This window comes from Pseudomonas sp. microsymbiont 2, assembly GCF_054788395.1.
The window spans coordinates 5,256,464-5,314,134 of record NZ_CM139112.1 but is presented as its reverse complement, the minus strand read 5'-3'; the positions used below and the strand labels follow the sequence as shown (position 1 = coordinate 5,314,134).

Genomic DNA, 57,671 nt, shown 5'->3' with positions numbered 1-57,671 from the left:
AGTTGCCCACAAGCTGCCATTTCTCTCGGTTCTACCGTTAGTCGGCTAACGTCCTCACGGATGGCTTATAGCCATCCGCAGCCATTGCGTCTTTGCCTGTCGGGACTAGAGTAACAATCGGATCCAATCGCAGGTCGCAGTCGGACTTACAAGAGAAGCAGCATGGATGGCGCTTATTCACAAACCCCGGAAAGCAGCTCGGTGCTGCTGGTGGTCGATGATTATCCGGAGAACCTCATCAGCATGCGGGCCTTGCTGGCTCGCCAGGATTGGCAGGTACTGACGGCCAGTTCAGGGACGGAAGCCCTGAGCGCGTTGCTCGAACACGAGGTCGACCTGGTCTTGCTGGATGTGCAGATGCCCGAGATGGACGGCTTCGAAGTCGCCCGCCTGATGCGCGGCAGCCAGCGCACGCGGCTGACGCCGATCATCTTCCTCACCGCCAACGAGCAGTCCGACGCCGCCGTGCTCAAGGGCTATGCCAGCGGCGCGGTGGATTACCTGTTCAAACCCTTCGACCCGCAGATTCTCAAGCCCAAGGTCCAGGCATTGCTGGAGCAGCAGCGCAACCGACGCATGCTGCAGCGCCTGACCCGTGAGCTGGAGTCGGCGCGGGCGTTCAATGCCTCGATCCTGGAGAACGCCGCCGAGGGCATCCTGGTGGTGGACGAGTCGGGCACCATCGGCTTCGCCAACCCGGCCATCTCGCGCCTGCTCGATGCTCCGGTGGACCGACTGCGGGGCGCTCACGTGCTGGATCTGATCCAGCTGCCCTGCGCCAACCTATGGCATGAGTCGGATTTCTATCAGGCTTACCTGGGACGGCAGATCTTCCGCGTCCACGATGCCCAGTTGCGCACCCTCGGCGGCGAGCTGGTGCCGGTGGCGCTGTCCTGCGCGCCTTTGCCGGCCGAGCAGAAATCCATGGTGGTGACGGTGCTGGACATGTCGGTGGTGCATAGCCTGCACCAGCAGCTGGAGTATCAGGCGGTGACCGATCCATTGACCGGCCTGCTCAATCGCCGTGGTTTCTACCAGGCCGCCGAAAGCGTGCTGTTGCGCAGCGAGCATTCGGACAAGGCCCAGGCCCTGATGTACATGGACCTGGACGGTTTCAAACGGATCAACGACCTGCTCGGCCACGAGGCGGGCGACAAGGTACTGCGCTGGGTGGCCGACCAGCTCAGGGAGTGCCTGGGCAGCGAGGCGCTGCTGGCGCGCATGGGCGGTGACGAGTTCACCGCCCTGTTCGATGGATTGCCCTACCCCGAGCAGGCGGGACGTCATGCCGAGACGCTGCTGGGGCGGATGTCGAGCTTTCAGCAAGTGGATGGCCTGGAGGTCAACCTGGGGGTGAGCATCGGCATCGCCACGTATCCCGATTGCGGCGCCACCGTGGAAGGCCTGCTGCGTGCCGCGGACGTGGCGATGTATGCGGCCAAGCAAGCCGGCCGGCAGCAGTACCGGTTCTACGATCAGGAGCTCAATGGCCGGGCCCGCTCGCGGTTGATGCTGGAGGACAGCGTGCGCGCGGCGATCGAGCAGAACGACTTCACCTTGGTCTACCAGCCTCAGGTAGCGTTCGCCGATGGCCGATTGCGTGGCTTCGAGGCGTTGTTGCGTTGGCAGCACCCGAGTGTCGGCGATGTGCCGCCGGGGTTGTTCATCCCCTTGCTGGAGGAGGCGCACCTGATCAATCGCCTGGCCAGCTGGATCTACCGCAAGGGCGCCGCGCAGCGCAGGACCTGGGCTGAACGCTTCGCTCCCCAGGTGGTGCTGGGTATCAGCCTGAGCCGTGCCCAGTTCACCATGCCCGGGCTGGTCGACGAGCTGGCGCGGGTGATCGATGAACATCAGCTGCAGCCGACCCAGCTGGAAGTGGAGGTGGCCGAGACCTCGCTGATGTACAACATCGACGCGGCGGTGAAGCAACTGCACCGGCTGCGGGGGTTGGGCATCCGCGTGGCGCTGGACGACTTCGGCGCCGGCGACTGCTCGCTGCGCATGTTGCGCGACCTGCCCATCGACACGCTCAAGCTCGACCGCCATCTGGTGGCTCGCCTGCCGGATTGCGCGGCGGACATTGCCCTGACACGCAGTGTGCTCGATCTGTGCGCGGCCTACGATATCACCGTGATCGCCGAAGGCGTGGAGACCCAGGCCCAGGCCGAATGGCTCAAGCGCAGCGGTTGCGCCTATGTGCAGGGCTTCCTGGTCGCCCGGCCGATGACTGCCGTCGACGCCGGCCGCTTCCCGGTGGTTTTCCCTTGGGCGAGCTGATTGGCTAAACTCGCGTTTCCTTGTGCCGATCTGCCTGCCATGACCGCCTTACGCTACTTGCAAGCCTACCCACCGCACCTGCAGGAGCAGGTGCGTCAGATGATCGCCAACCAGCGTCTGGGCGACTATCTGCGCCAGCGCTATCCCGAGCGCCATGCGGTGCAGAGCGACAAGGCGCTCTACACCTATGCTCAGGACCTCAAGCAGCAGTTCCTGCGCAGTGCGCCGCCACTGGACAAGGTGCTGTTCGACAACCGCCTGGACCTTACCCACCGGGCCCTTGGCCTGAACACGGCGGTGTCGCGAGTGCAGGGCGGCAATCTCAAGGCGAAGAAGGAAATCCGCGTCGCCTCGCTGTTCAAGGATGCCGCGCCGCAGTTCCTGCGCATGATCGTGGTGCACGAGCTGGCGCACCTGAGAGAGCGCGATCACAGCAAAGCTTTCTACCAGCTCTGCCAGCACATGGAGCCGGACTACCATCAACTGGAATTCGACCTGCGCGTCTACCTGACCTATCGGGAGCTGCCGGGCAACACCTGAGGGACAAGCACCCCATGACCACGGAAGTGAGCAAGACCCGCAGCAGCTTCTACCGCCGCCTGTACGTGGCCTGGCTGATCGACAGCCAGACCGCCACCAGCGTGCCGGCGCTGATGGAGGCCACCGGCATGCCCCGACGCACGGCGCAGGACACCATCGCTGCGCTGGCCGACCTGGATATCGTCTGCGAGTTCGAGCAGCAGGCCGGGGCGCGCAACCACGCCGGGCATTACCGCATTCGCGACTGGGGGGCGATCGACAAGCAGTGGATCATCCAGCACCTGCGCCAGTTGCGCGAAGTGTTGGGCTACCCCTAGTTCCCTGTAGGAGCGGGCTTGCCCCGCGATGGGGCGCACAGCGCCCCCGGCAATTTCAGCTTTTACGCATGCCGATGTGCGCAATATCGTCCTCGAGGTATTGCTCGCCGACCGCTGCGAAACCATGCCGAGCGTAGAACCCCTGCAAATGCGCCTGGGCCGACAGGTAGATCGCGACGCCAGGCCAGCAATGCCCTGCGGCCTCCAGCCCTTTCAGCAGCAGCGGGTGGCCCAGTTTCATGTCGCGAGCCTCGGGGGACGTCACCACCCGGCCAATGACGACTTCACCGTCCTGCGATTGCGGATCGAGCAAGCGCAGGTAGGCCACCAGTCGATCACCGTCCCAGCCCATCAGGTGCAAGGTATCGCCGCACAGGTCCTGCCCGTCGACTTCCTGATACGGGCAGCGCTGCTCGACCACGAACACCTCGGTGCGCAGTTGCAAGATGGCGTAGAGTTGTTGCTTGTCGAGGTCGCTGTGGTGCTTGCAGATCCATTCGATGGACATGAGTTTCGGCTCCTGGAATTGGCGGTCGATCATCGCAAATCCCGCCATCGAGAACGAGGCCGACCTTGCAACGAAACGTTAGGCCAAAATAGAGGCACATTGACATTATTGTCCGCTGTCGCCGGCAGGCAGCTTGTGTAATCTGCGGAGTCTGTTGCTAGTAGAGATCGCCAGTCATCAGCGTGGGACCCCAACTGCGAAAGGATTTGAGCATGCGGCCACTGCTTTGCGTTCTTGGATTGCTGGGACTGCTGTGCGCGGGACCGGCCCTGGCCCACGGCAAGTTGCGGCTGGTGGCCGACAGCTGGCCGCCGTTCACCGATACCGGCATGCCGGGCGGCGGCCTGGCCACCAGTATCGTCACCACCGCGCTGACCCGCGCCGGCTACACCGTCGAATTCGAAGAGGTGCCTTGGGCCAGGGCCCTGATGGGGGTGGGCGAGGGGCGCTACGATGTATTGATCAACGCCTGGTACAACGATGAGCGCAAACGGATCGGGCTGTTCTCCTCGGCTTACCTGGTCAATCGCATTCGCCTGCTCAAGCGCCAAGGCGAGCCATTCTCCTACCAGCGCCAGTCCGACCTTTACCCCTACACCATCGCCGTGGTGCGCGATTACGCCTACTCGCCGGCGTTCGACAGCGACGAGCGGCTGAACAAGGTGCTGGTGCGCAATTTCTCCTCGGCGGTACGCATGCTGGCGGCCGGGCGGGTGAACCTGGCGGTGGAGGACGAGTACGTGGCGCGCTACAACCTGCAGCGTGAGCCACAGGAGGTGCGTGAGGGGGTGGCCTTCGTCGATCCGCCACTGAGCGAGAACAGCCTGCACATACTGGTCAGTCTCAAGCACCCGGAACACCGCAAGATCGTGGCCCGTTTCGAGAAGGCCATCGCCACGATGAAGGCCGATGGCAGCTACGACCGTCTGTTGCGTCAGCATGGGTTTTGACGCTGGCGCCTTCGCGGGTAAACCCGCTCCCAGGGTGACGCGTCAGTTTGAAAATTTGAGCAAGACAGTTGCTCCCACAGGGATCGGTGCCAGGCCCGTGGGAACGGGTTTATCCGCGAAGGCGTTGAAGCTCACGCCGGCTCGGCTTCCTTGATCAGATGCCCGGCCAAGGTGCGCAACGGCCCCAGCTGACGGCAGATCAGCGCCAGTTGCGTCTGCACCAGCCGCTGGTGCTCGTCCAGTTCTTCGGGCATTTGTTCCAGGGCATTGGCCAGTGCTTCCTCGGCATCGCTGTGGATCGCCACCGGCAAGCGGGCGGCCAGGCCGTTGGCGATTTCGTCCAGGCTCGTGGCCAGGGTCTTGCCGGCGCCGTCGATCAACTGCTCGTGGACCTCGCTCGGCAATGCCGTGTCGCGGTGCGCGCCCAACCCGGACAGGTAGCTGAGCAAGGTGTGCGACAGCACCAGGAAGCGGAAGCCGACATCGGCCTCCTTGCGGAAGTGTCCGGGCTCCATCAGCATGTTGGCCAAGGTGGCGGACAGTGCCGCGTCGGCGTTGTGCGCATTGCGCCGGGCCAGGCGGTAGGCCAGGTCGTCGCGCTTGCCATGGGCGTACTGCTGCATGATCTGGCGCAGGTACTCGCTGGCGCAGGCCAGGGTGTTGGCCAGTACCCTGTTCAGCCGCCGTCCCTGCCAGTCGGGCAGGAACAGGAACACCGCGAGGATGGCGATCAGACTGCCGACCAGGGTGTCGAACAGGCGCGGCAGGAACAGGCCGTAGCCATCGCCGATCTGGTTGAAGCAGAACAGCACCATCAGGGTGATCGCCGCCGTGGCCAGGGTGTAGCGAGTGGTGCGGTTGACGAAGAACACCACGCCGGCGATCACCGCGAAGGTCGACTGGATCAATGGATTGGGGAACAGGTCGAACAGCGCCCAGCCCACGGTCAGGCCGATGGCGGTGCCGATGATCCGCTGCACCAGCTTGCGCCGGGTGGCACCGTAGCTGGGTTGGCAGACGAACAAGGTGGTGAGGATGATCCAGTAGCCTTGCTTCGGGTGGATCAGGTGCACCATGCCATAGCCCACCACCAGCGCCAGCGGCAGGCGCAGGGCGTGGCGGAACAGCAGCGAGGTGGGCGTGAGCTGGGTGCGCAGGCGTTTCCACACATCCTTGATGTTGTGCGGCGAGCGATCGAGCAGGCTGCTGTCGCTGGTGTCCGCCAGGCTGTCGGGGTTGCTGGCGGCGCTCAGCAGCCGGTCCAGCGTGGCCAGGTTGGCCGCCAGCGCGCGCAACGAGCGCAGCAGGCCGCGCCAGGCGGGGTTGTTCTGGCCGCGCAGGTGCTCCAGCGAGGCGTTGAGGTCTTCCAGGGCCTCGGGGTAGCCGCTGGCCAGCACGAACGGCTGGCGCAGGCGAATCGAGCGCGCCAGCTCCTGGCAGGAGGATCCCTGTTTGCGCAGCAGGCGCTGGCAGCGGAACATCACGTCGCTGTGAAAGAAGGCGTCGGTCAGTGCGTTGTAGGGGTAGTGCGAGGCGCTGACCCGCTCGTGGATGTCCTGGGCCAGGAAGTACAGTTTCAGGTAGCGGCTGACCTTGGAGTTGGGCTGGCTGTTGCCGACCCGGTGCAGGATGATTTCCTTGGCGGCGTTGAGCGCGGCCACCACCTTGCCATTCTGCTTGGCCAGTTCCAGGCGTGTGGCCTCGACATCGAGGGTGCGCACCGGCTCGAACAGGCTGGCCTTGAGCTTGAGGTAGCTGCCCAGCTCGAAGAACAGCCTGGCCAGGCTCTGCTGCACCGGTTGGTTGGAGAACAGCGCCTGCCACAGCACCGACAGCAGGCCGTACCAGGCGGCGCCCGCCACCAGCAGCAAGGGTTCGTGCCAGAAGTCGCTGACCTCGCCGCCGCGCTGGTCCACGCCGATCATGGTGTAGACCGAGAGGATCAGCGTGGCCGAGGCGATCGCGCCATAGCGTTCGCCCAGCGCGCCGAGCATGGTCAGCGAGAACGCCGCCAGGGCCAGGGCGATGACGAAGATCCAGGGGTAGGGGAACAGCAGCTCCACCGACAGCGCGGCGATGGCGAAACACACCAGGGTGACGGCCAGGGCGCTCAAGCGACCCTGCCAGCCATCGTCGGTCTCGGCCAGGGCGCTGGCGATGATGCCGAGGAACAACGGGATGAGCAGGCTCATCTCGTTCTGGTACCAGCACCAGGCCATGCTGCCGGTGAGGGCGATGGTCACGCGGATGGCATAGCTGAACTTGTCTTGGCCCCACAGGCGACGCAATGAATGGCGGAACGAGCTCGATGACATGATGGCCTGCTGGGCAGTATTCGAAAAAGAATCTCTGGGGCCTCATCGCGGGGCAAGCCCGCTCCCACGAGCCGAATTGGCCTTCGTGGGAGCGGGCTTGCCCCGCGATGGTTTTTCACCCTTCGCAGCGATGGACCAGCAAGAAGCGTTCCGTGCTGCTGAATGGATTCTACTCTACACGAACTGTGCCGCCGCGTTGGCCGAAGCCCAGGCCCACTGGAAGTTGAAACCGCCCAGGTGCCCGCTCACGTCCAGCACCTCGCCGATGAAGTACAGCCCGGGGCTCTTCAGCGATTCCATGGTCTTGGACGACACCTCGCGGGTATCGACGCCACCCAGGGTCACCTCAGCGGTGCGATAGCCCTCGGTACCGGCCGGGATCACCTGCCAGGCCGCCAGTTTTTCGGCGATCTGGGTCAATTCCGCCGGGGTGTACTGCTTCAGCGGTTTCGAAACGAACCACTGCTCGGCCAGCAGGTTGGCCAGCTTGCGGGTGAACACCTCGCCCAGCACGGTCTTCAGTTCGCTGTTGGGGCGTTCGACTTGCTGGCCCTGCAGCCACTCCAGCGCGTCGCGATCAGGCAGCAGGTTGATCTCCACCGTGTCGCCGGCTTCCCAGAACGACGAGATCTGCAGGATCGCCGGGCCGCTCAGGCCGCGGTGGGTGAACAGCAGGTTCTCGCGGAAACTTGTGCCATTGCAGCTGGCGACGCAGTCCAGCGAGGTGCCCGACAACTCGGTGCACAGTGCCTTGAGCTGGGGCTCGGTGATGGTGAACGGCACCAGCCCGGCGCGGGTCGGCAGCAGCTCATGGCCGAACTGGCGGGCGACCTGGTAGCCAAAGCCGGTGGCGCCCAGGGTCGGGATCGAAAGGCCGCCGGTGGCGATCACCAGCGACTGGCAGGCGAACGGGCCGGCGCTGGTCTGCAGGGTGTAGCCGCCTTCGGTCTTGTCGATGCGCTCGATGCTGGTGTTCATGCGCAGCTCGGCGCCGGCCTCGTCGCATTCGGCCAGGAGCATGTCGAGGATGTCGCTGGACTTGTTGTCGCAGAACAGCTGGCCGAGCTTCTTCTCGTGGTACGGCACGCCGTGCTTGCACACCAGCTCGATGAAGTCCCACTGGGTGTAGCGGGCCAGCGCCGACTTGCAGAAGTGCGGGTTGTGCGAGAGGAAGTTGGCCGGCTCGGTGTACATGTTGGTGAAGTTGCAGCGCCCGCCGCCGGACATGAGGATCTTCTTGCCCGGTTTGTTGGCGTGGTCGAGCAGCAGTACCCGGCGCCCACGGCGGGCGCTGAGCTGGGCGCACATCAGGCCGGCGGCGCCGGCGCCGAGGATGATCACGTCGGTGGAGTGCACGTGGGTGAACCTTTGCAATTGGAGTTGAGTGTCAGGGCAGCGTGGGAGCGGGCTTGCCCCGCGATGGCGCCAGCAGGGGCAACATCATTGCCTGGCCTGACGCTATCGCGGGGCAAGCCCGCTCCCACGGGAACTGTCCAGGACCTAGATAATTCGGACTTTCAGGGCACGCCCCTTGATCTTGCCGCTGTTCAGCCGCTGCATGGCCTGCTTGGCCACTGCCCGCTCCACGGCCACGAACGCCACGAAATCGAAGATGGCGATCTTGCCCACCTGCTTGCCCGGCAGCCCGGCATCGCCGGTCAGCGCGCCGAGGATGTCACCCGGGCGCAGCTTGTCCTTGCGCCCGGCGCCGATGCACAGGGTGGTCATCGGCGGCAGCAGCGGCTCGCCGCCCTTGCTCTTGAGGTTGTCCAGCTGTTCCCAGCGCAGCGGCTTGTTCTGCAGGTCCTCGATGGCCTGGGCGCGGTGACCTTCGGCCGGGGCCACCAGGCTGATCGCCACGCCTTTCTCGCCGGCACGGCCGGTACGGCCGACACGGTGTACATGGATCTCGGCGTCACGGGCCAGCTCGACGTTGATCACCAGGTCCAGGCCGTCGATGTCCAGGCCGCGGGCGGCCACATCGGTGGCCACCAGCACAGAGCTGCTGCGGTTGGCGAACATGGTCAGCACCTGGTCGCGATCGCGCTGCTCCAGGTCACCGTGCAGGGCCTGGGCGACGATGCCCTTGGCGGTCAGGTGGGTGACCAGGTCCTCGCACTGCTGCTTGGTGAAGCAGAACGCCACGCAGGACTGCGGACGGTAGTGGCCGAGCACGCGGGTCACCGCTTCCAGGCGCTGCTGCGGGTCGATCTCGATGAAGCGCTGTTCGATCTGGCTGTCGCTGTGCAGCGCCTCGACCTTGACCTGCTGCGGCTGGCGCATGAAGTCCTTGGCCAGTTGCTCGATGCCGGCCGGGTAGGTGGCGGAGAACAGCAGGGTCTGGCGGCGCGACGGGGTCTTGCCGATGATGCTGGCGATGGCGTCGAAGAAGCCCATGTCGAGCATGCGGTCGGCTTCGTCCAGGACCAGGGTGTTGAGACCGTCGAGCACCAGGGTGCCTTTGTCCAGGTGTTGCTGGATGCGCCCCGGGGTGCCGACGATGATGTGCGCGCCGTGTTCCAGCGAGGCGATCTGCGGGCCGAGCGAGACGCCGCCGCACAGGGTGAGGATCTTGATGTTGTCCTCGGCGCGGGCCAGGCGGCGCAGCTCCTTGGCCACCTGGTCGGCCAGTTCGCGGGTCGGGCACAGCACCAGGGCCTGGCAGCCGAAGTAGCGCGGGTTGATCGGGTTGAGCAGGCCGATGCCGAAGGCGGCGGTCTTGCCGCTACCGGTCTTGGCCTGGGCGATCAGGTCCTGGCCCTTGAGAATGACCGGCAGGCTCTGGGCCTGGATTGGTGTCATCGAGGCGTAGCCCAGGGCGTCCAGGTTGGCCAGCATGGCGGCGGACAGCGGTAGGGTGGCAAAAGCGGTGGTTTCAACGGTCACGAGGCGGGCCTGCGGCTGGAGCGAAAAATGTCGCACAGTCTACCAGCCTCATGGCCATTCGCCCTACGACTCGACGTGCTCTTCCGGACGACGAGCGCGCCTTCCGTCTGTCGGCGCCAGTTGCAGGAAGATCGCCGCCGCCAGCATGGCCATCACGCCGATGGTGACGAAGGTCAGCTGGAAGGCGCCCAGGGTGCTCTGCACACCATCGCCGCTGCCGGCCGCGGTGAAGCCGCCGAGCAAGGCGCCGGCGCAGGCCACGCCCAGGCTCAGCGACAGTTGCGCGACCACCGACAGCAGGCTGTTGCCGCTGCTGGCGCTGGCGTCGTCGAGGTCGATCAGGGTCACCGTGTTCATCGCGGTGAACTGCATCGAGTTGACCGCCCCCAGCAGCGCCAGTTGCACCAGCAGCACGGCATAGGGCGTCTGCTCGTCGACCAGCCCCAGGCTGGCCAGCAGCAGGCCCAGCAGCAGGGTGTTGCCGGTCAGCACGATGCGGTAGCCCAGGCGTTCGATCAGTGGCCGGGCGACGGACTTGGCGAGCATCGCCGCCGCCGCCAGCGGGATCATGCTCATGCCTGCCTGGGCCGGCGAATAGCCCAGCGCCACCTGGAGCAGCAACGGCACCAGGAAGGGCAGGGCGCCGCTGCCCAGGCGGGCGAACAGGTTGCCGAGGATGCCGATGGCAAAGGTCCGTACGCGGAACAGCGAGGGCGAGAACAGCGGCTCCGGGTCACGCCCGGCGCGCAGCCAGTAGGCGGCCAGGCAGGCCATGCCGGCGAACAGCAACAGCATCACCCGCAGGTGCGGCAGGTGCAGTTCGCCCAGGCCCTCCATGGCGATGGTGATCAGCACCATCGCCGCGCCGAACAGCAGGAAGCCCGGGCCATCGAAGCTGGTGCGTTCGGCGCCGCGCAGGTCGGGGATGAACTTCCACACGGCGTAGCAGCCCAGTGCCCCCACCGGCAGGTTGATCAGGAAGATCCAGTGCCAGCTGAGGATCTCCACCAGCCAGCCGCCCAGGGTCGGACCCAGCAGCGGGCCGAGCAGGCCGGGGATGGTGATGAAGCTCATGATCCGCACCAGCTCCGAGCGCGGGTAGGCGCGCAGCACCACCAGGCGCCCGACCGGCAGCATCAGCGCGCCGCCCAGGCCCTGGATGACCCGGGCGAGGATCAGGAAACCGAGGCTGTTGGCCATGGCGCACAACAGCGAGCCGAAGCTGAACAGCAGGATGGCGCTGAAGAAGATGCGCTTGGTGCCGAAACGATCGGCGATCCAGCCCGAGGCCGGGATCAGCAGGGCCACGGTGAGCATGTAGGCGATGATCACCCCCTGCATGCGCAGTGGGTCCTCGGCCAGGGAGCGGGCCATGGCCGGCAGCGCGGTGTTGAGGATGGTGCCGTCGAGCGACTGCATGAAGAAGGCGATGGCCACCACCCAGGGGATCCAGCGGGCGGTGACGGGGTCCAGCGGGGCACGGTCGGGCATGAGAAACCTCAGGCGAGTGTGGGGCCCATTGTGGGAGTGGCTTGCGGGAGCCAGTGCGTGGGAGCGGGCTTGCCCCGCGATGCCGCTATCGCGGGGCAAGCCCGCTCCCACGCATGTTACAAGGTGAGGGTCAGGCCTTTGACCAACGCCCCCGGCAGATGACTCGACCCGGTGCTGCGCTGCCCGTAGGTGCTGGTCGAGAGGATCATCTCGCGCTCCTGGGTCAGGTCTTCGAGCTGGCTGCCCAGCAGGTTGTACAGGCTGTCGTCGAAGCGCATGGTGCTTACCGGCCCCTGAATTTGCCCATTTTCCACCCAGAACGTGGCGAAGCGGGTCAGCCCGGTCATGCGCGCCGCGGGCAGGTCCGAATAGTTCAGGTACCACAGGTTGCTGATGTACAGGCCGGTGCCCAGGCGCTCAAGAACCTCTTCGCCGGGCAGGTTACCCGGCGCCAGGCTTAGCGCGCACGGCGACTCATGGCTGTCGGCGCCATTGGATTCCTGGGCGAATTCGGCGGCGCTGCGGGCGCTTACCAGCCGCTCCAGCGCCCTACCTTCACCGATCAGCAGCAGGTCGCGACGGGGCGAGCCCTCGTCGGAGAACGCCGGGCTCAGCGAGCCGCTGACCTGCTCGCTGAAGCTCACCTGTGGGCTCAGTTGCGCGTCGCCGTTGTACAGGCGCTGCAGCGGGCTGTTGCCCGTGGCCAGGGCCTGGGCGGAGAAACCGCCCCAGCACAGCATCCCGGCGATCTCGTCCATCGCCGCCGGCGCCAGGTAGGCTCGGTAGCTGCCGGGCTTGAGGGTGATGGCCGGGCGTCCCAGGTACGCCAGCTGTTCGCGGGCCTGGCGCAGGCGCGCGGCGAAGGTCTCGCCGCTCCAGGCCTGCCCGGCATAGTTGGCCTTGACCGCCTGGCCATTGGCGTGGAACAGGCTCCAGTCGAAGTTGAAACTGTTGGCCTGGTGCCAGCCGAAGGCCCCGAAGGAACTGGCGAAGCCTCGGCAGATGGGGCCGGCGGCATAGATGCCGACCAGGTCCAGGTCACCGGCTTCGCGCTCGACCAGGGCCAGCACCTCGTCCAGCTCGGGCAAGGGCTGCTCCAGCAGGCTATGGCTGTGCCAGGCGCTGTCGTCGAGGTTCAGGTAGGGATCCACCGCCAGCAATGGCAAGGTCTGGCGCAACTGCGCCAGGGCGTCGTGCAGACGCCGCTGGTCGAGCTCGGGATCGTCGCCCAGGGTGATCTGCTGCTCGGCCTGGCGCCCTTCGCGCACCAGTCGCAGGTGCACGCTGGCCTGGCTGACCAGCCCGGCCTGGCGCACCTTGGCATGGTTGAAGCGCACGAACTGCGAATGCTCGGCGTTGTAGCCGAGGGTGAACTGCTCGCCCGGCTGCACGGCGGCGTTCAGGCTGTCGAGCAGGTTTTCGAAACGTTGCTGGTACAGGGTGCTCATCAGGCGTCTCCCCCGAATACGTCGATCTGGCGGAACACGCAGGCCGGCGAGGCATGGCCGACACGCACCACCTGGTTGGGCTCGCCCTTGCCGCAGTTGGGCGTGCCGAGCACCTGGAAGGTGCTGCTGTCGCCCACGGCCGAGAGGTTGCGCCAGAAGTCGGCGGATATGCCCCGGTAGTTCGGGTTCTTCACCACGCCCTTGAGTTCGCCGTTTTCGATCAACTGCCCCCACTCGCAACCGAACTGGAACTTGTTGCGCGCATCGTCGATGGACCAGGAGCGGTTGGTGCGCATCAGGATGCCGTGCTCGATGCCGCTGACCAGTTTTTCGAACGATTGGTCGCCCGGCTCGATGTTGAGGTTGGCCATGCGGTCGATCGGCGCCCGGTTCCAGCCGCAGGCGCGGCTGTTGGCGACGCCGTCCAGGCCCGAGCGCAGCTGCGACAGCGCGCCGCCGAGGGGGCGCACCAGCAGGCCGTCGCGGATCAGGAACTGCTTGCTGGCCGGGGTGCCGTCGTCATCGAAGCTGTAGCTGGCCAGTTCCTCGCGGAGGGTCGGGTCGAAGGTCACGTTGAGCAGCTTCGAGCCGTACTGCAGATGGCCGAAGTCGCTGGCTTTGACGAAGCTGGTGCCGGCGTAGTTGCGTTCGTCGCCGAGGATGCGGTCCAGCTCCAGCGGGTGGCCGATGGACTCGTGGATCTGCAGCATCATCTGGTCGGGCATCAGCAGCAGGTCGCGCCGGCCGCTTGGAGTATTCGGTGCCAGCAGCAGTTGCAGCGCCTCGTCGGCCACCCGGCGGGCCGCGCCGACCAGGCCACAGCGCTCGATCACCTCGAAACCGCCCTGCTGGCCGAAGTTCTCCCGGCCCAGGCTACGGCTCTGGCTGTCCTGTCCGTCGCTGGCGGTGACGCCCAGGCCCGGGTAGACGAAGCGTTGGGCATGGCGCAGCTCGGCGCCGGCGGAGTTCAGGTAGGTCTGCTCGACCACGCTGATGCCCAGGCTGGCCTGCCAGTCCACCAGGCGCTCGTCCTTGGGCACGCTGGCCGATTCGGCGGCCAGCAGGTCGAGGCAGTCGGCGAGGTTGGGCAGGGGCTGTTCGAAGTTGGGCGAGACATGGTCGTGGCGCCCGTCCGGGGCTGGCTGGCCGCTCAGGTCGAGCAGGCTGCTGGCCTTGATCCGCCGGGCCAGCGCTTCGGCCTGTTCCAGGGCGCGTTGCAGCCCGGCCTGGGACAGGTCGGCCGTGGCCGCGTAGGCCTCCACGCCATCGACCCGCACGGTGAGCATGGCGCCTTCGTCCTGGCTGAAGAAGGGCGGCTCGGCGACGTTGCGCCGAACCGACAGTGACTGGTGCGATTGCTTCACATGGCGAAGCGAGAACAGTTCGGCCGTGCTGCGCAGCGCGGCAAAACGCTGGCGCAGCAGGGTGCTGGAGTCGAACATCGGAAACCTCCGTGTGTGCGGTGGTTCCCCCTAGAACCACCCCTCTTGCATCGCGAGGCAGGTGTCGTCGCGGGCCTCGAGCAAAGCGAGGTCATTATGGCAGCCCGGCACTTCCCAGGTGAGGAAATAACGCGCGGCCTGGAGTTTGCCCTGGTAGAAGTCGCGGTCGCTGCCCTTGAGCAGGCCGACCTCGGCATGAATGGCCTGCTCCAGCCAGCGCCAGCCGATCACACAGTGGCCGAACACCTTGAGGTACAGCGCCGAGTTGGCCAGCGCGCCGGCGACCTTGCCGGCGGCCAGGCCGCCGAGCAGGGCGAGGGTCACGCTCTGCAGGCGGTTGACCAGCTGCTCCAGGGGCTGGCGCAATGGATCGAGGTTCGGGTGATGGCTGGCGCGCTCGCAGGTGCCGGCGATCAGGCGGATCAGTTGCTTGAGCCCGGCGCCGTTGTTCTGCGCCAGCTTGCGCCCGAGCAGGTCGAGGGACTGGATGCCCTCGGTGCCTTCGTGGATCGGGTTGAGGCGGTTGTCGCGGTAGTACTGCTCGACCGGGTACTCACGGGTGTAGCCGTGGCCGCCAAGGATCTGGATCGCCAGTTCGTTGGCTTTCAGGCAGAACGCCGAGGGCCAGGACTTGACGATGGGGGTGAGCAGGTCGAGCAGTTCCAGGGCTTGCCGGCGAGCCTCCGCATCCGCGGCGGTGTGGGTGTCATCGAACAGCCGGGCCGCGTACAGGCCCAGGTCGAAAGCCCCCTCCACGTAGGCCTTCTGTGCCAGCAACATGCGCTTCACATCGCTGTGCTCGATGATCGGTACGGCGGGGCTGTGCGGGTCCTTGTTGTCCGGCAATCGGCCCTGTGGACGTTGGCGGGCGTAGTCCAGGGAATAGAGGTAACCGGCGTAGCCCAGCATCACCGCGCCCATGCCGACGCCGATGCGCGCCTCGTTCATCATCTGGAACATGCAGGCCAGACCCTGGTGCGGCTGGCCCACCAGGTAGCCGACGCACTGGCCGTTGTCACCGAAGTTCAGCGCGGTGGAGGTGGTGCCGCGCCAGCCCATCTTGTGGAACAGTCCGGCCAGCAGTACATCGTTGCGCGGCCCCAGGCTGCCGTCGGCGTTGACCAGGTACTTGGGCACGATGAACAGCGAGATGCCCTTCACCCCGGGCGGCGCGTCCGGCAGCTTGGCCAGGACCATGTGCACGATGTTCTCCGAAAGCTCGTGGTCGCCGCCGGAGATGAAGATCTTGTTGCCCTTGAGCCGGTAGGTGCCATCGCCTGCGGGTTCGGCGCGGGTGCGGATGTCGGCCAGGGACGAGCCGGCATGGGGTTCGGTCAGGGCCATGGTGCCGAAGTAGCGGCCCTCGATCATCGGTTGCAGGAATAGACGTTGCTGTTCGTCGCTGCCGAAGCTCTCGATCAGGTTGGCCGCGCCCATGGTTAGGAACGGGTAGGCCGTGGTACCGGCGTTGGCCGCCTGGAAGTGGGCGAAGCAGGCTTGCGACACCAGGCTGGGTAGCTGCATGCCGCCGACGTCGAAGTCGCGGTTGGCGTTGAGGAAGCCCGCTTCGAGGAAGGCGTCGACCGCAGGCTTCACTTCCGGGATCAGCTCGGCGCGGCCGTCCACGTAGCGCGGCTCGTTTTCGTCGCCCTTGCGGTTGTGCGGGGCGAAGTACTTTTCGGCAATGGTGCGGGCAGTGGTCAGCGCCGCGTCGAAGGTCTCGCGGCTGTGCTCGGCGAAGCGCGGGCGCTGGGTCAGGGCCTCGGCGTCGAGGACTTCGTAGAGTTCGAAGGCGAGGTTGCGGCTGCTGAGGAGTTGCTCGGACATGGCGGCATTCCTGGTTCGGGATGCAGCGAGTCTAGGCAAGGTGATGGGGCAGGGGACAGGTTAATTGGTTTGGGTGATATGGGGGCAGAAGTTGCCATCGCCCAGGCCTCCTTGGGCTGCGCCGGGCGCTGTGGACGTGGGTGTTACCCGTCGCAAAGCCTTGTCACGCAATTGCGCTTATATCGATATCGATATAGTTTTATCTTTGCCGCTCATGGAGAGCTTACGCCTCCGGTATGGACAAGCCAGGCGAGTGCATTGGCGGGAGCGTGCAGGATGCATGATGGGCAAAAGCCAATCGAATGGTTGGGTAGCAGCAAGCAGGACCTGCGGGACTTTCCGATTGTGGCAAGGCAGCGGGCCGGGTATCAGCTGGAGCTGATCCAGGACGGTGAGGCCCCCTTCGATTGGAAACCAATGGAAAGCGTTGGGCCTGGGACGCGGGAAATCCGCATCAAGTGTCGGGACGGGGCGTTTCGGGTGTTCTATGTCGTGAGTCGACCAGAAGCGGTTTATGTCCTGCACGCGTTTCGCAAGACGACCGAGAAGACGGAAAAGCGCGATATCGATCTGGCGAGAGCGCGATACAAATTGTTGGGCGCCTGCTGAGCTGGAGTCGACAGTGTTTGAACGAGATGGATGCACAGAGGGATTTGCGATGACAAACGAACGCTCCACTTCGGTATGGGATGCGCTGTTCGACTCACCCGAAGAGGCCGAGAACCTGCGGCTTCGGGCGAAGCTGATGAGGGTGTTGACCAGGATTGTCCGGTCCTGGGATCTGCCGCAGAAAGACGCAGCACGGCGACTGCATCTGACTCAGCCACGCTTGAGTGACTTGCTCAATGGCAAGATAGACAAGTTCTCGCTGGATGCATTGGTGAATATCCTGGCGAATGCTGATCTGGAAGTTGAATTCACGGTGAAAAAGAAATCTGCGTGATGGTTGCTTCGCTTTAGTTGCGCGGGCTTTTCCTGATTAGGTGAGGGCTGCCAGGTGTTCGCCGAAAGTTCTTCAGCGCCTATGAGATCGAGCGCCGCCCGCGCGGCGCATCGCGACGCAAGGCCGCTCCTACATCTGTTTCGGGCCAGTCAATCCTGTGCCATTACCTGGTCCGCCTTGTTGGCTCGACACAATTTCAGCGTGGGCGTTGCTGCCGCCCCACATGACTCAAGGCATGCGCCAAGGCGGGCAGCGGTACTGTCACAGGACTCATTGGCCCGAAACAGATGTAGGAGCGGCCTTGCGTCGCGATGCGCCGCGCGGGCGGCGCTCGATCTCACAGGCGCTGCAAGGCTTTCGCCCAGCGCTTGGACGCCCTCATGCGATCGTAGCTTTGGACTTGAAAACGCTGACCCCAAGGGTTACCTCTACCGCGTTTCCTACGCAAATCCCGAGACTTCCCCTATTCCATGTAGTCCATTCCCCAAACATACTTCTGCCCCCTTACAAGCCATTGCGGTGCTCTGGGTTGGTCACTAGTCTCGGGCGGTCGTTGCGAATGCAGCGATCGGCTTTGACAGGCCGCTGAGAACCTTGCGCATGGCTTCCGCGTTATGGCGGTTGTGCGTGGGGCACCTTGTGTGCGCCGGGTTAGGTTCTCTCACCGGTCTGTCAACCCACGTACAGCTGCCACCCTTTTGTTTGACAGCAGATGGTGGTGGCCCATTTTGAGAGAGCCATACCATGCTAAAGATCGTCCCCGATCCACCCCACAACCCTCACTCCCTCGAAGACACCCTCATCCAGGCCACCGAGTACGCCCTGTGCGCCTTGACCGTGGCCCATCATGCCGTGCAGCTCAAACCCAGGTCACCGGCTGCCGTATCGATGATGGCGTCGATGCATGAAATGGAGTCGCTGCGTGTGTTGCTCGAAGCGGCGTTGATCCAGGTGCAGATGTCGGCGCAAGCGCCGACGTTGCATTAAGCCCAATCGCGGGGCAAGCCCGCTCCCACGCCAGAACTCAGTAGGCCTCGGCTGCGTGGGAGCGGGCTTGCCCCGCGATAGCGCCCGCACAGGCACCGACCATTTCAGGGAGAAAAAGCATGACCACAGACAATACCCCCACCACCGTCGGCAAGACCAAGTTCTACCAAGGCGAAGGCATGACCGACCCGCTGTTCTGCATCGAACCCGGCATCCCCTGCCAGCATGCCCGCGACCAGGCCTCGGAGCTGATGGGCTGCGTACGCGACCTGACCATCACCGGGATCATGGAGGAGAAGCCCCAGCTGCTCTGGGCGTCGTATTACCTGAGCGCCCTGGCCAAGGCGCTGATGGATGATGCCGAGCTCGGCATGAAGCATTGAGGGCTGTGCTACCCGTGCCGGCCTCTTCGCGGGCAAGCCCTACGGGGGCTTGAAGTTGATGAAAAACCTGTAGGAGCGGCCTTGTGTCGCGATGGGCTGCAAAGCAGCCCCGGCGATCTTTGCAACAACGCTGAAATCCCGGGGCTGCTGCGCAGCCCTTTCGCGACGCAAGGCCGCTCCTACAAGGACCGTGCCAGGTTGAGAAATCTCGGCAAGACAGTTGCTCCCACAAAAAAGGAGAGCCTGAGCTCTCCTTTTCCGTTCAACGACCGTCAGCGTCAGCCGATGGTCATCAGGCTGGCGTTACCACCTGCCGCCGCGGTGTTAACACTCACCGCCCGCTCGATCACCAGGCGCTCCAGGGCGATCTGGTGATCGCCGCTCGACAGCCCGTGCACGCCGACGATCGCGCCGGCACGCTTGGCCACCTGCTCGCAGACGCCGCGCAGCTGGTCGGAGTGACCGTGGTGGATGACTGCGTCGAACGCCACCTCGTCCTTGCTCCAGTCGGCCACCAGCTTGATCTTCGCTTGCAGCTCCTTCGGCAGACGGCCGCGCACGGTCTTGGCCGGCTCGCCGTCCTGGAACACCGCCGAGCTACCCACGGCCAGTACCGCCGCCAGCTGGGCCAGCAGGTCGGCCTCGTTGTCGGCCAGGCACAGCACGTGTTCGCGTGGCAGCACGCTGTAGGTGTTGCGCTCGCCGGTCGGGCCTGGCAGCACGCGGGTGATGCCGCTCTGCGACTGCTCGGCAAACTGCTCGCACAGCGCGGTCAGGTCGCTCATCTGGCTGCTGGCCGCCCAGGTCGTGAGGGTGGTCAGCGGCTTGAGCTGCTGGTCGCGCAGGGTGGTGTCGGCCTGGCTGCGTGCATCGTCGGCCTGGAAGTGGCGGGCGATGGCGTCGGCCGGGCGGGTCGACAGCAGGCGGTACAGGTACAGCGGGCCGCCGGCTTTCGGGCCGGTGCCCGACAGGCCTTCACCGCCGAACGGCTGCACGCCGACCACGGCACCGACGATGTTGCGGTTGACGTACATGTTGCCGGCGTTGACGTTGTCCACCACCTTGGCGATGGTCTCGTCGATGCGGGTGTGCACGCCCAGGGTCAGGCCGTAGCCGGAGGCGTTGATCTGCTCGATCAGCTGGTCCAGGTCCTTGCGGTTGTAGCGCACCACGTGCAGCACCGGGCCGAAGATTTCGCGCTTGAGCTCGTCGAAGCTTTCCAGTTCGATCAGGGTCGGCATCACGAAGGTGCCGCGCTTGATCTCTTCGCCCTCGGCGATGGCTACCTGGTAGACGGTGCGGCCTTTGTCGCGCATGCCCTGGATGTGCTTCTCGATGCCGGCCTTGGCTTCGGCGTCGATCACCGGGCCGATGTCCACGGACAGACGCTCCGGGTTGCCCAGGCGGCTTTCGGCCATGGCGCCCTTGAGCATTTCGATCACGCGGTCGGCGGAGTCTTCCTGCAGGCACAGCACGCGCAGGGCCGAGCAACGCTGGCCGGCACTGTCGAAGGCCGAGGAGACCACATCGATCACCACCTGCTCGGTCAGCGCCGAGGAGTCGACGATCATGGCGTTCTGGCCGCCGGTTTCGGCGATCAGCGGGATCGGGCGGCCCTGGTTGTCCAGACGGCCGGCGATGTTGCGTTGCAGCAGGCGAGCGACCTCGGTGGAGCCGGTGAACATCACGCCCTTGACGCGCTCGTCACCGACCAGGCCGGCACCGACGGTTTCGCCCTGGCCCGGCAGCAGTTGCAGCACGCCTTCGGGGATGCCGGCTTCCAGCAGCAGGCGCACGGCTTGGGCTGCGACCAGCGGGGTCTGTTCGGCCGGCTTGGCCAGTACCGGGTTGCCGGCGGCGAGGGCCGCGGCCACCTGGCCGGAGAAGATCGCCAGCGGGAAGTTCCACGGGCTGATGCAGACTACCGGACCCAGCGGGCGGCAGCTGTCGTTGCGCAGGTCGTTGCGTGCCTGCACCGCGTAGTAGCGCAGGAAGTCCACGGCCTCGCGCACTTCTGCGATGGCGTTGGCGAAGGTCTTGCCGGCTTCGCGTACCAGCAGGCCCATCAGCGGCTGGATGTCGGCTTCCATCAGGTCGGCGGCGCGCTCGAGGATCGCGGCGCGCTCGGCTGGCGGAGTGGCCTGCCAGATCGGTGCGGCGTTCAGCGCGCACTGGATGGCGTTGTCGACATCAGCGACGGTGGCCTCCTGCACATGACCCACGACATCGCGGTGGTCGGCAGGGTTGAGCACCGGCACGGCCGGCTGCTCGCTGGCGGCGCAGGCCAGCAGCGGGGTGGCTTTCCAGTCGTTGTGGGCGGTGGCCAGCAGGGCGCAGGACAGCGACGCCAGGCGGTGTTCGTTGGCCATGTCGATACCGGCCGAGTTGGCCCGCTCGCTGCCGTACAGTTCGCGCGGCATCGGGATGCGCGGGTGCGGCAGGCCGATGCTGCCTTCCTGGGTGCCCATGCGCTCGATGCTGGCGACCGGGTCGGCGACCAGTTCCTGGATGGAGATCGAGTGGTCGGCGATGCGGTTGACGAACGAGGTGTTGGCGCCGTTTTCCAGCAGGCGGCGGACCAGGTAGGCCAGCAGGGTCTCGTGGGTGCCGACCGGTGCGTACACGCGGCACGGACGGTTCAGCTTGCCCTCGGAAATCTTGCCCACGACTTGCTCGTACAGCGGTTCGCCCATGCCGTGCAGGCACTGGAACTCGTACTGGCCCGGGTAGTAGTTCTGCCCGGCGATGGTGTAGATGGCCGACAGGGTGTGGGCGTTGTGGGTGGCGAACTGCGGGTAGATGGCTTCTGGCACGGCCAGCAGCTTGCGCGCGCAGGCGACATAGGACACGTCGGTGTACACCTTGCGGGTGTAGACCGGATAGCCTTCCAGGCCCTCGACCTGGGCGCGCTTGATTTCGCTGTCCCAGTACGCGCCCTTCACCAGGCGGATCATCAGGCGGTGGCGGCTGCGCTTGGCCAGGTCGATGACGTAGTCGATCACGTACGGGCAGCGCTTCTGGTAGGCCTGGATGACGAAGCCGATACCGTTCCAGCCTGCCAGCGACGGCTCGAAGCACAGGCGCTCGAGCAGGTCCAGCGACAGCTCCAGGCGGTCGGCTTCCTCGGCGTCGATGTTCAGGCCGATGTCGTACTGCTTGGCCAGCAGGGTCAGCGACAGCAGGCGCGGGTACAGCTCGCTCATCACGCGCTCGTACTGGGCGCGGCTGTAGCGCGGGTGCAGGGCCGAGAGCTTGATCGAGATGCCCGGGCCTTCATAGATGCCACGGCCGTGCGAGGCCTTGCCGATCGAGTGGATCGCCTGCTCGTAGGAGGCCAGGTATTTCTGCGCGTCGTGCTCGGTCAGCGCGGCTTCGCCGAGCATGTCGTAGCTATAACGGAAACCCTTGGCTTCGAACTTGCTGGCGTTGGCCAGGGCTTCGGCGATGGTCTCGCCGGTGACGAACTGCTCGCCCATCAGGCGCATGGCCATGTCGACGCCCTTGCGGATCATCGGCTCGCCGCTCTTGCCGATGATGCGGGTGAGCGAGGAGGTCAGGCCGGATTCGTTATGGGTGCTGACCAGCTTGCCGGTCAGCAGCAGGCCCCAGGTGGCGGCGTTGACGAACAGCGACGGGCTGTTGCCCAGGTGCGGCTGCCAGTTGCCGGTGCTGATCTTGTCGCGGATCAGCGCGTCACGGGTGCCCTTGTCGGGGATGCGCAGCAGGGCCTCGGCCAGGCACATCAGCGCGACGCCTTCTTGCGAGGACAGCGAGAATTCCTGCAGCAGGCCCTGGACGATACCGGCGCGGCCACCGGCGCTCTTCTGGTTGCGCAGCTTGTCGGCCAGGCTTGCGGCCAGCTTGTTGGTGGCTTCGGCCTGGGCGGCCGGCAGGCGCGCCTGCTCCAGCAGCATCGGCACCACTTCCTGCTCGGGGCGGCGGTAGGCGGCGGTGATCGCCGAGCGCAGTACCGACTGCGGCAGGATGCTTTCGGCGAACTCCAGGAAGCACTGGTGGGCGTGGTCGGCGGCGACTTCGCCGGCGTCGTCGCCAGCGGCGGCATGGCCGGTGAGGTCGTTCAGGGTGGCGCCACCCTCGAGCTTCTCGAGATAGTTGAAGATCGCTTGCTTGATCAACCAGTGCGGCGTGCGGTCGATGGACTGCGCAGCTGCTTTGAGTCGCTCACGGGTCGGGTCGTCGAGTTTGACCCCAAGGGTGGTCGTCGCCATTTCTTATCCTCGTTATTGGCCACGAATGTGGCCTAAGCTGGAGGCAAGATTAGCTGTAGGACAATTTGGGTGCAACCGGGTGCAACCCGAAAATGCGATGGTAAAGGTGCAACTCGTCTGAAGGAGATATCCGTACAGCCGAAATGGACGTTCTTGGTGCGTTTTCTTATGTAAAAGGCTGTGTTTGCTCCGAAAAGGAGCAAAAAGTGAGCTTTATCCGAAAATCCACAGCAGGGTGCAACTTGCAAATGAAAAATGGTTGCACCTACTTCATGTTGTTGCATAGGATTCGCCGCCTGGGTGCAACCGTCGTCACGCACGGTGGTCGCAAGAGATAAAAACAAACGCCAGGGCACAACTCATGGGCAACCCACTAACGATCACCTTCGTGGTCTACATTGCGGCAATGGTGCTGATCGGCTTCGCCGCCTATCGCTCCACCAAGAACCTTTCCGACTATATTCTCGGCGGCCGTAGTCTCGGCAGCGTGGTTACCGCGCTTTCCGCCGGCGCATCGGACATGAGCGGCTGGCTGTTGATGGGCCTGCCGGGCGCCATCTACTTCGCGGGCCTTTCCGAGGCCTGGATCGCCATCGGCCTGACCGTCGGCGCCTACCTGAACTGGCTGTTCGTCGCCGGCCGTCTGCGGGTGCAGACCGAGCACAACGGTGACGCTCTGACCCTGCCGGACTACTTCTCCAGCCGCTTCGAAGACCAGACCGGCCTGCTGCGGATCATCTCGGCGATCGTCATCCTGGTGTTCTTCACCATCTACTGCGCTTCCGGCATCGTCGCCGGCGCCCGCCTGTTCGAAAGCACCTTCGGCATGCCGTACGAAACCGCCCTGTGGGCCGGTGCCGCCGCGACCATCGCCTACACCTTCATCGGTGGTTTCCTGGCGGTAAGCTGGACCGATACCGTGCAGGCTTCGCTGATGATCTTCGCGCTGATCCTCACCCCGGTGATCGTGCTGATCTCCACTGGCGGCTTCGACCAGACCTTCGCCGCCATCGACGCGGTGAACCCGGCGCACTTCGACATGTTCAAGGGCGCTACCTTCATCGGCATCATTTCGCTGATGGGCTGGGGCCTGGGCTACTTCGGCCAGCCGCACATCCTGGCGCGCTTCATGGCCGCCGACTCGGTCAAGTCGATCGCCAACGCCCGCCGCATCTCCATGACCTGGATGATCCTGTGCCTGGCCGGTACCTGCGCCGTGGGCTTCTTCGGCATCGCCTACTTCTCGGCGCACCCTGACCTGGCAGGCCCGGTCACCGAGAACCATGAGCGCGTGTTCATCGAACTGGCCAAGATCCTGTTCAACCCATGGATCGCCGGTATCCTGCTGTCGGCCATCCTGGCGGCGGTGATGAGCACCCTGAGCTGCCAGCTGCTGGTGTGCTCCAGCGCCCTGACCGAGGACTTCTACAAGGCCTTCCTGCGCAAGAATGCTTCGCAGAAGGAATTGGTCTGGGTCGGTCGCCTGATGGTCCTGGCCGTCGCGCTGATCGCCATTGCCATGGCATCCAATCCGGAAAACCGCGTGCTGGGCCTGGTGGCCTACGCCTGGGCCGGTTTCGGTGCCGCCTTCGGTCCGGTGGTGCTGATCTCGGTGCTGTGGAAGGGCATGACCCGCAACGGCGCCCTGGCCGGTATCGTGGTCGGCGCGCTGACCGTGATCCTGTGGAAGAACTACGTGGGCCTGGGCCTGTACGAGATCATCCCGGGCTTCCTGTTCGCCAGCATCGCCATCTTCGTGGTGAGCAAGCTGGGCAGCCCGACGAACAGCATGGTTTCGCGTTTTGAAACCGCTGATGCGGCGTATCACGCTGACAAATAACGCCTGTTGAACCGGCGTTGTCCCTATCGCGGGGCAAGCCCGCTCCCACGCGCCCTCGGGCATTTGTGGGAGCGGGCTTGCCCCGCGATGCTTTGTGTCGACTGCAAGGCAAGGTAAACTTGGCGCCCCCGCAGGAGTCCTCATGAACTATCGTCACGCCTTCCACGCCGGCAACCACGCCGACGTCCTCAAGCATATCGTGCTCACCCGCCTCATCGCCCTGATGTCGCGCAAGGAGCAGCCGTTCGCCTACATCGATACTCACGCCGGCCTGGGTCTCTACGACCTGCAAGGCGACCAGGCGAGCCGTACCGGCGAATACCTCGAGGGCGTGGCCCGCCTGTGGAACCGCGACGACCTGCCGGAGGCGACCGTCGACTACCTGCGCATCATCAAGCGCCTGAACCAGGATGGCGAGCTGCGCTACTACCCGGGCTCGCCGGAGTTGGCGCGCCGGCTGATGCGCCAGCAGGACCGTGCCCTGCTCAACGAGAAGCACCCTGAAGATGGGGCGCTGCTCAAGGAGAACATGAAGAAGGATCCGCGAGTCACCGTGCATCTGGGTGAGGGTTGGCATATCGCCCGGGCTCTGCTGCCGGTGCAGGAAAAGCGCGCGATCATGCTGATCGACCCGCCGTTCGAGCAGGCCGACGAGCTCAAGCGCTGCACCGTGGCCATGAAAGAGGCGATCGGTCGCATGCGCCAGACTGTCGCGGCGATCTGGTATCCGATCAAGGATCAGCGCTCGCTGACCCGCTTCTACCAGGACCTGACCAGCACCGGCGCGCCGAAGCTGCTGCGGGTCGAGCTCTACGTGCACCACCAGGACAGCCCGCAGGGTCTGAACGGCTCGGGCCTGGCCATCGCTAACCCACCATGGGGCCTGGAGGATGAGCTCAAGACTCTGCTGCCTTGGCTGGCCAAGGAGCTGGCTCAGACCGCCGGCAGCTTCCGCATGGACTGGCTGATCGCCGAATAGCCTAACGGCATTTGACCCTCGTGGGAGCGGGCTTGCCCCGCGATGGCGCCGGTGGATCCGCCGCTTTCGCGGGGCAAGCCCGCTCCCACGCGAGTGCATCGCGCCTGACCATCTTTGCGTTATAATCCCGCCCTTTAGCCGCCATCCGCCTGAATGGCCGTTGGCGCACTTCATACCGATTTGAGAGGCTAGACCCTTGGCACTGACGATTCTTGGCCTGTCCGGCGCCCTTAGCCATGACCCTTCCGCGGCCCTGTACATCGACGGCAAGCTGATTGCCGCCGCCGAAGAAGAGCGCTTCGTGCGTGACAAGCATGCGAAGAACCGCATGCCCTACGAGTCGGCGAAGTTCTGCCTGGAGCAGGCCGGCATCAAGCCGTCGGACGTCGACGTGGTGGCCATTCCGTTCGCCCCGATCAGCCTGTTCGGCAAGGCCCGCTGGCACTACGCCAAGCGCTACTGGTACGCCCCGGACCGCGCCCTCGACGCGCTGCTGATGGGCAATCGTCGCTACAAGCGCTACCGCAAGAAGATCGTCTGGTGCCTGGAGCAGCTGGGCTTCGATCCGAAAAAGATCAAGATCGAGCCGGTCGAGCACCACCTGGCCCACGCTTCCAGTGCCTACCACTGCTCGGGCTTCAAAGAGAAAACCGCGATCCTCGGCATCGACGGCAAGGGCGAGTACGCCACCACCTTCTTCGGCTACGGCGAAAACGGCAAGATCCACAAGATCAAGGAGTTCTTCGATCCGGACTCGCTGGGTGGCCTGTATGGCGCGATCACCGAGTTCCTCGGCTTCGAAATGCTCGACGGCGAGTTCAAGGTCATGGGCATGGCGCCGTATGGCGACGCCAGCAAGTACGACTTCTCGCGCCTGGCCAGCTTCGAAAACGGTGAACTGGTGATCAACACCGAGTACGCCAACGTCATCGGCCTGCGCCGCTATAAAGAGAAGGGCAAGGGCTTCTACTTCTCGCCCAAGCTGATCGAGTGGCTGGGCCCGAAACGCGAAGGCGACATCGCCGACGAGCCGTACATTCACTACGCTGCCAGCATGCAGGCGCTGTTCGAGAAGCTGGCCCTGCAGATGATCGACCACTACCTGGGCGATACGCTGAAAGAGACCGGCAAGCTGGCCTTCGCCGGCGGCTGCGCGCTGAACGTCAAGCTGAACCAGAAGATCATCGCCCGCGACGACGTCAAAGAGCTGTTCGTCCAGCCGGCGTCGGGCGATGCCGGTACCGCCGTTGGCGCCGCCGCCTACGTCTCCCACGCCCGTGGCGTGCCGGTCGAGAAGATGGAGCACGTCTACCTCGGCCCTTCGTTCTCCAACGAGGACGTGATCGCCGCCTGCGCGCGTCACCCGAACGCGCCGAAATGGCGCAAGATCGACGACATGCCGCAGCGCATCGCCAAGATCATGGTCGACGGCAACCCGGTGGCCTGGTTCCAGGGGCGCATGGAGTTCGGTCCGCGTGCCCTGGGCGGTCGCTCGATCATCGGTTGCCCGAGCGTGCCGGGCGTGGCCAACCGCATCAACGAGCAGATCAAGTTCCGCGAACGCTGGAGACCTTTCTGCCCGTCGATGCTCGACACCGTCGGGCCGCAGATGATCAAGGTCGATCACCCTGCGCCGTTCATGACCTTCACCTTCGAAGTCGCCGAAGAGTGGAAGACCCGCGTGCCGGAAGTGGTCCACGAGGACGGTACCTCGCGCGCCCAGGTGCTCAAGCGCGAGTACAACCCGCGCTACTACGACATGATGAAGGCGCTGGAGGACCTGACCGGCAACGGCGTGTCGCTGAACACCTCGCTGAACCGCCGTGGCGAACCGATGATCTGCTCGCCGACCGACGCCCTGAACATGTTCTTCGGCTCGGACCTGCAGTACCTGATCATGGAAGACATCCTGGTGGTCAAGGAAGGCGCCGCGCCGTATGACCAGCCGCTCTGAACCGCGCATCCTGCAGTTCTGCCATGGCTATGACGGGCCGTTCCTGGACTGTGCCCGTCAGTACGCCAGCCTGTTCCAGGGCAGCGGCTACAAGGTCACCACCGTGTTCCTCACCGGGGCAGCCGACGCGAAAGTAGCGGCCGGCTGTGCCTCGGACGAGGTGCTGTTTCTCGAGTTCAGCTCCAAGGCCGTGCGCGGCCTGAAGCTGGGCGCTATCCGAGCGCTGCGCAAGATTGCCGCGACGCGCAACTTCAGTTTCTGCATCGCCCACCGCTTCAAGCCGATCTATGTCGCGCTGCTGGGGACCGGCTTGCCGGTGATCGGCGTGCATCATGCCTTCGGCGATTACCAGCGCAAAGGACGGCGGCTGTTCGCCAATCTGTTCCGCAAGCGCCTGAGCCTGCTTGGCGTGTCGGACGCGGTGCGCGATGACATGCGCCGCTGCCTGGCGCAATGGCCCGCCGAGCGTATCCAGACCCTGTACAACCGTATCGACGTCGCGGCGCTGCAGGCCAGCCTGGTGCCGCGCGACGAGGCGCGGCGCGCCTTGGGCCTGGATCAGCAGGCCTGGGTGGTCGGCAATGTCGGCCGCCTGCACCCGGACAAGGACCAGGCCACCTTGCTGCGCGGCTTCGCCGAAGCCTTGCCGGGTCTGCCGGCCGGGGCTCGCCTGGCGATTCTGGGCAAGGGCCGTCTCGAAGCGAAACTCAAGGCGCTGGCCGGCGAGCTGGGCATCGCCGAGCAGGTCGACTTCCTCGGTCAGGTGCCGGATGCGCGCCGCTACTTCAAAGCTTTCGATGTGTTCGCGCTGAGCTCTGACCACGAGCCGTTCGGCATGGTCCTGCTCGAGGCCATGGTCGCTGGCGTGCCGGTGCTGGCGACGGCCTGCGGGGGTGCCCGTGAAGTGGTCGAGGGCGTTGGCGTGCTGTTCCCGCTGGGCGATGCCGCGCAGCTGGCCCAGGGCCTGAGGCACATGGCCGGCCTGGACGCGCAGCAGCGTGAAGCCTGTGCCGAGCACATGTTGCAGCGTCTGCGGCAGCGCTTCAGCGACCAGGCGGTGCGCGATGCGTTCTGGCAGTTGCCGCAGGTTCGTGCGCTGGTGGCGCAGGCGTGATGCTCAATCATCTTCAGACCTGGCGCGAACGTGGCTGGCAAGAAATCGACGCGGCGGCCTACAGCGATGCCTGGCAGCGCTTTGGCGGCAGCGTCGCCACGCACCCACGGGTGGTCGAGCAACTGGCCGAGCTGGCGCAGATCCCGGTGCGCTACCTGGGCTGGTCCCGGGATGGCGAACTCAAGGCCGCGCTGCCGACCTGGGGGCGTCACCTGGCGCTGTCCAAGGACGTGCTCAAGCGCCAAGGCAAGAAAGGCCTGTTCGACCTGGGCAACGCCGAGATCATCCTGCCGGCCGCCGATGATGCCGGAGCGCCGCTGCGTCACGCCGGGCGCTACCTCTCGGAGCTGAACCAGGGGCGTTTCGCCGGCCTGAAGACGCAGCCCGAGCAGTTGGCCATGGCGCGTCCCCACGAAGAGCTGTCGAAAAAGTTTCGCTACAACCAGCGTCGCGAGCTGCGCCTGCTGGAAGAGGCGGGCGGCCAGGTACGACCGATCGGCGATTTCACCGCAGCCGAGATCGCGGCGATGTACTGTGATCTATTCCAGCGCCGCTGGGGTTTCCCGGCCACCGGCGCGGCACGCATGGCCGAGGTGGTCGAGCGCCTGCGCGAGCTGCTGATCGGCTCGGTGCTGCTGCTCGAGGGCGCGCCCATCGCCATTCAGTTGGTGTATCGCGTCGAGGCGCCGCAGTGGATCAGCGTCGAGTATGTAAACGGCGGTGTCGATCCCGAGACCAAGGCGTTCAGCCCGGGTAGCGTGTTGAGCTTCCTCAATACCCAGGCCGCCTGGGAAGATGCCAATGCCCGTGGCAAGACGCTGCGGTTCTCGTTCGGTCGGGCCGATCGGGAGTACAAGGACCGTTGGTGCAACCCCGTCAACGTCTTCCAGGTCTGAACATGAGCGCTCACAAGCAGCAACTGCTCAAACGCCACCGCAAGCGCAAACGGGTGATCCTGCTGGTCGTGCTCGTTGTGCTCCTGCTGTCGGCGTTGTGGGCGTGGTGGTTGCCGCCGATGCTGGCGGTGCTGCTGTGGGTGGCGCATGAAGCCTGGTTCTCCGACCACCTGTTCTACGTGCCTGGCAGTGACTACCAGTACGACCTGCAGGCCAGCGAGCGGCATGCGCTGCGCAATCAGGACGGGATGCTCGCCGTGCCGGCCGAGTGCGTGCTCGATGGCAGTGAAACCCTGCTGTTGCGGGTCACGCTGAAGGCCGGCTGGCTGGGACGCCTGTTCGATCCGGCGGTGCGCATCGAGGGCGGGGTTGCTGACTGCCAGGCCTTCGAGCGCGGCGTCCGAGGTGTGCGTTATCTCAATTTGGTTGGCCAGGCCGAGGCGCTGAGTGCCGGTCGGTTGCGCCTGCGTGGCCGTCATTGCCGTATCGCGTCGGACGTGGAGCTGCTGGTGTTCCGTCATGACGACTACCTGGCCGGCTCCATGATGGTCATCGCGCCCCATGCCGACGATGCCGAGCTGGCGGCGTTCGCTGCGTATGCCCAGGCACGAAGCAGCTGGATCGTGACCTTGACGGCCGGCGAGATCGAGAACGAGTACTACCGCGAGACCTTCGGCATCGGCCTGGCCGAGGCGGCCCGTCTCAAGGGCGAGCTGCGCAGCTGGGACAGCATCGCCGTGCCGCGTTGGGCGGGCGTGCCGTCCTCGCAGTGCGTGCAGCTGGGTTATTTCTGCATGCAGCTGCCCGCCATGCAGGCCGACCCTGACGCGGTAGTCGCCTCACGGGAGGCCGATCTTGCCGATACCCGTGTGTTCCGCCGCTTCAACGAGGTTGCGTTGGCCAGCGATGCCGATGGCCGCCCGACCTGGAGCAACCTGGTGCAGGACCTGCGCGAGCTGATCGAGCGCGCCCGTCCGGCGACCCTGGTGATGCCGCACCCGGCGCTCGACCCGCACCCGGACCATGTCGCGGCCCACGATGCCGTACAGCAGGCGTTGCAGGGCTCGAGCTGGCAGCCGGACACCTTGCTGTTCTATGCCAACCACCTGCACGACAACGATCGCTGGCCGATGGGCGACGCCGGTACCGGGGTGCCCTTGCCGCCCTTCTTCGATGCGGCTTTGCCCATGCGCCCTTGGGTGCTGGATGTCAGCGCGCAAATGCAGCGGCATAAGGCCATCGCTTTGGGTATGATGCACGACCTGCAGCCTGCCCCTCCGTTCAAGCGCCGCATCCGCCGCTTGCTGCAGCGCTGCCTGGCTGCCCGGCGCTGGCCGGCATTCGGTGACAATGAATTCTTCCGCAAGGCCGTGCGCCGACACGAGCTGTTGTGGGTCGGCACAGTGATCGACAAGAGAGAGCCACGGTGAAAGTCCTGTTCCTGGTCCAGAAAGAGCAACGCGCCATCCTGGACCGTCTTTACGAAGGTATCGCGGCTGACTGCGAGTGCGATATCCGCTGGCTCACCGCTGACGAGCAGGCCGATCTGCGCGGCTATTTCCGCCAGCATGTGCAGGTGGAGCAGTACGATCGGATCCTGTTCTTCCTGCGTTTCAAGAAAGAGATCCGCCAGGTGCGCTTCATCCGCAGCGTGCCGAACCTGGTGATCCTCGAGCACGACGCCTACCAGAACTACATCCCCTGCAAGTACACCGGCAAGTTCAGCGAGTACTACCGTCAGTTGCCGTGGGCGCGGGTCATCACCTCGGGTGCCGTCGTCACCCGGCGCCTGCGCGACGAGGGCTTCGACGCGGTGTTCGTGCCCAAGGGCTACGACCAGGCACTGCTGCGCAATGAAAACCGCGAGCGCGATATCGAACTGGCGTTCGTCGGCAGCCTGCGCAGCGTGGCCTACTCCGGGCGCAAGCAGATGCTCGAGTCGATCGCGGCGGTGGAAAACCTGCTGATCACCCGCACCAAGTCAGGTGAGGAATACAGCCAGACCCTCAGCCGCATCCGCTTTTTCGTCAGTGCCGACGTCGGCATGGGCGAATACATGATCAAGAACTTCGAAGCCATGGCCTGTGGTTGTGTGCTGTTCGCCTACGACCAGGGCGATGAAGAGAACCAGGCGCTGGGCTTCGTCGACATGCACAACATCGTGCTCTACCGCGACGTCGAGCAGCTGCGCGAGAAGCTGGCCCTGTTGCGTGGCGACCTGGCCTTGGCCGAGCGAATTTCGCGCAATGGCCAGCAGCTGGCCGAGCAGCGCTACACCTTCCACGCGCTCGGCCGGGCGATCACCGAGGCCATGCGCGCGCCGCTGCGCCCGGCAAGCAAACCTGGGCTGCTGGATCGGTTGCTGCTGGCGATCGGCCTGTCGCGTTGAGTCCAAATCAAATCGAGGAAGCCATGCTCTTCAGTGAAAACAGTGAGATCACGCTGGTGGTGACCAGCTGTGGTCGTTTCGATCTGCTCAGGCGCACGCTAGAGACTTTCGATCGCTACAACACCGCACCTGTCCGTGAGGTGTTCATCACCGAGGACTCCGGCGACGAGGCGGTGCGCGGCTGCATTCCCGAGCACTGGCGCGAACACACGACCTTCATCGTCAACAATCCCAAGCTTGGGCAGTTGCGCTCGGTGGATGCCGCCTACGCCCAGGTCAAGACCTCCTGGGTGTTCCACTGCGAAGATGACTGGGCGTTCTACCGCCCGGGCTTCATCGAGGAGTCCCAGGCGCTGCTCGAGGCCGACCCGCAGGCGCTCCAGGTATGGCTGCGCAGCTTCAATCACGACCTGCAGCTGCACAGCCCCTACGTGTTCCTGGAGGAACGTCAGGTGCTGCAGGGCATCGCCTTCCACAAACTGGGCTCGCACAAGGCGGAATGGCAGGGGTTCTCCTTCAATCCTGGCTTGCGCCGGCTCGCCGACTACCAGGCTCATGCGCCCTATGCGTCGCACTCCGGCGAGAAGAGCCTGTCGCGGCTTTATGCCGAGCGCAACCGCTACGCGCTGATCCTGGAGAACGACGCCGTGCTGCACACAGGCTTTGGCGAGCATGTGGAAATGCCGGAAGAAAAGATCAAGAAGGCACGGCGCAAGCGCATGGACCGCATCCGCTTGCTGGGCGTGCTGGTTATCGGACTATTGCTTGGATGGGTGTTGAAGGATGTTTGAAGGGATTGACCGAGACAACAGCAAGAGTCGGCGCTATTTCACCGCGGCGCTGATCGCTTTTCTGGCCAGCTTCGTGCTGATGGACTCGTCGAAATGGACGAACAACATCTTCTACGCGTTCATCGCGTTGCCGGGGTTGGTGTTCCTTGTCAAGGAGCGAGGCGCCGGGTTGCTGAGCGACAAGCTGGGGCTGGCCTGGCTGGTGTTCCTGCTGTGGTTCCTGGTGCCTGCGGCGATTGCCGGCGAGGGCCAGTTCTACAAGCACATCGCCTACGTGACGCTGTTCGTCTTCGCCGTCGCGGGGCTGACCAACCAGCGCTTCCTGCGCTCGGAGCTGTTCGCCCGCGTGCTGTTCTGGGTCATCTGCCTGTATGTCTTCGGCTATTCGGCCTACGCCTACCTGACCGGCGTCCATGCCCTGGGCGAGCGGGTCAACCTGATGCCGGCGCGCATGCAGAACGTCATCTACACCAGCATCTGGATGCTCTGCGCCCTGGCGCTGGCCATGCCAGGCTGGCTGCACCGCCGTCGTTGGGTCGAAGCCTTCTGCGCGGTGGTGCTGTCGGTGGTGGCCGTTACCTTCGTGATGCAGACGCGTACCGCAATGGTCGGCGCGGTGTTCCTGTTCGCCGCCTGGGCGGTCTGGGCGCTGTGGCGTTTCCCGCGTGTGGCCGGGCCGTGGCTGGCGCTGTTCGCTGTGCTCGGGGTCGTGACCCTGTGGCTGGTCAAGGACGCGGCCTGGTTCCATTCGCTGTTCGATCGCGGTGATTCCTACCGCAGCGAGCTGTTCCACGTGATGGTTGGTGAGTGGGAGAACTGCGGCTGGCTGGTGGGCTGCGGCGTCGAGTTCCATACCGACAAGCTGCTCAGTGGCTTCATGCCGATCCAGCATCCGCACAATATCTTCGTTGCCCTGGGTCTTTATACCGGTGGGGTCTCGCTGGTGCTGTTCCTGGTCATCGTGGCGATGACCCTGGTCCAGGCCGTGCGCCTGCGCGACCCATGGGGCATGTACCTGGCCTGTGCGCTGGTGATGCTCAACTTCGACGGCAGCAAGCTGATCGGCAACCCCGACGAACTGTGGCCGCTGGTGCTGCTGCCGGCGGCCATGGTACTCGGCCGTGGCTTGCAGGCGCGTCGCTCGATCGGCTGATCCGCGACAAGGTTGTGTATTCGGGAGGGGCTGCGTTGCAGCCCCTTTCTCGTTGTGGCGGGCGGCTCAGGCCAGCGCGCCGGCCAGGTCCTGGCGGCGGCACACCTGCTGGCTGGCCAGGTAAGCCTCGACGAAACTGTTGTCGCCGTCGCCGAGCAGCCACTGGCGGTCCTCGCGGTAGCGCAGCATATGGCGGAAGTTGCGCAAGCGCTGCGAGCGACGCAGGGGCGAGCGGGTAGTGCGCAGGTCGGCGACGTCGATCAGCCCCAACTCGCCTTCGGGCGTGAGCACCACGTTGCCCAGGTGCGCCGAACGGAAGTACACCCCGGTTTCGTGCAGCCTGGCGATGAAGCGCCCGAGCTGGTCGCGCAGTCCGGCATGGGCGCCGGGCTGCTCCAGCAGCTGGCGCAGGGTCTGGCCGGGCAGGGGCTCGTAGTGCACCGCATCGCGGGCGATCTCGGCGATACGGTACACCGCCAGGACCTGCGGGCAGGGGATGCCGCGCTCGGCCAGGGCCTGGCAGTTGTCGGCGAAGCGCCGGGCGTAGGGGTACCAGGCCGCCGAGCTGATCAGGCGCTTGCGCCGGAACAGTTTGAACATCGAGCCATCGCGCAGGCGCAGCACCTTGTCGCCAGTGCCGTCGGCCTCGAGGACGTGGGCGCCCTCGCGCAGGGCAAGGTAGCGGGCGTGGTCAAGTGCTTGCATCAAGCCTCCAGGGCCAGGGTTCGGGACGGCCGCCTATCTTACCCGCAGCGGGCGGTGCGAGACACCGCGTGTGTTATAATCCCGACTCTTTTTGACCCGACGGATCCTCATGACAGTTCCCGAATCGTCTTCCCCCGCGAGCCTGAAGATCTATCTGCGCCTGCTGGGCTATGTCAAACCCTATATCGGCATCTTCGTGCTGAGCATCGTCGGTTTCGTGATCTTCGCCTCCACCCAGCCGATGCTGGCCGGGATCCTCAAGTATTTCGTCGACGGCCTGAGCAACCCGCAGGCGGTGCTGTTCCCCGACGTACCCTACCTGCGCGACCTGCAGCTGTTGCAGGCAGTGCCGCTGCTGATCATCCTGATCGCCGCCTGGCAGGGGCTGGGTTCATTTCTCGGCAACTACTTCCTGGCCAAGGTGTCGCTGTGCCTGGTGCACGATCTGCGGGTGGAGCTGTTCAACAAGCTGCTGGTGCTGCCCAACCGCTATTTCGACAGCCACAACTCGGGGCACCTGATCTCGCGCATCACCTTCAACGTGACCATGGTCACCGGCGCCGCCACCGATGCCATCAAGGTGGTCATTCGTGAAGGCCTGACGGTGGTCTTCCTGTTCGCCTACCTGCTGTGGATGAACTGGAAGCTGACCCTGGTGATGGTGGCGATCCTGCCGCTGATCGCGGTGATGGTGAGCACCGCCAGCAAGAAGTTTCGCAAGCAGAGCAAGAAGATCCAGGTGGCCATGGGCGACGTCACCCATGTGGCGTCCGAGACCATCCAGGGTTACCGCGTGGTGCGCAGCTTCGGCGGCGAAAGCTACGAGGAGCGCCGGTTCGATGCGGCCAGCCAGAGCAACACCGACAAGCAGCTGCGCATGACCAAGACCGGCGCGCTGTACACGCCGCTGCTGCAGCTGGTGATCTACACCGCCATGGCCGCGCTGATGTTCCTGGTGCTGTTCCTGCGCGGCGAGGCGTCGGCGGGTGACCTGGTGGCCTATATCACCGCGGCCGGCCTGCTGCCCAAGCCCATTCGCCAGCTGTCCGAAGTCAGCTCGACCATCCAGAAGGGCCTGGCCGGCGCCGAGAGCATCTTCGAGCAGCTTGACGAGAAGCCCGAGGTCGACAACGGCACTGTCGAGAAGGAGCGGGTCGAGGGGCGCCTGGAAGTGCGCAACCTCAGCTTCACCTACCCCGGTACCGAGCGTCAGGTGCTGAGCGATATCAGCTTCACCGCCGAGCCTGGGCAGATGATCGCCCTGGTGGGGCGTTCGGGCAGCGGCAAGTCGACGCTGGCGGCGCTGATCCCGCGTTTCTATCACCACAGCGAAGGGCAGATCCTGCTCGATGGCGTGGAGATCGAGGAATATCGCCTGCGCAACCTGCGCCGTCATGTGTCCCAGGTGACCCAGCATGTCACCCTGTTCAACGACACCGTGGCCAACAACATCGCCTACGGCGACCTGGCCGGCGCCCCGCGCGCGGACATCGAGGCCGCCGCCGCCGATGCCTATGCCAAGGAGTTCGTCGACCAGTTGCCCAAGGGCTTCGACACCGAGGTCGGCGAGAACGGCGTGCTGCTTTCCGGCGGCCAGCGCCAGCGCCTGGCGATTGCCCGCGCCTTGCTCAAGAATGCGCCGTTGCTGATTCTCGATGAGGCCACCTCGGCCCTGGACACCGAGTCCGAACGGCATATCCAGGCCGCCCTGGACCATGTGATGGAAGGCCGCACGACCCTGGTGATCGCGCATCGCCTGTCGACCATCGAGAAGGCCGACATGATCCTGGTGATGGATCAGGGCCGTCTGGTGGAGCGCGGTACCCATGCCGAACTGCTCAAGGCCAATGGCCATTACGCCCGCCTGCACGCCATGGGGCTGGACGAGGCGGAAAAGGCCAACATCACCTGATCCGTGTCACGGCGGGGTCCTGCAGGCCCCGCCAGTCAATCGATACAGCATCGCCGCGGTTGGCCGTAAAGCCCTGCGCATCCCTGTGCTAATATCCTGCCCCTGTTCATTTTTCCGATAATGGGTTGCCCATGAAGTTGTCCATGCCGCGTTTCGATCAAGCCCCGGTACTGGTGGTCGGCGATGTCATGCTCGACCGCTACTGGCATGGCGGTACTTCACGTATTTCGCCTGAAGCACCGGTGCCGGTGGTCAAGGTCGATCAGATCGAGGATCGCCCCGGTGGCGCGGCCAACGTGGCCTTGAACATCGCCGCCCTCGGCGCGCCCGCCGCGCTGGTCGGCGTCACCGGCCAGGACGAGGCCGCCGACAGCCTCGCCAACAGCTTGCAGGCCGCCGGCGTGCGTTCGATCTTCCAGCGCATCGCCCACCAGCCGACCATCGTCAAGCTGCGGGTCATGAGCCGTCACCAGCAATTGCTGCGCATCGACTTCGAAGAGCCGTTCGCCACCGACCCGCTGTCACTGGGCGCGGAAGTCGACGCCCTGCTCGAGGGGGTCAAGGTGCTGGTGCTGTCCGATTACGGCAAGGGCGCGTTGAAGAACCATCAGGCGCTGATCCAGGCCGCTCGCGGCAAAGGCATTCCGGTGCTGGCCGACCCCAAGGGCAAGGATTTCTCGATCTACCGTGGCGCCAGCCTGATCACCCCGAACCTCAGCGAATTCGAAACCATCGTCGGCCGTTGCGCGGACGAAGCCGAGCTGGTCGCCAAAGGCCTGAAGCTGCTCGAGGAACTGGACCTGGGTGCGTTGCTGGTGACCCGTGGCGAGCACGGCATGACCTTGCTGCGCACCGGTCATCCGGCCCTGCACCTGCCGGCCCGTGCCCGTGAGGTGTTCGACGTCACCGGTGCCGGCGATACCGTGATCTCCACCCTGGCGGCCGCCATCGCTGCCGGCGAGGACCTGCCGCACGCGGTCGCCCTGGCCAACCTCGCCGCCGGCATCGTGGTCGGCAAGCTGGGTACCGCTGCCATCAGTGCGCCCGAACTGCGTCGGGCGATCCAGCGCGAAGAAGGTTCCGAGCGCGGCGTGCTGGGGCTGGAGCAACTGCTGCTGGCCATCGACGATGCCCGTGCGCACAACGAGAAGATCGTCTTCACCAACGGCTGCTTCGATATCCTGCATGCAGGTCACGTGACTTACCTGGAGCAGGCCCGTGCCCAGGGCGACCGCCTGATCGTCGCGATCAACGACGATGCCTCGGTCAGCCGCCTGAAAGGTCCGGGCCGGCCGATCAACAGTGTCGACCGACGCATGGCTGTGCTGGCCGGCCTCGGTGCGGTGGACTGGGTGATCAGCTTCCCCGAGGACACGCCCGAGAACCTGCTGCGTCAGGTCAAGCCGGACGTGCTGGTCAAGGGCGGCGACTATGGCATCGACCAGGTGGTCGGCGCCGATATCGTCAAGGCCTCTGGCGGCACGGTGAAAGTGCTGGGCCTGGTGGAGAACAGCTCGACCACGGCGATCGTCGAGAAGATCCGCAAGCACTGACAGGCTTCACATCGCGTGGCCAGCCCGCTCCCACCGTTACAGCGCTTGCTGTCAACCTTTGGGAGCGGGTTCACCCGCGAACACCGGCAGGGCCGGTGCCATCCACTGAGTTGCTTGCTTCGCAGCCCTGCCTACTTGTGCAGCGACCCGCGAGCCCGTTCCAGCAGTGCCCTTGCCCTGTCACTGAAGCGTTGCAGATGGCCCGCTGGTTCGCGCTTGCTCTCGACCAGTCCCTGCTGCTTCAGCCAGTCCCTCCAGCGTACTCGCTCATCCCGTACCAGCCAGCCTTCCTGGCGCGCGAAGCTTTCGGCCAGCCACAGCCCGCGCGTGCTCGCCGGTAGCAGCTGGTCCTTCTTCAAGGTGTAGAGTTCGGCCACGGGCTGGCCATCCTCGAGCGGCATCAGGTACAGGTCCGGGCGCTTGCGATCGAGCCTTGCGACCAGTTGGTCCCCTTCGAGCCGTTCATCGACGTGGAACAGGCTCAGCGACTTGGCTTCCTTCGGTACTTGCAGGCGCAGATCGTAGATCAGTTGCAGCGATGCCGTGGGCAGGTGCACGTAGGCCCTTGGGCGCTCCAGCAGCATCAGGTTGGCGCAGTGCACCGCGCGCGCGGCGCCAGACTCCGGCGTGAGCACGAACGGTAGCGCTTCGCGATAGTGCAGGGCGGCGGCGTAGGGCGCCGGCAGCCAGGTCTCGTTGAAGCGTCCGCCGAGCCAGCCTTCGGGGGTTTCCAGCAGGCACTCCTCGGCCACTTCCTGGATCGCCGTGTGCAGCGGCAGGTTCAGCTCATGGGCCGGGACATAGCCGGAAATCAACTTGAGCACCACGTCGCCGCGATCCTGCCGGCGCTGACGCACCAGGACCCAGTAGTCACGGCCCTGCCAGTGCAGGGTCAGGCGTACCGAAACCCCGAGGTTGGCCAGCTCGACCACGAAACGCTCGGGATCTGGCAACTGGATGGCCTTGCGTCGCTGCAGGGTCTGGGCGAAGTTCAGCGGCATGCCGATGCTCTGGTAGGTCAGGCCATCGGGCGTGGCCTCGACATGCAGCGGCAGGGTCTTGAAGTTGCTCGGATTCTTGCGGATCAGCGTACGCGGCACGAGGCTCCTCCTTGCGTTGGGCCCCCGCCCGGGCGGCTCAGGGCCGGCCCAGGATGCGGGCGACGGTGGCCACGTTATGGGCCAGGTGCACCGGGTTGATGGTGCCGACGATGGCACTGCTCACGCCCGGGTGGGCAAACAGCAATTCGAAGCTGGCCTGCACCGGGTCGACGCCCGGGGCCAGGCAGATATGCCCGCTGGCCAGGGCTTTCTTCACCAGGATGGCCTTGCCGTGCTCGGCAGCGTAGTCCAGCACCGGTCGCTCCGCTTGCTCGTTGAGGTTGTAGGTGACCATCGCGCAGTCGCCCTGTTCCAGTGCTTTCAGGCCTCCGGCGGCAGTCTTGCCGGAGAAACCATAGCCGAGAATCTTGCCTTCGCGCTTCAGCGCGGCGAGGGTTTCATAAACCTCTTCCTGTTCGAGGATCGCCAGGTCGTTGCCATCGGAATGCACCAGCACCAGTTCGATGCGATCGGTCTCCAGGCGCTTTAGGCTGCGTTCGACCGAGCGGCGGGCATGGGCGGCGCTGAAATCGAAATGCGACTGGCCGTCCTCGAACTCCTCGCCGACCTTGCTGACGATCACCCATTGCTCGCGCTGGCCGCGCAGCAGCGGGCCCAGGCGCTCCTCGCTGCGGCCATAGGCCGGGGCGGTGTCGATCAGGTTGATGCCCAGCTCGCGGGCCTGGGCCAGCAGCAGGCGTGCAGCGTCGTCATCCGGGATGGTGAAGCCGTTGGGGTATTTCACGCCCTGGTCGCGGCCGAGCTTGACCGTGCCAAGGCCCAGTGGCGATACCCGCAGGCCGGTGCTGCCCAGCGGGCGGTGATGATCGTGCAGGGTTGGCAGGCTCATGGCAGCAGTTGCTCCCAGGCCGGGATGGCCAGCGCCGGACGGGGCAGGTCGGCGAGGTTCGGCTGGCTGGCCGGGCGGATGCCGTCGCGCTCGAAACTGGCCAGCACGCGGTCGGCGAAGTCCGGCGCCAGGGCCAGCTTGGTCGGCCAGCCGACCAGCAGGCGCTGCTGGTCGGCGAGGAAGGCGTTGTCCGGACGCACCAGGCCCGATTGCGCGGGTTCGGCGCGATCGACGCGCAAGGTGGCCCAGCGCACCTGGCTCTGGTCGATCCAGGGCAGCAGGCTGGCGACCTCCTTCTGCGCCGCGGCGATCTGCGCCGCAGGTTCGCGAGCGACGCCGTCAGCCTCGGCGATGTCGCCGCCGAGGTACCACACCCATTGGCCATCGGCGGCGGGGTGGGTGGTCACGGTGATGCGCGGCTTCGGTCCGCCACCCAGGCAGTGGGCATACAGCGGCTTGAGGTTCGGCCCCTTGGCCAGGACCATGTGCAGCGGCCGACGTTGCATGGCCGGTTGCTCGAGGCCCAGGGCATGCAGCAGCTCCTCGGTGCCGCTGCCGGCACTGAGCACGACGCGCTGGGCGCGGATCTCGCGGCCATCGACGATCAGCCCGAGCAGCTCGCCGCCTTCGCGCAACGGCTCGATGCGTTCGCCGGCCAGCAGGCTGTCGCCGGCCAGCCGGGCGAGGTTGGCCAACAGGCTGGGCACGTCGATGACCAGTTCGGCCAGGCGGTACACCTTGCCTTTGAACGCCCGGTCCTGCAGGGCCGGCGGCAGTTGCTCGCCCTTGACCTGGTCGACCCGGCCGCGCACGGCCTTGCTGGCGAAGAAACTGGTGAGGTTGCCGGCGAGGGTGCCGGGGGACCAGAGGTAGTGGGCGTCGGACAGCAGGCGGGTATCGGTGAGGTCCAGCTCGCCGTTGCCGGCAAGCGCCTCGCGCCAGCGTCGCGGCATGTCGGCGATGGCTTCGGAGGCGCCGGTCAGCGCGCCGTGCAGGGCGTACTTGGTGCCGCCATGGATGATGCCTTGCGACTTGATGGTCTGCTCGCCGCCCAGGCTGGCGCGCTCCACCAGCACCGTCGAAAAGCCCTGGCGGCGCAGGCGGGCATTGAGCCAGAGGCCTGCGACCCCAGCGCCGACGATCAGCACGTCGGTGGAAATGGCGGATGGCATGCGGGCACCTCGAAAACAGGGACAGGTGCGCAGTATACAGCGTCGGGCCGGCGTGGGCTTTGCGATCCTGGGACTGCTGCGTCACATAAAAGGACCGCATAAATCCGCAGGCCTACACGGTCCCTGTAGGAGCGGCCTTGTGTCGCGATGGGCCGCAAAGCGGCCCCAAAATCCTCAGGGAAGCATCAATGCCCGGCAGTATTGGAAAACACCTGGATCACCACCACCCCGCCGACGATCATGGCCATGCCCAGCATCGCCGGCATATCCAGTTTCTGCCCATAGATCACCAGCGCCGCAACGCTGATCAACACAATGCCCAGCCCCGACCAGATCGCATAGGCGATGCCCACAGGAATGCTGCGCACCACCAGGGTCAGCATCCAGAACGCCACGCCATAGCCGCACACCATCAGCAGCAGCGGCAGCGGCGTGCTCAAGCCTTTGACTGCCTTCATGGAGGCGGTGGCGATGACTTCGGCGAAGATGGCGATGGCGAGATAGGTGTAGGCGTTCATGGTGCGGTCCTCCGTTGCTGGCTGGGCATTCTAGGCGATCCCTGGATGCGGTAAAGTCATTACCTATCTGATATGGAGATAGGTTGGCGATGACCGAACACTGGAGCCTGGAGCAACTGCGTCTGTTCGTGAGGGCGGCCGAACTGCGCTCGTTTTCCGCCGTGGCCCGCGAGCAGCGCAAGGCCCAGTCGGCGATCAGCAACGCCATCGCCTTGCTTGAGACCGACCTGGGCGTAACCCTGTTCGAGCGCAGCAGCGGTCGCCAGCCGCGCCTGACCGAGCGCGGCGCGGCCCTGCTGGAGGATGCCCGTGAGGTGCTGCGCCAGTGCGAGCGCCTGGATGGCCGGGCGCTGGCCTTGATGCGCGGCCAGGAGGCGCTGTTGCGAGTGGCCCAGGACGAGGCCATGCCCTACCAGCCGGTGATCGACAGCCTCGACGAACTGGCGGCGCGCTACCCCTATCTGGAAGTACAGCTGGCCAGCGGTGCCCAGGGCGATGTGGCGCGCAAGCTGGTGGAGCGGCGCGCCGACCTGGGGTTGTTCTTCCATCACGAGAGCATTCCGGCATCGCTGGAGCGGCGGGCGCTGGGCAGCGTCGAGATGGTCACGGTGTGTGCCATCGATCATCCGCTGGCGCACCTGGCCAAGGTCAGCCGGCAGCAACTGGCACGCCACCGCCAGTTGCTGATCACCCCGCAGCAGAGTGGCTACCCCGGTGGCGAGGCGATCAGTCCGCAGGTCTGGCGCGCCGACAGTTTCTACGCCATGGCCGAACTGCTGATGCGCGGCCTGGGCTGGGCCTGGCTACCGCGTCATGTGGTGCAGTATCCCACCTACCAGACGCAGATGATCGAGCTGGACAGCGAATGGCGCCCGCCCGCGCTGGTCGCCGAACTGGCCTGGCGCCGCGACGAGCCACTGGGACCGGCGGCGCAGTGGTTGGCCGAGCGCTTCGCCGTGCACTTGCGGGCGATTGGCTGACAGGCCTTTTCATCCAGTTCCTAGTAAACTCCGCGGCCATGAACAGAACCCTCTATACCCTGCTGTTTCACCTGGGCCTGCCGCTGGTCGCGCTGCGCCTGTTCCTGCGCGGGCGCAAGGCGCCGGCGTACCGTGCGCGGATCGCCGAGCGCTTCGCCTGCCAGCTGCCACCGATGCGCCAGGGCGGTATCTGGGTGCATGCGGTCTCGGTGGGCGAGAGCATTGCCGCCGCGCCCATGGTCCGGGCCCTGCTCAAGCAGTACCCGGACCTGCCGATCACGCTCACCTGCATGACCCCGACCGGCTCCGAACGCATCCGCGCGATGTTCGCGGGCGAGCCGCGGGTGCAGCACTGCTACCTGCCCTACGACCTGCCGTGGGCGGCGGGGCGCTTCCTCGACCATGTGCGCCCGAAGCTGGGCATCATCATGGAAACCGAGCTGTGGCCCAACCATATTCATCAATGCGCCAAGCGCGGTATCCCGGTGGCGCTGGCCAATGCCCGGCTGTCCGAGCGCTCGGCCCGTGGCTATGCCCGTTTCGCCGGCCTGACCCGGCCGATGCTCGAAGAGATGAGCCTGATCGCGGTACAGACCGAGACCGAGGCCGAGCGTTTCCTCGCGCTCGGTGCCCGGCGCGAATGCGTGCAGGTGACCGGCTCGATCAAGTTCGACCTGAAGATCGACGAGCAACTGCTGCCTCGCGCCCGAGCGTTGCGTGAGCAGTGGGGTGCTGGCCAGCGTCCGGTGTGGATCGCCGCCAGTACCCACGAAGGGGAGGACGCGCTGGTCCTCGAGGCGCACCGGCAGTTGCTCGAGGCGCACGGCGATGCCTTGCTGATCCTGGTACCGCGCCACCCTGAGCGATTCGACGCGGTACATGCGCTGTGTCGCGAGCATTTCGCCACGGTGCGCCGCTCGACGGGCGACGCCGTTACCGCGCCGACCCAGGTATTGCTGGGCGATACCATGGGCGAGCTGCTGTTCCTCTATGCCCTGGCCGATATCGCTTTCGTCGGTGGCAGCCTGGTGCCCACGGGCGGGCACAATCCGCTGGAGCCGGCGGCCCTGGCGCTGCCGGTGATCATGGGGCCGCACGTGTTCAACTTCCTCGAGATCAGCGCGATGCTGCGCGAGGCGGGCGCGTTGCAGCAGGTGGACGATGCCGAAGGGCTGGCCGCTGCGGTGCGTCGGCTGGTGGAGCTGCCGCAGGATGCGCGGCGCATGGGCGAGGCGGGCAGGGCGGTGATGCAGGCCAACCAGGGGGCGTTGCAGCGGTTGCTGGAGGGGCTGGCTACGCTGATCCGCTGATCTGTGAGGCGGTGCGATCCCTGTAGGAGCGGCCTTGTGTCGCGATAGGGCCGCACAGCGGCCCCGGCAATCTTGCGGGAATGCGCAGATCCCGGGGGCGCTTCGCACCCCTATCGTGACACAAGGCCGCTCCTACAGCGCCCGTGTGCTCCCTTGGCTCAAGGCCGGCGTTCGAAGTTCTTCGCTGCGGCGGCCGCCAGGTCCGGTGGCAGGAAGTCCTTGTCCGGGTTGTAGTCGGCCTTCAGGTAGCGCCCCAGGTCCTGCAGGTCCTGCGGGCTCAGCGTACCGGCGGCCTGCTTCAGGCGCAGGTTGTCGAGGATGTAGTCGTAGCGGCTGTTGTTGTAGTCGCGCACCGAGGTGTACAGCTGACGCTGCGCGTCGAGCACATCGACGATGTTGCGGGTGCCGACCTGGTAGCCGATCTCGGTGGCCTCCAGCGCGCTCTGGTTGGAAATGATCGACTGCTTGCGCGCTTGCACCTGTTCCACATCGGTATTCACCGCGCGGTGCAGGTTGCGGGTGTTCTCCACCACCTGGCGGCGCAGGCTTTCGCGCTGCTGTTCGGTCTGGGTCAGGCGCGAATAGGCCTCGCGTACCTGCGAGCTGGTCAGGCCGCCGCTGTAGATCGGAATGTTCAGCTGCAGGCCGACGCTGGTCTGCTCGACGTCGCCGCCGTAGCGCACCCCGTTCTGCGAGGGATTGGTGAAACCAAGGTTGTCGTTGTCGCCCTTCTGGTACCTGGCCACCGCGTCGAGCGTCGGCGCATGGCCGGCCTTGCGTTGGCGCACGGTCTCTTCGGCGGCCGCCACGGCATGGTTGGTCGCCAGCAGGTTGAGGTTCTGCCGCCCGGCGGTCTCGACCCAGGCCTTGGCGTCATTGGGCGTGGGCACTTGCACCGGCAGGGTGTGGACCACGCCCTGGATCGCGCTGTACTGGCGATTGGTCAGGGTGATCAGCGCCTCGAAGGCATCCTGCACCTGACGCTCGGCGATGATCCGGTTGGCCCGGGCGGTGTCGTAGCTTGCCTGTGATTGCAGGACATCGGTCTTGTCCGAGAGCCCGACGTCGAAACGTTCGTTGGACTGATCCAGCTGGCGCTTGAACGCCGCTTCTTCGGCCTTGGTCGAGGCCAGGTTGTCCTGCGCGCGAAGTACGGCGAAATAGTTCTCGGCGGTCTGCAGGATCAGGTTCTGCTCGGTGGCCGACAGCTCCAGCGCGGCCTGTTCATTGACGGCCTCGGCGGCCTGCAACTGGAACCAGCGGTCGGCACGGAAGATCGGCTGCGCCAGGGTGGCGCTCCAGGAATTGCCGCTGCGGTTGGAGGTGACCGACGGTTCGTCGAGCTTGGTGCGGGTGTTCATCATCTCGGCACCGGCCGACAGGTTGGGCAGCAAGCCGGCGCGGGCCTGGGGCACCACCTCGCGGCGGGCGCCGTAGTCGGCGCGGGCCGCGGCCAGGTCGGCGTTGTTGTCTACCGCTTCCTGGTAGACGCTGACCAGGTCGGTCTTCACCGTCGTGGGCATGTCCGCTGCCCAGACCACTGCGTTGGACGCACAAGACACGGCAATCGCCAGTGAGAGTTTGCGCAGCATAGGGCAATCCTTGATCAAGATTTATTTACTGTACTGTCGGGTATCGAGCGATGGGCCAGTGTAGTGCCGCGCGCCGCCATCAACAATCCGTCGCTTGCGCCATTTATCACCCCCGGAATTACCTGCTTGGCTTTGCCGACCACTCCAGTCTAGACTGCGCATGTTCTTGTCGGGGTGCCTTGAAGCAAAGGCTGAGATCGCAGAGGTGCGGATCCCGTTGAACCTGATCAGGTTAGCGCCTGCGTAGGGAACAAGATTGCTCTCACATCCCGGGAGCCTCTTGTGCCAGGTCCGGGATCGCCACAGCTGCTTGCAGCTCACGGCACCCCATGTCCGGCACTGCACTCGTCAACACGGGTGCGTCCACGCCTTTCAGGTTCACCCCGACATTCCACTGCCTGGAAGCTGTCTGGAGAGCCTGTGATGAGCAAACAAGAAAAAACGATCAGTCTGAGCGAGTCGGCCCAAGTCGACCAACAGTCCGTGCAACCCCTGCCCAACTCGCGCAAGGTCTATGTCGAAGGTTCGCGTCCCGACATCCGCGTGCCCATGCGCGAAATCAGCCTGCACGATACCCCCACCGACTTCGGCGGCGAAAAGAACGCGCCGGTGCTGGTGTATGACACTTCCGGCCCGTATACCGACCCCGATGTCATCATCGACGTGCGCAAGGGCCTGGGCGATGTGCGCTCGGCCTGGATCGACGCCCGTGGCGACACCGAGCGCCTGGAAGGCCTGAGCTCCAACTTCGGCCAGCAGCGCCTGAACGACGCGGAGCTGGCCAAGCTGCGCTTCGCCCATGTGCGCAACCCGCGCCGCGCCAAGGCCGGCGCCAACGTCACGCAGATGCACTACGCGCGCCAGGGCATCATCACCGCCGAGATGGAATACGTCGCCATCCGCGAGAACATGAAACTGCAGGAAGCCCGCGCCGCCGGCCTGCTGAGCCAGCAGCACGCCGGCCACAGCTTCGGCGCCAGCATCCCGAAAGAAATCACCGCCGAGTTCGTCCGCGAAGAGATCGCCCGCGGCCGCGCGATCATCCCGGCCAACATCAACCACACCGAGCTGGAGCCGATGATCATCGGCCGCAACTTCCTGGTGAAGATCAACGGCAACATCGGCAACAGCGCCCTGGGCTCCTCGATCGAGGAAGAAGTGGCCAAGCTGACCTGGGGCATCCGCTGGGGCTCGGACACGGTCATGGACCTGTCCACCGGCAAGCACATCCACGAAACCCGTGAGTGGATCATCCGCAACTCGCCGGTGCCGATCGGCACCGTGCCGATCTACCAGGCCCTGGAAAAGGTCAATGGCGTCGCCGAGGACCTGACCTGGGAGCTGTTCCGCGACACCCTGATCGAGCAGGCCGAGCAGGGCGTGGACTACTTCACCATCCACGCGGGCGTGCTGCTGCGCTATGTGCCGCTGACCGCCAAGCGCGTCACCGGCATCGTCAGCCGCGGTGGCTCGATCATGGCCAAGTGGTGCCTGGCGCACCACAAGGAAAACTTCCTGTACACGCACTTCGACGAGATCTGCGAAATCATGAAGGCCTACGACGTCAGCTTCTCGCTGGGCGACGGCCTGCGCCCGGGCTCGATCGCCGATGCCAACGACGCCGCCCAGTTCGGCGAACTGGAGACCCTCGGCGAGCTGACCAAGATCGCCTGGAAGCACGACGTGCAGTGCATGATCGAAGGCCCTGGCCACGTGCCGATGCAGCTGATCAAGGAGAACATGGACAAGCAGCTGGAGTGCTGTGACGAGGCGCCGTTCTACACCCTCGGCCCGCTGACCACCGACATCGCCCCGGGCTACGACCACATCACCTCCGGCATCGGCGCGGCGATGATCGGCTGGTTCGGCTGCGCCATGCTCTGCTACGTCACGCCCAAGGAGCACCTGGGCCTGCCGAACAAGGATGACGTGAAGACCGGCATCATCACCTACAAGATCGCCGCGCATGCCGCCGACCTTGCCAAGGGCCATCCGGGCGCGCAGATTCGCGACAACGCGCTGTCCAAGGCGCGCTTCGAGTTCCGTTGGGAAGACCAGTTCAACCTCGGCCTGGACCCGGATACCGCTCGGTCCTTCCATGACGAGACGCTGCCCAAGGAGTCGGCCAAGGTCGCGCACTTCTGCTCGATGTGCGGGCCGAAGTTCTGTTCGATGAAGATCACCCAGGAAGTGCGTGAGTATGCCGCGAAGATCGACACCGTCGATGTGACGGCCGAGCAGGGCATGCGCGAGCAGGCCGAGCGGTTCCGCCAGGAAGGCAGCCAGTTGTACCAGAAGGTGTAAGTAGACCTTGGGGGCCGCTTTGCGGCCCTTTCGCGACGCAAGGCCGCTCCCACAGGTCCTGTATATGGCTCAAGTCATGCACGGAACCTGTGGGAGCGGCCTTGTGTCGCGATACGAGGACGCAGTCCTCGCCAGCAACACCCACAATATTCCCGGCGAGCACCCACATGACCACCCCCAGCCACTTCTCCCCCGACCACCCGGTCCCTGCCCATCACCGCCAGTTCGGCGCCCGCGACCTGTTCTCGCTGTGGTTCTCCCTTGGCATCGGCCTGATGGTCCTGCAGGTCGGCGCCCTGCTGGCGCCTGGCCTGGGCCTGGCCGGTTCGATCCTGGCGATCGTCCTTGGCACCGTGGTGGGCGTGCTGCTACTGGCATCGGCGGGGGTGATCGGCAGCGACACCGGGCTGTCGGCCATGGCCACCCTGCGCCTGACGCTGGGCGGCCATGGCGCGCGGTTGCCGGCTGTGCTCAACCTCCTGCAACTGGTGGGCTGGGGCTCGTTCGAGATCATCGTCATGCGCGATGCCGCGAGCCTGCTGGGCGCGCGTGCCTTCGGCGAGGGCAGCGGCTGGAGCAACCCGTTGTTGTGGACCCTGTGCTTCGGCGCCCTGGCCACCTTGCTGGCAGTCAGCGGGCCATTGACTTTTGTGCGCAAGGTCCTGCGCAAGTGGGGCATCTGGCTGCTGCTCGGTGCTTGTATCTGGCTCACCTGGAACCTGTTCGCCAAGGCCGACCTGGCCGCGCTGTGGCAGCGCCCGGGCGATGGTTCGCTGTCCCTGGCGCTGGGCTTCGACATCGTCATCGCCATGCCGTTGTCGTGGTTGCCGTTGATCGCCGACTACTCACGCTTCGGCCAGCGTGCCAGCCGGGTATTCGGCGGTACGGCGCTGGGCTTTTTCATTGGCAATGCCTGGCTGATGAGCCTGGGCGTGGCCTATACCCTGGCATTCGCCCCGAGTGGTGAAGTGAATGCGCTGCTACTGGCGCTGGCCGGCGCCGGGCTGGGTATTCCATTGCTGCTGATTCTGCTGGACGAGTCGGAGAACGCTTTCGCCGATATCCACTCGGCGGCGGTCTCCACCGGTCTGCTGGTCAAGCTCAAGGTCGAGCACCTGGCCCTGGCCATCGGCGTGCTGTGCACCCTGATCGCCCTGCTGGCGCCGCTGGCCCAGTACCAGAACTTCCTGTTGCTGATCGGCTCGGTGTTTGCGCCGTTGTTCGGCGTGGTGCTGGTGGATCACTTCGTGGTCCGTCGCCGTCGCCTGCCGGCGCTGGTCGAGGGGCTGCACTGGCAGGCGCTGCTGGCCTGGGCGGTGGGGGTGGCGGCTTATCACCTGCTGGCCAACCAGGCGCCGGAGCTGGGGGCGACCCTGCCGGCGCTGCTGCTGGCAGGGGGGCTGCATCTGCTGCTATCGCTTAGCCGCGGCCGGGAAACAGCTCGGGCCTGATCACGCCGTTGAGGCGCGGATAGGGGATCTTCAGTTCGACGTGGCCCATGGAGTAGGGCGCGATGGCGTAGACCTCGTACTTGATCACCACCGCGCCGTAGGTCAGGGCGATGTGCGGCGACTGCTTGAACGGCCAGGTCTTGACGAACTCGGGGTCCTTGTCCATGCCGGTGCTGATCAGCCAGGCGCGGTGGGATTCCTCGGCGGTCTTCCAGAAGGTCGCTGCCTGGCCGGGCACCAGCATGTCGTCCAAGGTCAGCACCTTGTCCAGCTTGCGCGAATAGTTGATGAAGCCGCGCCCGGGCATGCCATGGGCGCCGCCGCTGTCGAGGTAGCTGGACAGTTCGACGATCACCAGCCCGTCATGCTGTTCGCGTACCTTGGCCTGCAGGTAGCTGCTGTTGCGCTTTTCGGCGTGGGCCAGGTACTGCTGCTCGTAGGCTTGCAGCGAGGCTGGCGGGGTGCCGCGTTGGTTGTCCTCGGTCAGCATCAGCAGACGCTTCTCGACGATGCCGTCGAGCTTGGGCAGCGCGGGGAAGTGCACGACGTCGATATTGACCAGCGGGCAGTCGCTCGCGCTGCAACCAGGCTTGACGTGCTCCCAGGCTTCGCGCTTGACCTCGAGCGGGGCCCGGTAGTTGGGCGTGAACAGGCTCTGGCAGGCGCTCAGGGCGAACGCGGCCAAGGCCACGGAAGTCAGTTTGACTAGCGTCATGTTGCCTCTTTCACAACAGTGATGATCGGCCTTGGACCGCCTGCGCGGCCTTCGGTTCGCCACTAAGCTAACAGAGAGCGCCGCGCCTGTCCCGGCTGGGCGAACGGTCACCGCAAAGGGGATGAAACCCGGCGGCACGCAGAGTAGGATTGCGCGATGCGGTAAACGAGGTAATGAGGAACTTGCATGTCAGACACGTTGAATTCGACACCCACCAAGGTCGAGATCGCCCGGCGCGAGCCGCTGTTCAAGGGCTTCTACAAGCTGGAAAAGCTGCACCTGCGCCATGAGCTGTTCGCCGGCGGCATGAGCCGCGAGTTCAGCCGCGAGCTGTTCGTGCGCCATGACGCGGTCTGTGTGCTGCCCTACGATCCGCAGCGCGATGAAGTGGTGCTGATCGAGCAGTTTCGTGTCGGTGCGATGGGCAAGGTCGCCAACCCCTGGCTGATCGAGATGGTCGCCGGGTTGATCGACAAGGATGAGCAGCCGGAGGAGGTTGCCCATCGCGAAGCCCAAGAGGAAGCTGGCCTGACCTTTTCGGCACTTTGGCCGATGACGCGCTATTTCCCGTCGCCAGGCGGCAGCGATGAATACGTTCACCTGTTCCTGGGCCGTTGCACCAGCGAGGGCGCCGGTGGCCTGCATGGCCTGGAAGAAGAGAGCGAGGACATCCGCGTGCGTGTGTGGTCCTTCGAGGATGCCCTGCAGGCCGTGCGCGACGGGCGCATCTGCAACGCCGCCGCGATCATCGGCCTGCAATGGCTGGCCCTTAACCGTGACGAAGTCCGAGGTATGTGGAAGTGAACCTGCTGCGTGAGCGCTATCGGGTCGACCTGATCGGGCTGCAGACGGCCTGCGAGGCGAACTACGCCCGCCTGATGCGCCTGTTGCCGGACATGCGCACCACGCAAAGCTCGCGGCGCATCGGCATGACCCAGGGCGACCAGATGCTCGGCGTGCTGGTACTCGACGTCGTCTTGGCCTGCCCTTACACCACCACGTTGCGGGTGTGTCAGGAGCACAGCCTGCCATGGTTGCCGGTGCCTGCGCTCGAGGTGCAGGTGTATCACGACGCACGCATGGCCGAGGTGGTCAGTGCCGAACATACCCGGCGCCTGCGCAGCATTTACCCGTACCCCAACAGTGCGATGCACCAGCCAGACGAGAAAGCCCAGCTCAACCTGTTCCTGGGTGAATGGCTGAGCCATTGCCTGGCCTGTGGCCACGAGCTGGAAGCGGTGCGCTGAAATGTGATGCGTGTCGGTTTCGAGTATTTGCTCGAAACCGATCCGTCGCCATAATCCGTGCTGAATCCGCTCGAGGAGACGGCCGTTGCCGCAACCACTCACACCACCCTCACCCGTTTATGTGGTGCAACTGACCGACGCTCATCTGTTCGCCGACCCGGCGGGCGGGCTGCTGGGGCTCAAGACGCGCGACAGTCTCGCGCATGTGGTCGACCAGGTTCGTCGTGAACAGCCGCGTATCGACCTGCTGCTGTGCACGGGCGATCTTTCACAAGATGCCAGCGTCGCCTCCTACCAGGCCTTCAGCGCGTTGACCGCGAAGCTGGGGGCACCGGCGCGCTGGTTGCCGGGCAACCATGACGAGGCCCAGGTAATGCGCGCCGTGGCGCCGGAGCTGGTGCAGGCGATCACGGACATTGGCCAATGGCGCATCGTCATGCTCGATTCGGCAGTGGTCGGCGCGACCTTCGGCCTGTTGGCGGACGATCAACTGGCGGTGCTGGATCAGGCGCTGGGTGATGCCGGTGAACGCCATTGCCTGGTGTGCTGCCACCATCAGCCGGTGGATATCGGTTGTGCCTGGATTGCCTCGATCGGTCTGCGCAATGCCGATGAGCTGTTGAAGCGTCTGCACCCTTATCCACAGGTGAAGGCGCTGCTTTGGGGGCATATTCATCAGGAGTGGGACGAGGTGCGCGATGGCATTCGCTTGCTTGCCACGCCTTCGACCTGCATCCAGTTCGCGCCACGCAGCGATGACTTCAAGGTAAGCGAGGAGCAGCCGGGTTACCGCTGGCTGCGGTTGCATGCCGATGGGCGGTTGGAAACTGGCGTGGAGCGGGCGCTCGATTTCGAGGTGAGGCTGGATTTCGACAGCCCAGGCTATTAAGTGCATCGCGTTTCCTGTGGGAGCGGGTTTACCCGCGAACACCGGCGAAGCCGGTGCCAGCCACCGCAGCGCTTGCTTCGCGGGTAAACCCGCTCCCACAGGGTGCAGTACCTTGTCCAACAATTTGTTGCGAAAATCTCCACGCTGCGCCAATGCCCTTTGAACACGCTACACTGCGCATCTTTGCGTCCGGGGGCAGCATGTCGGGTTCCATCCTTTATATCCATGGCTTCAACAGCTCGCCGCTGTCGAAGAAAGCCCGCCAGCTCGAGGCCGTCATGCAGCAGCTTGGCCTGGCCGAGCAACTGCGCATTCCGGCCCTGCACCATCACCCGCGCCAGGCCATCGCCCAGCTGGAGGCGGCCATCGCCGAGCTCGGCGCCCCCTTGCTGGTCGGCAGCTCTCTTGGCGGCTACTATGCCACCCATCTGGCCGAGCGCCACGGGCTCAGGGCCTTGCTGATCAATCCCGCGGTCAGTCCGCACCGGCTGTTCGACGGCTACCTCGGCACCCAGCGCAACCTGTATACCGACGAAGCCTGGGAGCTCACCCACGACCACGTGGATGCCCTGGCCGAACTGGAAGTACCAGCCCCGCAGGACGCGGCCCGCTATCAAGTGTGGTTGCAGACCGCCGATGAAACCCTGGATTATCGCCAGGCCGAGCGCTACTACCGCGCCTGCGCCCTGCGCATCCAGGCCGGTGGCGATCACAGCTACCAGGGCTTCGCCGAACAATTGCCGGCGCTGCTGGCCTTCGCCGGCATTGCCCGCGGACAGTATGCGACGCTCGATTTTTCGCTATCTTGATTTTTTTGCATTCACCAGACTGACGACGAGACCCCATGGCCAATCCCAGCGCTAGCGCCTATAACGCAGACGCCATCGAAGTCCTCTCGGGCCTTGACCCGGTCCGCAAGCGGCCGGGCATGTACACCGACACCAGCCGGCCCAACCACCTGGCCCAGGAAGTCATCGACAACAGTGTCGACGAAGCCCTGGCTGGCCACGCCCGTTCGGTGCAGGTCATCCTGCATGCCGACCACTCGCTGGAAGTCAGCGACGATGGCCGCGGCATGCCGGTGGACATCCACCCCGAAGAGGGTGTCAGCGGCGTCGAACTGATCCTCACCAAGCTGCATGCAGGCGGCAAGTTCTCCAACAAGAACTACCAGTTCTCCGGTGGCCTGCACGGTGTTGGCATTTCGGTGGTCAACGCGCTGTCCTCGCAGGTGCGCGTGCGCGTGAAGCGCGATGGCAACGAGTACCAGATGACCTTCGCCGACGGCTTCAAGGCCAGCGAACTGGAGGTGGTCGGCTCCGTCGGCAAGCGCAACACCGGCACCAGCGTTTACTTCACCCCCGATCCGAAGTACTTCGATTCGCCGAAGTTCTCCATCAGCCGCCTCAAGCATGTGCTCAAAGCCAAGGCCGTGCTGTGCCCGGGGCTGTCCATCAGCTTCGAGGACAAGGGCACCGGCGAGAAGGTCGAGTGGCACTACGAAGACGGCCTGCGCTCCTACCTGGTGGACTCGGTCAGCGAGTTCCCGCGCCTGCCCGACGAGCCGTTCTGCGGCAGCCTGGCCGGCAACAAGGAAGCCGTCGACTGGGCCTTGCTGTGGCTGCCGGAGGGCGGCGACAGCATCCAGGAAAGCTACGTCAACCTGATCCCCACCGCCCAGGGCGGCACCCACGTCAACGGCCTGCGCCAGGGCCTGCTGGACGCCATGCGCGAGTTCTGCGAGTTTCGCAACCTGCTGCCGCGCGGGGTCAAGCTGGCGCCCGAGGACGTCTGGGAGCGCATCAGCTTCGTGCTGTCGATGAAGATGCAGGAGCCGCAGTTCTCCGGGCAGACCAAGGAGCGCCTGTCGTCCCGCGAGGCGGCGGCGTTCGTCTCCGGGGTGGTCAAGGATGCCTTCAGCCTGTGGCTCAATGCCCACCCCGAGCTGGGCATGCAACTGGCTGAACTGGCCATCAGCAACGCTGGTCGGCGCCTGAAGGCGAGCAAGAAGGTCGAGCGCAAGCGCATCACCCAGGGGCCGGCGCTGCCGGGCAAGCTGGCCGACTGCGCCGGGCAAGACCCGATGCGCGCCGAGCTGTTCCTGGTCGAGGGTGACTCCGCCGGTGGTTCGGCCAAGCAGGCGCGGGACAAGGAGTTCCAGGCGATCCTGCCGCTGCGCGGCAAGATCCTCAATACCTGGGAAGTCGATGGCGGCGAGGTCCTGGCCAGCCAGGAAGTGCACAACATCGCCGTGGCCATCGGCGTCGACCCGGGCGCCAGCGACCTTTCGCAACTGCGCTACGGCAAGATCTGCATCCTCGCCGACGCCGACTCCGACGGCCTGCACATCGCCACCCTGCTGTGCGCGCTGTTCGTCCAGCACTTCCGGCCGCTGGTCGAGGCCGGCCACGTCTACGTGGCCATGCCGCCGCTGTACCGTATCGACCTGGGCAAGGAAATCTACTACGCCCTGGACGAAGCCGAACGCGATGGCATTCTCGATCGCCTGGTCGCCGAGAAGAAACGCGGCAAGCCCCAGGTCACTCGATTCAAAGGTCTGGGCGAGATGAACCCGCCGCAGTTGCGCGAGACCACCATGGATCCGAACACCCGGCGCCTGGTTCAGCTGACCCTGGACGACGTGCAGGGCACCACCGAGATCATGGACATGCTGCTGGCCAAGAAGCGTGCCGGCGACCGCAAGAGCTGGCTGGAGAGCAAAGGCAACCTGGCCGAGGTCCTGGTTTGATTCGTCCGTTGCTCATGGCCTGCCTGGCGCTGTTCGCCCTGCAGGCCCGGGCGGGCGACTGGCCGCAACTCACGCTCAGCGGCGAGCATGTGGTCGAGGGCATGCGTGGTGGCAACCTGTCGGGCCTGGCCTGGTGCCGTGGGGCGCTGTGGGCCGTATCCGATCGTGACGACGACCGCATCTATCGCCTGGAGCAGGACACGGCGCCCTGGCAGGCCGAACCTCAGGTCTTCACCCCGCCAGTGCCTCCCGATACCGGCCTGCCCTGGGGGTTGAAGTCGCGCAATTGGGCGGCGTCCTATATCCGTGGCGGCGCCCTGGATTTCGAAGGGATCACCTGCGATCAGGCGGGCAACCTGTACGTGGTCAGCGAGGCGCACGCCGCCGTGCTGCAATTGCCCGTGGACGGTGAGCCAGACTGGCTGAGGATTGACCAGGCCATGGTTCGCCAGGCTCGGGCCAGTGGCATGCTGCTGCATTTCAACGCATTGTTCGAGGGCCTGGCGATCAACCCGGCGGGCGACCGCCTGTGGCTGGCCGCCGAGCGCGAAAGGCGCGGTCTGCTTGCCGTGCAGCGCCAGCAGTCAGTCTGGAACTGTGGGCGCGGGTGCGTATTGCTGAGCGAAGCCGGTGTCGAGATGCAACCGCCGCAGTTCCCGGAGGCACGCCCGGTGTCCCGTGATTTCGCCGACCTGGCCTGGTTCGAGGGCAAGCTGTTCACCCTTGAGCGCAACGCCTACCGTATCTGCCGCCGCGACGCCGACAGTGGCGCGGTGGAGCGCTGCTGGTCGTTCGCCGCCGACGCCCTGGCGGAGTCGCGGCGCTATTCGCAGCCCTATGGCCTGGCCGAGGCGCTGGTGATCGATAAAGCCGGGGCCTGGATCGGCGTGGACAACAACGACAGACCGCGCGTGGATGGGGAAACGCGACCGATCGTCTGGCGTTTCGACGCGCCGCAAGGCGGCTGGAGCGCCAAGCCATGAGCCAGCCAGCGGGCAAGCGGGCGGGCAGGGTGCTGATGGTCGTCGCCTGGGCGGCGGCGATGTTCCTGGCCACACGCTTTTTCGGCCAATGGGAGGCGCGTCAGCAGAATCCCAATGCCGTGGTACAGAGCGAGCAGGGCGACGGCTACGTCGAGGTGCGCCTGCTGAGCAACGGCCAGGGCCATTTCGTCGCCGACGGTGCGATCAATGGCCGGGTGGTGCATTTCATGCTCGATACCGGCGCCACCGATGTGGCGATCCCCGAAGCGCTGGCCCGCGACCTGGACCTGGCCCGCGGCGCACCGGTGCAACTGAGTACCGCCAATGGCCGCACCGAAGGCTACCGCACCCGGCTCGACAGTTTGCAGCTGGGCGACATCCACCTGCGCGACGTGCGTGCGCTGGTGGTTCCCGGCCTCGATGGCCAGGCCGTGCTGCTGGGCATGAGCGCCCTGAAACAACTTGAATTCACCCAGCGCGGTGGCACCATGCTGCTGCGCCAGAACCTGAAATGACGAGGCTCGCATGAGCGACTTACTGGACAGTCTCGAAGGCGTCGAACGCCGTTCCCTGGCCGACTTCACCGAACAGGCCTACCTCAACTACTCCATGTACGTGATCATGGACCGCGCCCTGCCGCACATCGGCGACGGCCTCAAGCCGGTCCAGCGGCGCATCGTCTATGCCATGAGCGAGTTGGGGCTCGACGCCGATTCCAAGCACAAGAAGTCGGCGCGTACCGTCGGCGATGTGCTCGGCAAGTTCCACCCCCACGGCGACTCGGCTTGCTACGAGGCCATGGTGCTGATGGCCCAGCCGTTCAGCTACCGCTACACCCTGGTCGATGGCCAGGGCAACTGGGGTGCGCCGGACGACCCGAAATCGTTCGCTGCCATGCGTTACACCGAGGCGCGCCTGTCACGCTATTCCGAAGTGCTACTCAGCGAGCTGGGCCAGGGCACCGTCGACTGGGTGCCAAACTTCGATGGCACGCTGCAGGAGCCGGCGGTACTGCCGGCGCGGCTGCCGAACATCCTGCTCAACGGCACCACCGGCATCGCCGTGGGCATGGCCACCGACGTGCCGCCGCACAACCTGCGCGAAGTGGCCAGCGCCTGCGTGCGCCTGCTCGACGAGCCCAAGGCCACCATCGAGCAGCTGTGCGAGCACATCCAGGGCCCGGACTACCCGACCGAGGCCGAGATCGTCACGCCGCGTGCCGACATCCTCAAGCTCTACGAGACCGGCAAGGGCTCGATCCGCATGCGCGCCGTGTACCGTGTCGAGGATGGCGACATCATCGTCACCGCGCTGCCACATCAAGTCTCCGGGGCCAAGGTGCTGGAGCAGATCGCCGCCCAGATGCAGGCCAAGAAGCTGCCGATGGTCGCCGACCTGCGCGACGAGTCGGACCACGAGAACCCCTGCCGGATCGTCATCATCCCGCGTTCGAACCGCGTCGATGCCGCCGAACTGATGCAGCATCTGTTCGCCACCACCGACCTGGAGAGCACCTATCGGGTCAACGTCAACATCATTGGCCTGGATGGTCGCCCGCAGGTCAAGAACCTGCGGGCGCTGCTGCTGGAGTGGCTGGAGTACCGGATCGGTACCGTTCGTCGCCGTCTGCAGCACCGCCTGGACAAGGTCGAGAAGCGCCTGCACCTGTTGGAAGGCTTGCTCACCGCGTTCCTCAACCTGGACGAAGTCATCCACATCATCCGTACCGAGGAGCATCCCAAGCAGGCACTGATCGCCCGTTTCGACCTGACCGAAATCCAGGCCGACTACATCCTCGAGACCCGCCTGCGTCAGCTGGCGCGCCTGGAAGAGATGAAGATCCGTGGCGAGCAGGACGAACTGCTCAAGGAACAGAAGCGCCTGACCACCCTGCTGGGCAGCGACGCCAAGTTGCGCAAGCTGGTACGCAGCGAATTGCTCGAAGACGCCGAAACCTATGGCGACGAGCGCCGTTCGCC

General features: G+C 65.3%; 47 protein-coding genes and 1 riboswitch (1 of these 48 cut by a window edge). Of the genes, 31 read left to right on the top strand and 16 right to left on the bottom strand.

The window, feature by feature from the left end; genetic code table 11:
- The first annotated feature begins 162 nt into the window (after positions 1-162).
- The 3 genes from ACYUME_RS23910 to ACYUME_RS23900 are packed head-to-tail and all read left to right on the top strand — an operon-like array spanning position 163 to position 3,137.
- Positions 163-2,280 (top strand): putative bifunctional diguanylate cyclase/phosphodiesterase, encoded by a 2,118-nt coding sequence (locus tag ACYUME_RS23910; RefSeq protein WP_279884373.1) that lies wholly within the window; start codon positions 163-165, stop codon positions 2,278-2,280.
- Between the two features lie 39 nt (positions 2,281-2,319).
- A complete protein-coding gene (locus tag ACYUME_RS23905) occupies positions 2,320-2,820 on the top strand; it encodes a M48 metallopeptidase family protein (RefSeq protein ID WP_279884372.1) in 501 nt (166 codons plus the stop codon).
- Positions 2,821-2,834: 14 nt separating this feature from the next.
- Positions 2,835-3,137, top strand: coding sequence for a winged helix-turn-helix domain-containing protein (locus ACYUME_RS23900; protein WP_028688318.1), 303 nt, complete (start codon positions 2,835-2,837; stop codon positions 3,135-3,137).
- A gap of 55 nt (positions 3,138-3,192) precedes the next feature.
- On the opposite strand, the gene ACYUME_RS23895 is transcribed toward ACYUME_RS23900, so the two are convergent.
- Positions 3,193-3,645, bottom strand: a complete 453-nt coding sequence (locus ACYUME_RS23895; RefSeq protein WP_279884368.1) for a GNAT family N-acetyltransferase — start codon at positions 3,643-3,645, stop codon at positions 3,193-3,195.
- Between the two features lie 212 nt (positions 3,646-3,857).
- Here ACYUME_RS23895 and ACYUME_RS23890 point away from each other — a divergent pair, with 212 nt between their 5' ends.
- Entirely contained in the window at positions 3,858-4,595 is a 738-nt protein-coding gene (locus tag ACYUME_RS23890; protein WP_279884366.1) for a substrate-binding periplasmic protein, read from the top strand.
- A 131-nt stretch (positions 4,596-4,726) separates the two neighbouring features.
- On the opposite strand, the gene yccS is transcribed toward ACYUME_RS23890, so the two are convergent.
- The 7 genes from yccS to ACYUME_RS23855 all read right to left on the bottom strand — a co-directional run bounded on the left by yccS (position 4,727) and on the right by ACYUME_RS23855 (position 16,004).
- Entirely contained in the window at positions 4,727-6,910 is a 2,184-nt protein-coding gene (gene yccS, locus ACYUME_RS23885; protein ID WP_460417218.1) for a YccS family putative transporter, read from the bottom strand.
- A gap of 174 nt (positions 6,911-7,084) precedes the next feature.
- Entirely contained in the window at positions 7,085-8,266 is a 1,182-nt protein-coding gene (locus ACYUME_RS23880) for a BaiN/RdsA family NAD(P)/FAD-dependent oxidoreductase (RefSeq protein ID WP_050707207.1), read from the bottom strand.
- A gap of 144 nt (positions 8,267-8,410) precedes the next feature.
- Positions 8,411-9,748 (bottom strand): ATP-dependent RNA helicase DbpA, encoded by a 1,338-nt coding sequence (gene dbpA / locus ACYUME_RS23875; protein ID WP_460419440.1) that lies wholly within the window; start codon positions 9,746-9,748, stop codon positions 8,411-8,413.
- 111 nt (positions 9,749-9,859) lie between these two features.
- On the bottom strand, positions 9,860-11,287 hold the full coding sequence (mdtD, locus tag ACYUME_RS23870) for a multidrug transporter subunit MdtD (RefSeq protein WP_460417216.1): 1,428 nt from the start codon (positions 11,285-11,287) through the stop codon (positions 9,860-9,862).
- 116 nt (positions 11,288-11,403) lie between these two features.
- The gene (locus tag ACYUME_RS23865) at positions 11,404-12,735 is read right to left on the bottom strand and encodes a TldD/PmbA family protein (protein WP_460417214.1); all 1,332 of its coding nucleotides are present in this window, start codon (positions 12,733-12,735) and stop codon (positions 11,404-11,406) included.
- Positions 12,735-14,177 (bottom strand): TldD/PmbA family protein, encoded by a 1,443-nt coding sequence (locus ACYUME_RS23860; RefSeq protein WP_460417212.1) that lies wholly within the window; start codon positions 14,175-14,177, stop codon positions 12,735-12,737. The genes ACYUME_RS23865 and ACYUME_RS23860 overlap by 1 nt, the downstream gene beginning before the upstream one ends.
- A gap of 30 nt (positions 14,178-14,207) precedes the next feature.
- Positions 14,208-16,004 carry an acyl-CoA dehydrogenase gene (locus ACYUME_RS23855; RefSeq protein ID WP_460417210.1) on the bottom strand — a complete coding sequence of 599 codons (1,797 nt, stop codon included), beginning with the start codon at positions 16,002-16,004 and terminating at the stop codon, positions 14,208-14,210.
- 276 nt (positions 16,005-16,280) lie between these two features.
- On the opposite strand from ACYUME_RS23855, the gene ACYUME_RS23850 reads away from it, so the two are divergent.
- The 4 genes from ACYUME_RS23850 to ACYUME_RS23835 all read left to right on the top strand — a co-directional run bounded on the left by ACYUME_RS23850 (position 16,281) and on the right by ACYUME_RS23835 (position 18,317).
- Entirely contained in the window at positions 16,281-16,613 is a 333-nt protein-coding gene (locus ACYUME_RS23850; RefSeq protein WP_279888642.1) for a type II toxin-antitoxin system RelE/ParE family toxin, read from the top strand.
- A gap of 49 nt (positions 16,614-16,662) precedes the next feature.
- Complete coding sequence (locus ACYUME_RS23845; protein ID WP_279888641.1) at positions 16,663-16,947, top strand: helix-turn-helix domain-containing protein; 285 nt, start codon at positions 16,663-16,665, stop codon at positions 16,945-16,947.
- A gap of 744 nt (positions 16,948-17,691) precedes the next feature.
- Entirely contained in the window at positions 17,692-17,934 is a 243-nt protein-coding gene (locus tag ACYUME_RS23840) for a hypothetical protein (protein WP_460417208.1), read from the top strand.
- 119 nt (positions 17,935-18,053) lie between these two features.
- Complete coding sequence (locus tag ACYUME_RS23835) at positions 18,054-18,317, top strand: DUF3077 domain-containing protein (RefSeq protein ID WP_050704112.1); 264 nt, start codon at positions 18,054-18,056, stop codon at positions 18,315-18,317.
- 278 nt (positions 18,318-18,595) lie between these two features.
- Here the strand turns inward: ACYUME_RS23835 and putA are convergent, their stop codons facing one another.
- Positions 18,596-22,546: a trifunctional transcriptional regulator/proline dehydrogenase/L-glutamate gamma-semialdehyde dehydrogenase gene (gene putA / locus ACYUME_RS23830; RefSeq protein ID WP_460417206.1), complete on the bottom strand. Its 3,951-nt coding sequence runs from the start codon at positions 22,544-22,546 to the stop codon at positions 18,596-18,598.
- Between the two features lie 361 nt (positions 22,547-22,907).
- On the opposite strand from putA, the gene putP reads away from it, so the two are divergent.
- The 9 genes from putP (at position 22,908) to ACYUME_RS23785 (ending at position 33,662) form a co-directional block, all read left to right on the top strand.
- Positions 22,908-24,386 (top strand): sodium/proline symporter PutP, encoded by a 1,479-nt coding sequence (gene putP, locus ACYUME_RS23825; protein WP_460417205.1) that lies wholly within the window; start codon positions 22,908-22,910, stop codon positions 24,384-24,386.
- A 142-nt stretch (positions 24,387-24,528) separates the two neighbouring features.
- The gene (locus ACYUME_RS23820; protein WP_460417203.1) at positions 24,529-25,365 is read left to right on the top strand and encodes a 23S rRNA (adenine(2030)-N(6))-methyltransferase RlmJ; all 837 of its coding nucleotides are present in this window, start codon (positions 24,529-24,531) and stop codon (positions 25,363-25,365) included.
- Between the two features lie 196 nt (positions 25,366-25,561).
- Complete coding sequence (locus ACYUME_RS23815) at positions 25,562-27,319, top strand: carbamoyltransferase family protein (RefSeq protein WP_186733359.1); 1,758 nt, start codon at positions 25,562-25,564, stop codon at positions 27,317-27,319.
- A complete protein-coding gene (locus tag ACYUME_RS23810) occupies positions 27,303-28,433 on the top strand; it encodes a glycosyltransferase (RefSeq protein ID WP_279888725.1) in 1,131 nt (376 codons plus the stop codon). The genes ACYUME_RS23815 and ACYUME_RS23810 overlap by 17 nt, the downstream gene beginning before the upstream one ends.
- Positions 28,433-29,329, top strand: a complete 897-nt coding sequence (locus ACYUME_RS23805) for an antimicrobial resistance protein Mig-14 (RefSeq protein ID WP_279888727.1) — start codon at positions 28,433-28,435, stop codon at positions 29,327-29,329. The genes ACYUME_RS23810 and ACYUME_RS23805 overlap by 1 nt, the downstream gene beginning before the upstream one ends.
- 2 nt (positions 29,330-29,331) lie before the next feature.
- Positions 29,332-30,759, top strand: a complete 1,428-nt coding sequence (locus ACYUME_RS23800; protein ID WP_279888729.1) for a PIG-L family deacetylase — start codon at positions 29,332-29,334, stop codon at positions 30,757-30,759.
- Positions 30,756-31,718 (top strand): glycosyltransferase family protein, encoded by a 963-nt coding sequence (locus tag ACYUME_RS23795; RefSeq protein ID WP_279888731.1) that lies wholly within the window; start codon positions 30,756-30,758, stop codon positions 31,716-31,718. The genes ACYUME_RS23800 and ACYUME_RS23795 overlap by 4 nt, the downstream gene beginning before the upstream one ends.
- 23 nt (positions 31,719-31,741) lie before the next feature.
- Positions 31,742-32,509, top strand: coding sequence for a glycosyltransferase family 2 protein (locus ACYUME_RS23790; protein WP_460417199.1), 768 nt, complete (start codon positions 31,742-31,744; stop codon positions 32,507-32,509).
- Complete coding sequence (locus ACYUME_RS23785; protein WP_279911514.1) at positions 32,502-33,662, top strand: O-antigen ligase domain-containing protein; 1,161 nt, start codon at positions 32,502-32,504, stop codon at positions 33,660-33,662. The genes ACYUME_RS23790 and ACYUME_RS23785 overlap by 8 nt, the downstream gene beginning before the upstream one ends.
- Positions 33,663-33,728: 66 nt before the next feature.
- On the opposite strand, the gene ACYUME_RS23780 is transcribed toward ACYUME_RS23785, so the two are convergent.
- Entirely contained in the window at positions 33,729-34,367 is a 639-nt protein-coding gene (locus tag ACYUME_RS23780; protein ID WP_460417197.1) for a phosphotransferase, read from the bottom strand.
- Positions 34,368-34,476: 109 nt separating this feature from the next.
- On the opposite strand from ACYUME_RS23780, the gene msbA reads away from it, so the two are divergent.
- Both msbA and hldE read left to right on the top strand, forming a co-directional pair.
- The gene (gene msbA, locus ACYUME_RS23775) at positions 34,477-36,279 is read left to right on the top strand and encodes a lipid A export permease/ATP-binding protein MsbA (RefSeq protein ID WP_279886968.1); all 1,803 of its coding nucleotides are present in this window, start codon (positions 34,477-34,479) and stop codon (positions 36,277-36,279) included.
- A gap of 131 nt (positions 36,280-36,410) precedes the next feature.
- Positions 36,411-37,832, top strand: coding sequence for a bifunctional D-glycero-beta-D-manno-heptose-7-phosphate kinase/D-glycero-beta-D-manno-heptose 1-phosphate adenylyltransferase HldE (hldE, locus tag ACYUME_RS23770; protein WP_460417195.1), 1,422 nt, complete (start codon positions 36,411-36,413; stop codon positions 37,830-37,832).
- A gap of 131 nt (positions 37,833-37,963) precedes the next feature.
- Here hldE and ACYUME_RS23765 read toward each other — a convergent pair whose 3' ends face one another.
- The 4 genes from ACYUME_RS23765 to ACYUME_RS23750 form a co-directional block, all read right to left on the bottom strand.
- A complete protein-coding gene (locus ACYUME_RS23765; protein ID WP_279886971.1) occupies positions 37,964-38,932 on the bottom strand; it encodes a metal ABC transporter ATPase in 969 nt (322 codons plus the stop codon).
- Between the two features lie 37 nt (positions 38,933-38,969).
- Entirely contained in the window at positions 38,970-39,782 is an 813-nt protein-coding gene (locus ACYUME_RS23760) for an aldo/keto reductase (protein ID WP_460417193.1), read from the bottom strand.
- The gene (locus ACYUME_RS23755) at positions 39,779-40,954 is read right to left on the bottom strand and encodes an NAD(P)/FAD-dependent oxidoreductase (protein WP_279886974.1); all 1,176 of its coding nucleotides are present in this window, start codon (positions 40,952-40,954) and stop codon (positions 39,779-39,781) included. The genes ACYUME_RS23760 and ACYUME_RS23755 overlap by 4 nt, the downstream gene beginning before the upstream one ends.
- Positions 40,955-41,139: 185 nt before the next feature.
- Complete coding sequence (locus tag ACYUME_RS23750; RefSeq protein ID WP_279886976.1) at positions 41,140-41,472, bottom strand: DMT family transporter; 333 nt, start codon at positions 41,470-41,472, stop codon at positions 41,140-41,142.
- Between the two features lie 89 nt (positions 41,473-41,561).
- On the opposite strand from ACYUME_RS23750, the gene ACYUME_RS23745 reads away from it, so the two are divergent.
- Positions 41,562-42,452 carry a LysR family transcriptional regulator gene (locus ACYUME_RS23745; protein ID WP_279886978.1) on the top strand — a complete coding sequence of 297 codons (891 nt, stop codon included), beginning with the start codon at positions 41,562-41,564 and terminating at the stop codon, positions 42,450-42,452.
- 38 nt (positions 42,453-42,490) lie between these two features.
- Positions 42,491-43,762 carry a lipid IV(A) 3-deoxy-D-manno-octulosonic acid transferase gene (waaA, locus tag ACYUME_RS23740; protein WP_460417191.1) on the top strand — a complete coding sequence of 424 codons (1,272 nt, stop codon included), beginning with the start codon at positions 42,491-42,493 and terminating at the stop codon, positions 43,760-43,762.
- Positions 43,763-43,920: 158 nt separating this feature from the next.
- Here waaA and ACYUME_RS23735 read toward each other — a convergent pair whose 3' ends face one another.
- Positions 43,921-45,354, bottom strand: a complete 1,434-nt coding sequence (locus ACYUME_RS23735; RefSeq protein WP_460417189.1) for a TolC family outer membrane protein — start codon at positions 45,352-45,354, stop codon at positions 43,921-43,923.
- Positions 45,355-45,514: 160 nt separating this feature from the next.
- Positions 45,515-45,621, top strand: a riboswitch (TPP riboswitch).
- 156 nt (positions 45,622-45,777) lie between these two features.
- Here ACYUME_RS23735 and thiC point away from each other — a divergent pair.
- Positions 45,778-47,658 (top strand): phosphomethylpyrimidine synthase ThiC, encoded by a 1,881-nt coding sequence (thiC, locus tag ACYUME_RS23730; protein WP_460417188.1) that lies wholly within the window; start codon positions 45,778-45,780, stop codon positions 47,656-47,658.
- A 167-nt stretch (positions 47,659-47,825) separates the two neighbouring features.
- Complete coding sequence (cytX, locus tag ACYUME_RS23725) at positions 47,826-49,109, top strand: putative hydroxymethylpyrimidine transporter CytX (protein WP_279886986.1); 1,284 nt, start codon at positions 47,826-47,828, stop codon at positions 49,107-49,109.
- On the opposite strand, the gene ACYUME_RS23720 is transcribed toward cytX, so the two are convergent.
- Positions 49,078-49,824 (bottom strand): RsiV family protein, encoded by a 747-nt coding sequence (locus ACYUME_RS23720; RefSeq protein WP_279886988.1) that lies wholly within the window; start codon positions 49,822-49,824, stop codon positions 49,078-49,080. The two genes, cytX and ACYUME_RS23720, sit on opposite strands and share 32 nt — an antisense overlap.
- A 186-nt stretch (positions 49,825-50,010) precedes the next feature.
- Between ACYUME_RS23720 and ACYUME_RS23715 the strand changes: the two genes are divergently transcribed.
- From ACYUME_RS23715 to parC, 8 genes are all read left to right on the top strand, one after another.
- Positions 50,011-50,628, top strand: coding sequence for an NUDIX domain-containing protein (locus ACYUME_RS23715; protein ID WP_460417185.1), 618 nt, complete (start codon positions 50,011-50,013; stop codon positions 50,626-50,628).
- Entirely contained in the window at positions 50,619-51,071 is a 453-nt protein-coding gene (locus tag ACYUME_RS23710) for a DUF1249 domain-containing protein (RefSeq protein ID WP_460417183.1), read from the top strand. Before ACYUME_RS23715 ends, ACYUME_RS23710 begins: the two co-directional genes overlap by 10 nt.
- 85 nt (positions 51,072-51,156) lie before the next feature.
- Positions 51,157-51,960, top strand: coding sequence for a 3',5'-cyclic-AMP phosphodiesterase (gene cpdA / locus ACYUME_RS23705; protein ID WP_460417182.1), 804 nt, complete (start codon positions 51,157-51,159; stop codon positions 51,958-51,960).
- 200 nt (positions 51,961-52,160) lie between these two features.
- Positions 52,161-52,769 (top strand): YqiA/YcfP family alpha/beta fold hydrolase, encoded by a 609-nt coding sequence (locus ACYUME_RS23700; RefSeq protein WP_460417180.1) that lies wholly within the window; start codon positions 52,161-52,163, stop codon positions 52,767-52,769.
- A 35-nt stretch (positions 52,770-52,804) separates the two neighbouring features.
- Positions 52,805-54,709, top strand: a complete 1,905-nt coding sequence (parE, locus tag ACYUME_RS23695; RefSeq protein WP_279886995.1) for a DNA topoisomerase IV subunit B — start codon at positions 52,805-52,807, stop codon at positions 54,707-54,709.
- On the top strand, positions 54,706-55,692 hold the full coding sequence (locus ACYUME_RS23690) for an esterase-like activity of phytase family protein (protein ID WP_279886996.1): 987 nt from the start codon (positions 54,706-54,708) through the stop codon (positions 55,690-55,692). The genes parE and ACYUME_RS23690 overlap by 4 nt, the downstream gene beginning before the upstream one ends.
- On the top strand, positions 55,689-56,207 hold the full coding sequence (locus tag ACYUME_RS23685; protein ID WP_279886997.1) for a retropepsin-like aspartic protease family protein: 519 nt from the start codon (positions 55,689-55,691) through the stop codon (positions 56,205-56,207). The genes ACYUME_RS23690 and ACYUME_RS23685 overlap by 4 nt, the downstream gene beginning before the upstream one ends.
- 10 nt (positions 56,208-56,217) lie before the next feature.
- Positions 56,218-57,671, top strand: partial view of a DNA topoisomerase IV subunit A gene (gene parC / locus ACYUME_RS23680; protein ID WP_279886998.1) — the 5' portion only. The gene runs 802 nt beyond the window's last position; only the first 1,454 of its 2,256 coding nucleotides appear in the window; its start codon is at positions 56,218-56,220; its stop codon lies beyond the right edge, outside the window.

Bases quoted from the DNA above. Each gene is read 5' to 3' on its own strand.
- ACYUME_RS23910 (WP_279884373.1), top strand. From the start codon at position 163: ATGGATGGCGCTTATTCACAAACCCCGGAAAGCAGCTCGGTGCTGCTG.
- ACYUME_RS23905 (WP_279884372.1), top strand. From the start codon at position 2,320: ATGACCGCCTTACGCTACTTGCAAGCCTACCCACCGCACCTGCAGGAG.
- ACYUME_RS23900 (WP_028688318.1), top strand. From the start codon at position 2,835: ATGACCACGGAAGTGAGCAAGACCCGCAGCAGCTTCTACCGCCGCCTG.
- ACYUME_RS23895 (WP_279884368.1), bottom strand. From the start codon at position 3,645: ATGTCCATCGAATGGATCTGCAAGCACCACAGCGACCTCGACAAGCAA.
- ACYUME_RS23890 (WP_279884366.1), top strand. From the start codon at position 3,858: ATGCGGCCACTGCTTTGCGTTCTTGGATTGCTGGGACTGCTGTGCGCG.
- yccS (WP_460417218.1), bottom strand. From the start codon at position 6,910: ATGTCATCGAGCTCGTTCCGCCATTCATTGCGTCGCCTGTGGGGCCAA.
- dbpA (WP_460419440.1), bottom strand. From the start codon at position 9,748: ATGCTGGCCAACCTGGACGCCCTGGGCTACGCCTCGATGACACCAATC.
- mdtD (WP_460417216.1), bottom strand. From the start codon at position 11,287: ATGCCCGACCGTGCCCCGCTGGACCCCGTCACCGCCCGCTGGATCCCC.
- ACYUME_RS23865 (WP_460417214.1), bottom strand. From the start codon at position 12,735: ATGAGCACCCTGTACCAGCAACGTTTCGAAAACCTGCTCGACAGCCTG.
- ACYUME_RS23860 (WP_460417212.1), bottom strand. From the start codon at position 14,177: ATGTTCGACTCCAGCACCCTGCTGCGCCAGCGTTTTGCCGCGCTGCGC.
- ACYUME_RS23855 (WP_460417210.1), bottom strand. From the start codon at position 16,004: ATGTCCGAGCAACTCCTCAGCAGCCGCAACCTCGCCTTCGAACTCTAC.
- ACYUME_RS23850 (WP_279888642.1), top strand. From the start codon at position 16,281: ATGCATGATGGGCAAAAGCCAATCGAATGGTTGGGTAGCAGCAAGCAG.
- ACYUME_RS23845 (WP_279888641.1), top strand. From the start codon at position 16,663: ATGACAAACGAACGCTCCACTTCGGTATGGGATGCGCTGTTCGACTCA.
- ACYUME_RS23840 (WP_460417208.1), top strand. From the start codon at position 17,692: ATGCTAAAGATCGTCCCCGATCCACCCCACAACCCTCACTCCCTCGAA.
- ACYUME_RS23835 (WP_050704112.1), top strand. From the start codon at position 18,054: ATGACCACAGACAATACCCCCACCACCGTCGGCAAGACCAAGTTCTAC.
- putA (WP_460417206.1), bottom strand. From the start codon at position 22,546: ATGGCGACGACCACCCTTGGGGTCAAACTCGACGACCCGACCCGTGAG.
- putP (WP_460417205.1), top strand. From the start codon at position 22,908: ATGGGCAACCCACTAACGATCACCTTCGTGGTCTACATTGCGGCAATG.
- ACYUME_RS23820 (WP_460417203.1), top strand. From the start codon at position 24,529: ATGAACTATCGTCACGCCTTCCACGCCGGCAACCACGCCGACGTCCTC.
- ACYUME_RS23810 (WP_279888725.1), top strand. From the start codon at position 27,303: ATGACCAGCCGCTCTGAACCGCGCATCCTGCAGTTCTGCCATGGCTAT.
- ACYUME_RS23805 (WP_279888727.1), top strand. From the start codon at position 28,433: ATGCTCAATCATCTTCAGACCTGGCGCGAACGTGGCTGGCAAGAAATC.
- ACYUME_RS23800 (WP_279888729.1), top strand. From the start codon at position 29,332: ATGAGCGCTCACAAGCAGCAACTGCTCAAACGCCACCGCAAGCGCAAA.
- ACYUME_RS23790 (WP_460417199.1), top strand. From the start codon at position 31,742: ATGCTCTTCAGTGAAAACAGTGAGATCACGCTGGTGGTGACCAGCTGT.
- ACYUME_RS23785 (WP_279911514.1), top strand. From the start codon at position 32,502: ATGTTTGAAGGGATTGACCGAGACAACAGCAAGAGTCGGCGCTATTTC.
- ACYUME_RS23780 (WP_460417197.1), bottom strand. From the start codon at position 34,367: ATGCAAGCACTTGACCACGCCCGCTACCTTGCCCTGCGCGAGGGCGCC.
- msbA (WP_279886968.1), top strand. From the start codon at position 34,477: ATGACAGTTCCCGAATCGTCTTCCCCCGCGAGCCTGAAGATCTATCTG.
- hldE (WP_460417195.1), top strand. From the start codon at position 36,411: ATGAAGTTGTCCATGCCGCGTTTCGATCAAGCCCCGGTACTGGTGGTC.
- ACYUME_RS23760 (WP_460417193.1), bottom strand. From the start codon at position 39,782: ATGAGCCTGCCAACCCTGCACGATCATCACCGCCCGCTGGGCAGCACC.
- ACYUME_RS23755 (WP_279886974.1), bottom strand. From the start codon at position 40,954: ATGCCATCCGCCATTTCCACCGACGTGCTGATCGTCGGCGCTGGGGTC.
- ACYUME_RS23750 (WP_279886976.1), bottom strand. From the start codon at position 41,472: ATGAACGCCTACACCTATCTCGCCATCGCCATCTTCGCCGAAGTCATC.
- ACYUME_RS23745 (WP_279886978.1), top strand. From the start codon at position 41,562: ATGACCGAACACTGGAGCCTGGAGCAACTGCGTCTGTTCGTGAGGGCG.
- waaA (WP_460417191.1), top strand. From the start codon at position 42,491: ATGAACAGAACCCTCTATACCCTGCTGTTTCACCTGGGCCTGCCGCTG.
- ACYUME_RS23735 (WP_460417189.1), bottom strand. From the start codon at position 45,354: ATGCTGCGCAAACTCTCACTGGCGATTGCCGTGTCTTGTGCGTCCAAC.
- thiC (WP_460417188.1), top strand. From the start codon at position 45,778: ATGAGCAAACAAGAAAAAACGATCAGTCTGAGCGAGTCGGCCCAAGTC.
- cytX (WP_279886986.1), top strand. From the start codon at position 47,826: ATGACCACCCCCAGCCACTTCTCCCCCGACCACCCGGTCCCTGCCCAT.
- ACYUME_RS23720 (WP_279886988.1), bottom strand. From the start codon at position 49,824: ATGACGCTAGTCAAACTGACTTCCGTGGCCTTGGCCGCGTTCGCCCTG.
- ACYUME_RS23715 (WP_460417185.1), top strand. From the start codon at position 50,011: ATGTCAGACACGTTGAATTCGACACCCACCAAGGTCGAGATCGCCCGG.
- ACYUME_RS23700 (WP_460417180.1), top strand. From the start codon at position 52,161: ATGTCGGGTTCCATCCTTTATATCCATGGCTTCAACAGCTCGCCGCTG.
- parE (WP_279886995.1), top strand. From the start codon at position 52,805: ATGGCCAATCCCAGCGCTAGCGCCTATAACGCAGACGCCATCGAAGTC.
- ACYUME_RS23685 (WP_279886997.1), top strand. From the start codon at position 55,689: ATGAGCCAGCCAGCGGGCAAGCGGGCGGGCAGGGTGCTGATGGTCGTC.